Origin of the sequence: Paracoccus solventivorans, assembly GCF_900142875.1 — a bacterium.
GTDB classification, from domain to species: Bacteria; Pseudomonadota; Alphaproteobacteria; order Rhodobacterales; family Rhodobacteraceae; genus Paracoccus; species Paracoccus solventivorans.
Genome location: NZ_FRCK01000001.1, coordinates 221,055 through 278,725, shown reverse-complemented (window position 1 = coordinate 278,725; position 57,671 = coordinate 221,055). Strand labels below are relative to the sequence as shown.

The 57,671-nt window shown below is 63.1% G+C and carries 43 protein-coding genes, 1 tRNA gene, 5 pseudogenes and 1 other annotated feature (2 of these 50 cut by a window edge); of the genes and pseudogenes, 32 read left to right on the top strand and 17 right to left on the bottom strand.

From position 1 onward, the window contains the following. Both BUB57_RS01370 and BUB57_RS01365 read left to right on the top strand, forming a co-directional pair. Positions 1-595, top strand: partial view of a CaiB/BaiF CoA transferase family protein gene (locus tag BUB57_RS01370; protein ID WP_073060777.1) — the 3' portion only. The gene continues 575 nt to the left of window position 1, outside the view; only the last 595 of its 1,170 coding nucleotides appear in the window; its start codon lies beyond the left edge, outside the window; its stop codon occupies positions 593-595. A 93-nt stretch (positions 596-688) separates the two neighbouring features. Beyond that, positions 689-1,450, top strand: a complete 762-nt coding sequence (locus BUB57_RS01365) for an NUDIX hydrolase (protein ID WP_073060774.1) — start codon at positions 689-691, stop codon at positions 1,448-1,450. Between the two features lie 20 nt (positions 1,451-1,470). Here BUB57_RS01365 and BUB57_RS01360 read toward each other — a convergent pair whose 3' ends face one another. The 4 genes from BUB57_RS01360 to BUB57_RS01345 all read right to left on the bottom strand — a co-directional run bounded on the left by BUB57_RS01360 (position 1,471) and on the right by BUB57_RS01345 (position 5,514). Further along, entirely contained in the window at positions 1,471-1,686 is a 216-nt protein-coding gene (locus BUB57_RS01360; protein WP_073060770.1) for a hypothetical protein, read from the bottom strand. A 2-nt stretch (positions 1,687-1,688) separates the two neighbouring features. Then, positions 1,689-2,639, bottom strand: coding sequence for an acyl-CoA dehydratase activase (locus BUB57_RS01355; protein ID WP_073060768.1), 951 nt, complete (start codon positions 2,637-2,639; stop codon positions 1,689-1,691). Between the two features lie 297 nt (positions 2,640-2,936). After that, a complete protein-coding gene (locus BUB57_RS01350) occupies positions 2,937-4,307 on the bottom strand; it encodes a 2-hydroxyacyl-CoA dehydratase subunit D (RefSeq protein ID WP_073060765.1) in 1,371 nt (456 codons plus the stop codon). A gap of 25 nt (positions 4,308-4,332) precedes the next feature. Next, a complete protein-coding gene (locus BUB57_RS01345; protein ID WP_073060762.1) occupies positions 4,333-5,514 on the bottom strand; it encodes a 2-hydroxyacyl-CoA dehydratase subunit D in 1,182 nt (393 codons plus the stop codon). Positions 5,515-5,972: 458 nt separating this feature from the next. On the opposite strand from BUB57_RS01345, the gene BUB57_RS01340 reads away from it, so the two are divergent. The 8 genes from BUB57_RS01340 to gltB all read left to right on the top strand — a co-directional run bounded on the left by BUB57_RS01340 (position 5,973) and on the right by gltB (position 19,028). Then, positions 5,973-6,770, top strand: coding sequence for an ABC transporter ATP-binding protein (locus BUB57_RS01340; RefSeq protein ID WP_073060758.1), 798 nt, complete (start codon positions 5,973-5,975; stop codon positions 6,768-6,770). Further along, positions 6,767-7,546 (top strand): ABC transporter ATP-binding protein, encoded by a 780-nt coding sequence (locus tag BUB57_RS01335; RefSeq protein WP_073060755.1) that lies wholly within the window; start codon positions 6,767-6,769, stop codon positions 7,544-7,546. Before BUB57_RS01340 ends, BUB57_RS01335 begins: the two co-directional genes overlap by 4 nt. Further along, positions 7,546-9,405 carry an AMP-dependent synthetase/ligase gene (locus BUB57_RS01330; RefSeq protein ID WP_073060752.1) on the top strand — a complete coding sequence of 620 codons (1,860 nt, stop codon included), beginning with the start codon at positions 7,546-7,548 and terminating at the stop codon, positions 9,403-9,405. The genes BUB57_RS01335 and BUB57_RS01330 overlap by 1 nt, the downstream gene beginning before the upstream one ends. Further along, positions 9,402-10,274, top strand: a complete 873-nt coding sequence (locus BUB57_RS01325) for a branched-chain amino acid ABC transporter permease (RefSeq protein WP_073060749.1) — start codon at positions 9,402-9,404, stop codon at positions 10,272-10,274. The genes BUB57_RS01330 and BUB57_RS01325 overlap by 4 nt, the downstream gene beginning before the upstream one ends. Continuing rightward, a complete protein-coding gene (locus tag BUB57_RS01320) occupies positions 10,274-11,323 on the top strand; it encodes a branched-chain amino acid ABC transporter permease (protein WP_073060748.1) in 1,050 nt (349 codons plus the stop codon). The genes BUB57_RS01325 and BUB57_RS01320 overlap by 1 nt, the downstream gene beginning before the upstream one ends. A gap of 29 nt (positions 11,324-11,352) precedes the next feature. After that, positions 11,353-12,504 carry an ABC transporter substrate-binding protein gene (locus tag BUB57_RS01315; protein ID WP_159435541.1) on the top strand — a complete coding sequence of 384 codons (1,152 nt, stop codon included), beginning with the start codon at positions 11,353-11,355 and terminating at the stop codon, positions 12,502-12,504. 543 nt (positions 12,505-13,047) lie between these two features. Further along, positions 13,048-14,478: an NAD(P)-dependent oxidoreductase gene (locus BUB57_RS01310; RefSeq protein WP_073060746.1), complete on the top strand. Its 1,431-nt coding sequence runs from the start codon at positions 13,048-13,050 to the stop codon at positions 14,476-14,478. 20 nt (positions 14,479-14,498) lie between these two features. Continuing rightward, positions 14,499-19,028 (top strand): glutamate synthase large subunit, encoded by a 4,530-nt coding sequence (gene gltB / locus BUB57_RS01305; RefSeq protein ID WP_073060745.1) that lies wholly within the window; start codon positions 14,499-14,501, stop codon positions 19,026-19,028. Between the two features lie 38 nt (positions 19,029-19,066). Here gltB and BUB57_RS01300 read toward each other — a convergent pair whose 3' ends face one another. Together BUB57_RS01300 and BUB57_RS01295 are read right to left on the bottom strand one after the other, a co-directional pair. Continuing rightward, positions 19,067-20,377, bottom strand: a complete 1,311-nt coding sequence (locus BUB57_RS01300; protein WP_073060744.1) for an ammonium transporter — start codon at positions 20,375-20,377, stop codon at positions 19,067-19,069. A 418-nt stretch (positions 20,378-20,795) separates the two neighbouring features. After that, a protein-coding gene (locus tag BUB57_RS01295) for an IS3 family transposase (protein WP_090848924.1) occupies positions 20,796-22,030 on the bottom strand; the annotation gives its coding sequence in 2 pieces (ribosomal slippage) (positions 20,796-21,736 and positions 21,736-22,030; 1,236 coding nt in all). Next, positions 21,627-21,743 (bottom strand) — a sequence feature (AL1L pseudoknot). Its footprint overlaps the gene before it by 117 nt. Before the next feature lie 157 nt (positions 22,031-22,187). On the opposite strand from BUB57_RS01295, the pseudogene BUB57_RS01285 reads away from it, so the two are divergent. Both BUB57_RS01285 and BUB57_RS01280 read left to right on the top strand, forming a co-directional pair. Beyond that, positions 22,188-22,421: pseudogene (locus tag BUB57_RS01285) on the top strand (integrase core domain-containing protein); the annotation flags it as partial. 191 nt (positions 22,422-22,612) lie between these two features. Beyond that, positions 22,613-23,020 (top strand): VanZ family protein, encoded by a 408-nt coding sequence (locus tag BUB57_RS01280; protein ID WP_073060741.1) that lies wholly within the window; start codon positions 22,613-22,615, stop codon positions 23,018-23,020. A gap of 495 nt (positions 23,021-23,515) precedes the next feature. Here BUB57_RS01280 and BUB57_RS16220 read toward each other — a convergent pair. The 3 genes and pseudogenes from BUB57_RS16220 to BUB57_RS01260 all read right to left on the bottom strand — a co-directional run. Beyond that, positions 23,516-24,183 (bottom strand): annotated as a pseudogene (locus tag BUB57_RS16220) (transposase); the annotation flags it as partial. 136 nt (positions 24,184-24,319) lie between these two features. Then, complete coding sequence (locus BUB57_RS01265) at positions 24,320-25,030, bottom strand: hypothetical protein (RefSeq protein ID WP_200796388.1); 711 nt, start codon at positions 25,028-25,030, stop codon at positions 24,320-24,322. A gap of 214 nt (positions 25,031-25,244) precedes the next feature. Next, positions 25,245-26,600: pseudogene (locus BUB57_RS01260) on the bottom strand (IS1380-like element IS1247 family transposase). A gap of 96 nt (positions 26,601-26,696) precedes the next feature. On the opposite strand from BUB57_RS01260, the pseudogene BUB57_RS01255 reads away from it, so the two are divergent. Then, positions 26,697-26,950, top strand: a pseudogene (locus BUB57_RS01255) (IS3 family transposase); the annotation flags it as partial. Between the two features lie 145 nt (positions 26,951-27,095). Here the strand turns inward: BUB57_RS01255 and BUB57_RS16955 are convergent. Then, positions 27,096-27,206, bottom strand: a pseudogene (locus BUB57_RS16955) (IS5/IS1182 family transposase); the annotation flags it as partial. A gap of 167 nt (positions 27,207-27,373) precedes the next feature. Here BUB57_RS16955 and BUB57_RS01245 point away from each other — a divergent pair. The 16 genes from BUB57_RS01245 (at position 27,374) to BUB57_RS01170 (ending at position 46,131) form a co-directional block, all read left to right on the top strand. Next, entirely contained in the window at positions 27,374-28,468 is a 1,095-nt protein-coding gene (locus BUB57_RS01245) for an MraY family glycosyltransferase (RefSeq protein ID WP_084731898.1), read from the top strand. Positions 28,469-28,510: 42 nt separating this feature from the next. Then, complete coding sequence (locus BUB57_RS01240; protein WP_073060727.1) at positions 28,511-28,972, top strand: arsenate reductase/protein-tyrosine-phosphatase family protein; 462 nt, start codon at positions 28,511-28,513, stop codon at positions 28,970-28,972. Continuing rightward, positions 28,969-31,179, top strand: coding sequence for a polysaccharide biosynthesis tyrosine autokinase (locus tag BUB57_RS01235; protein WP_073060724.1), 2,211 nt, complete (start codon positions 28,969-28,971; stop codon positions 31,177-31,179). Before BUB57_RS01240 ends, BUB57_RS01235 begins: the two co-directional genes overlap by 4 nt. Further along, positions 31,176-32,333: a glycosyltransferase family 4 protein gene (locus tag BUB57_RS01230; protein ID WP_200796387.1), complete on the top strand. Its 1,158-nt coding sequence runs from the start codon at positions 31,176-31,178 to the stop codon at positions 32,331-32,333. The genes BUB57_RS01235 and BUB57_RS01230 overlap by 4 nt, the downstream gene beginning before the upstream one ends. Then, positions 32,330-33,340, top strand: a complete 1,011-nt coding sequence (locus BUB57_RS01225) for an SDR family NAD(P)-dependent oxidoreductase (protein WP_073060720.1) — start codon at positions 32,330-32,332, stop codon at positions 33,338-33,340. The genes BUB57_RS01230 and BUB57_RS01225 overlap by 4 nt, the downstream gene beginning before the upstream one ends. Positions 33,341-33,423: 83 nt before the next feature. Next, positions 33,424-34,692 carry a Vi polysaccharide biosynthesis UDP-N-acetylglucosamine C-6 dehydrogenase TviB gene (gene tviB, locus BUB57_RS01220; RefSeq protein WP_200796386.1) on the top strand — a complete coding sequence of 423 codons (1,269 nt, stop codon included), beginning with the start codon at positions 33,424-33,426 and terminating at the stop codon, positions 34,690-34,692. Between the two features lie 5 nt (positions 34,693-34,697). Continuing rightward, positions 34,698-36,452 carry an ABC transporter ATP-binding protein gene (locus tag BUB57_RS01215; RefSeq protein WP_073060714.1) on the top strand — a complete coding sequence of 585 codons (1,755 nt, stop codon included), beginning with the start codon at positions 34,698-34,700 and terminating at the stop codon, positions 36,450-36,452. Positions 36,453-36,549: 97 nt separating this feature from the next. Next, positions 36,550-37,515 (top strand): glycosyltransferase, encoded by a 966-nt coding sequence (locus tag BUB57_RS01210; protein WP_073060711.1) that lies wholly within the window; start codon positions 36,550-36,552, stop codon positions 37,513-37,515. Continuing rightward, a complete protein-coding gene (locus tag BUB57_RS01205; RefSeq protein WP_073060707.1) occupies positions 37,512-38,603 on the top strand; it encodes a glycosyltransferase in 1,092 nt (363 codons plus the stop codon). Before BUB57_RS01210 ends, BUB57_RS01205 begins: the two co-directional genes overlap by 4 nt. After that, positions 38,600-39,826, top strand: a complete 1,227-nt coding sequence (locus tag BUB57_RS01200; protein WP_073060704.1) for a glycosyltransferase — start codon at positions 38,600-38,602, stop codon at positions 39,824-39,826. Before BUB57_RS01205 ends, BUB57_RS01200 begins: the two co-directional genes overlap by 4 nt. Beyond that, positions 39,814-41,805 (top strand): asparagine synthase (glutamine-hydrolyzing), encoded by a 1,992-nt coding sequence (gene asnB, locus BUB57_RS01195; protein ID WP_073060700.1) that lies wholly within the window; start codon positions 39,814-39,816, stop codon positions 41,803-41,805. The genes BUB57_RS01200 and asnB overlap by 13 nt, the downstream gene beginning before the upstream one ends. Further along, positions 41,798-43,087, top strand: coding sequence for a glycosyltransferase (locus BUB57_RS01190; protein WP_084731896.1), 1,290 nt, complete (start codon positions 41,798-41,800; stop codon positions 43,085-43,087). The genes asnB and BUB57_RS01190 overlap by 8 nt, the downstream gene beginning before the upstream one ends. Next, the gene (locus BUB57_RS01185; protein ID WP_143159560.1) at positions 43,084-43,752 is read left to right on the top strand and encodes a haloacid dehalogenase-like hydrolase; all 669 of its coding nucleotides are present in this window, start codon (positions 43,084-43,086) and stop codon (positions 43,750-43,752) included. Before BUB57_RS01190 ends, BUB57_RS01185 begins: the two co-directional genes overlap by 4 nt. Further along, positions 43,730-44,506, top strand: coding sequence for a hypothetical protein (locus tag BUB57_RS01180; RefSeq protein ID WP_143159559.1), 777 nt, complete (start codon positions 43,730-43,732; stop codon positions 44,504-44,506). The genes BUB57_RS01185 and BUB57_RS01180 overlap by 23 nt, the downstream gene beginning before the upstream one ends. Positions 44,507-44,639: 133 nt before the next feature. Beyond that, on the top strand, positions 44,640-45,689 hold the full coding sequence (locus BUB57_RS01175) for an EpsG family protein (RefSeq protein ID WP_073060689.1): 1,050 nt from the start codon (positions 44,640-44,642) through the stop codon (positions 45,687-45,689). Positions 45,690-45,915: 226 nt separating this feature from the next. Continuing rightward, positions 45,916-46,131: a hypothetical protein gene (locus BUB57_RS01170; RefSeq protein ID WP_407670317.1), complete on the top strand. Its 216-nt coding sequence runs from the start codon at positions 45,916-45,918 to the stop codon at positions 46,129-46,131. A gap of 201 nt (positions 46,132-46,332) precedes the next feature. Here the strand turns inward: BUB57_RS01170 and BUB57_RS01165 are convergent, their stop codons facing one another. The 4 genes from BUB57_RS01165 to BUB57_RS16400 form a co-directional block, all read right to left on the bottom strand. Beyond that, positions 46,333-48,525, bottom strand: coding sequence for a YjbH domain-containing protein (locus tag BUB57_RS01165; protein WP_073060684.1), 2,193 nt, complete (start codon positions 48,523-48,525; stop codon positions 46,333-46,335). A 553-nt stretch (positions 48,526-49,078) separates the two neighbouring features. Continuing rightward, positions 49,079-50,503 (bottom strand): DUF5681 domain-containing protein, encoded by a 1,425-nt coding sequence (locus BUB57_RS01160; protein WP_073060682.1) that lies wholly within the window; start codon positions 50,501-50,503, stop codon positions 49,079-49,081. Further along, on the bottom strand, positions 50,500-51,864 hold the full coding sequence (locus BUB57_RS01155; RefSeq protein WP_073060678.1) for a site-specific DNA-methyltransferase: 1,365 nt from the start codon (positions 51,862-51,864) through the stop codon (positions 50,500-50,502). The genes BUB57_RS01160 and BUB57_RS01155 overlap by 4 nt, the downstream gene beginning before the upstream one ends. After that, positions 51,839-52,462, bottom strand: a complete 624-nt coding sequence (locus BUB57_RS16400) for a hypothetical protein (protein ID WP_143159558.1) — start codon at positions 52,460-52,462, stop codon at positions 51,839-51,841. The genes BUB57_RS01155 and BUB57_RS16400 overlap by 26 nt, the downstream gene beginning before the upstream one ends. Positions 52,463-52,676: 214 nt before the next feature. Here BUB57_RS16400 and BUB57_RS01145 point away from each other — a divergent pair, with 214 nt between their 5' ends. After that, complete coding sequence (locus BUB57_RS01145; RefSeq protein WP_073060672.1) at positions 52,677-53,264, top strand: DUF2924 domain-containing protein; 588 nt, start codon at positions 52,677-52,679, stop codon at positions 53,262-53,264. After that, positions 53,261-54,934: a recombinase family protein gene (locus BUB57_RS01140; protein WP_073060668.1), complete on the top strand. Its 1,674-nt coding sequence runs from the start codon at positions 53,261-53,263 to the stop codon at positions 54,932-54,934. The genes BUB57_RS01145 and BUB57_RS01140 overlap by 4 nt, the downstream gene beginning before the upstream one ends. 374 nt (positions 54,935-55,308) lie before the next feature. On the opposite strand, the gene BUB57_RS01135 is transcribed toward BUB57_RS01140, so the two are convergent. Further along, positions 55,309-55,383 (bottom strand) — tRNA-Gln (locus BUB57_RS01135). Between the two features lie 120 nt (positions 55,384-55,503). Between BUB57_RS01135 and BUB57_RS01130 the strand changes: the two genes are divergently transcribed. Continuing rightward, positions 55,504-56,706, top strand: coding sequence for a BaiN/RdsA family NAD(P)/FAD-dependent oxidoreductase (locus BUB57_RS01130; protein WP_073060664.1), 1,203 nt, complete (start codon positions 55,504-55,506; stop codon positions 56,704-56,706). An 81-nt stretch (positions 56,707-56,787) separates the two neighbouring features. Here BUB57_RS01130 and kdsA read toward each other — a convergent pair whose 3' ends face one another. Both kdsA and BUB57_RS01120 read right to left on the bottom strand, forming a co-directional pair. After that, on the bottom strand, positions 56,788-57,642 hold the full coding sequence (gene kdsA / locus BUB57_RS01125; RefSeq protein WP_234951941.1) for a 3-deoxy-8-phosphooctulonate synthase: 855 nt from the start codon (positions 57,640-57,642) through the stop codon (positions 56,788-56,790). Further along, positions 57,639-57,671 carry the 3' end of a KpsE/RkpR family capsule polysaccharide export protein gene (locus tag BUB57_RS01120; RefSeq protein WP_073060661.1) on the bottom strand. Its footprint extends 1,803 nt past the window's final position, so 33 of the gene's 1,836 nt are visible here — the last part of the coding sequence; the start codon falls outside the window, past its right edge — the gene reads right to left on this strand; the stop codon is at positions 57,639-57,641. The genes kdsA and BUB57_RS01120 overlap by 4 nt, the downstream gene beginning before the upstream one ends.

Sequence of the window (57,671 nt, the reverse complement as noted above, 5' to 3'; positions counted from 1 at the left end):
GATGGTGGATGGCGTCGGCTCGTTGATGACCATGCATTACGGATATTGGCAGGCCGGCCAGTGGGACCTTCAGCGCGGCAGCAACACCGCCGACGGCGGCTCGCCCTGGTATACGACCTATCGGACCAGCGACGGCGGCTATATGGCGGTGGGGGCGGTCGAAAAGCGCTTCTATGCCGAACTGCTTGCGGTGCTGGGGCTGGCGGATGCCGATCTGCCGGACCAGAACGATCGCGCGGGCTGGCCGCGGCTGCGTACCGCCTTTGCCGAGGTGTTTGCGACCCGCACCCGCGATGAGTGGGAGTCCGCGTTCGACGGAATCGACGCCTGCGTCACCCCGGTCCTCGACATGGCCGAGGCCCCGGCGCACGAGCTGGCACAGGCGCGCGGCAGCTTCTTGCGCGGCAATGGCGTGATCGAGCCGGCGCCTGCGCCGCGTTTCAGCCGCTCGACCCCGGGCGACGTTCGCCCGCCGCCGGTTGCGGCGCAGACCGGTGTTTCCGCGCTGCGGCAGCGCGGCATCGGCGAGGGCCGGATCGCCGATCTGATCCGCCAGGGGGTTGTTGCAGGCCAGATCGCCGTGCAGGAGGCATGACCGGCGTTGCGGCGGTTTCCGCCGCCGGCGCAAGTGCAATGACCTGTAACTTACGAACGCCAGATTCCCTGCCCTCGATAACGGAGCTTCCAGATGTCCGATGACGCACCGGTAAGGATCGCCTCGACCATGATGCTGGTGCGCGAAGCGCCGGCGGTCGAGGTGTTGATGGTCAAGCGTAACCAGGCCATCGACCATTTCTCGGGCGCGATGCTGTTTCCCGGCGGCAAGGTCGAGCCCTCGGATCTCGATCCTGCCTGGAGGGCGCAGGTCGAGGGCTGGGACGACATCCCCGAAAGCGAACGCGGCCCCCGCATCAGCGCCATCCGGGAAACCTTCGAGGAATGTGGTATCCTGCCCGCGGTTCAGGGCTATCGGACGAGCCCCGGCGATACCAGGGCCCTGCGCGCCGCCATGGATCGGGGCGAGGCCAGCTTTCTGGCCCATCTTCAGCAGCAGGGGCTGCGGCCCGACCTGCGCTCACTGTCGCTGTTTGCGCGCTGGCGCACCCCGCCGGTGGTGGCCAAGCGCTTCGATACGTATTTCTATCTCGTCCAGGCCCCGGCCGAGCAGGTGGCGCGGGCCGACGGGCGAGAGACGATCATGGTCGAATGGATCACCGCCCCCGCCGCGCTGGACATGGCCGCGAGAGGCGAGCGGACCATCGTCTTTCCCACCCGGATGAACCTGTCGCTGCTGGCCCGGGCTGGCAGCGTCGCCGATGCGATCGCGGCCGCGGCGGGGCGGCCGGCGCGGGTCGTGGAACCGGTGGTCGAGCTGCATGGCGACAAGCGGTTCCTGCGCCTGCAGGCCGAGGACGGATATGGTCCCGCGCTGGAGCCGCTGCTTTTCTGAGCGAAGGGCAATTCGCCCCTTCAATTCACCGTTGTGACAATGATGGTAACCAGCTCGACGTAGCTCTTCCCCAGGTAATAGCCAAACCCCAGCGCAAACAGCGCCGGCAGGATCGCGAGGGCGCCGAGCAGCGGGTAAAGCAGCAGCGCGGTGGCGGCGGCGGCGATCAGGCCGCAGCACAGCGCCCACCAGCGGCCGAGCTTGAGGATCAGGCGCAGGGCGGGAAAGTTCTGCATGGTCACAGATGCGACTGGATGCGCTTCCACAGCGCCGCGGCGTTGCCGCGCGGCGCCGTCGCGGGCGGGGGTGCCAGTTCCGGCACGCCCCGGCAGCCCGGCACGCAGGCCTTGTCCAGCGCCATCTGCGCCTCGAGCGCGTCGTCGCCTTCCAGTTCCTCGCGGTGCTCGCGGCGGTAATCGTCCAGCCCGATCAGCGCCGCCCCCAGCGCCCCGGCGATCTGCGGGGCCTCGGGCAGGATCAGCGCCTCGCCCAGGGCCTTCTCGATGTAATGCACCGCCGCCGGGTTGCGCGCCACACCCCCGGTCATCACGATCGGACCCTTGCGCCCGACCCGCCCCACCAGCCCCACCGTGCGGGTGGCGACCGCGGCATGGACCCCGCCCAGGATATCGGCCTTGGACCGGCCCTCGGCCAGCAGCGAGATCACCTCGGTCTCGGCGAAGGTCGCGCACATGCTGGAGATCTTCAGCGATTGTTGCGCCTGCAACGCCAGCGCGCCCATGTCCTCGAGCTCGATCTCCATGGCGCGGGCCAGCACCTCGAAGAACTTGCCGGTGCCGGCGGCGCAGCGGTCGTTCATGGTGAACTGCATTACCAGCCCCTGGGCATCGACCGCGATCACCTTGCTGTCCTGGCCGCCGATGTCGATCACCACCCGCGCCTGCGGCACCATGGCGACGGCGCCGCGGGCGTGGCAGGTGATCTCGGTATAGTTCCTGTCGGCGATGTCGAGCATGCGGCGGCCGTAGCCGGTGGCGACGGTGCGCCCGATATCCGCCTGCGCCAGCCCGGCGGCGTCGAGCGCCCCGGCAATCGCCGCCGCCACCCCTTCGCCGCTGACCGCCCCCATATGCGCGACCTGCGAGGCCAGCATCCGCCCCCCGAGATCGAGGATCACCGCCTTGGCGGTGGTGGAGCCGAAGTCGATCCCCATCACACAGGACTTCATGTCACTCTCCCTCCAAGGTGGCAGGTTGATGGTGGTGAGTATAACTCACTTGAAGGCGGCGTCAATGTTTCCGGGAGTTTTCCCGGCGGTCGGGGCAGTGGCGGGAGCGTCGGGCAAGGGGTTGGAGCGTCACAAAACTGGGAACAATGTTTCTGAAGTACGCTGCAGTCATGGATTTCCCCCGTTCCGGCGAGCCTGAGTCCTTGTCGCCTCCGCCCCCTCGTTCCCGATCATTGCGCCGGGGCGAATCGAATGGCTTAAAGTAGCGCTCACGTGTGCTCGGCGCTCCACCTTTCCTCAGGACAAGCGGGTGCGCTGCACGTCGATGGTTTCCAGCATCGCCTCCAGCCGGCTTTGCAGGATCTCGTCCTTGTAGAAGCTTTCGTCCGCGACATCGCCCTCGAAGAACATGGTCTGCAGCCCCCGCTGCTGTGCCATCTTGGCAAGCACCAGCTGCCCGTTGGTGGCCGAGCGGCAGGTCCGGGTGGCGTGGAACACGATCCCCTCGATCCCGTAGGTCTCGCAATCGCCCAGCACCTGTTCGGCCAGATTCTGCGCGCTGTGATTGAACGGGCACAGCAGGTAATGCTGCGCCATGCCCAGGATCGGGTCGTCCTCGTCGATCAGTTGCGGTTCGTGCCAGAAGCTGTTGTGGGTGTAGCGCCCGCAGACCACGGCGGCGTCATGTTCGGCGAACTTGTTGGCCAGCCAGCCCACCTTGTTCCAGTTCATGATCCCGTCGAAGGCCAGGCGGTAGCGTTCGTTCGGCAGCGCGCTGACCCCCTGTTCCAGCCGCTGCTCGATCTCGGTCTTCACGCCCTGGAAGTAATCGACCAGCGCCTGATTGCCGGGCAGGAAATTGATCGGCGCGATGCTGGCGACCCAGTCCCAGAACACCGCCGGGGTGGGCCTGGCCTTGCACAGTTCCAGCGCATCCAGCCGCAGCTGCGCGGCGCGCTTGATGTAATGCATCGACTCGCGCAGGCCTTCCCAGTCGAACTTGTTGCCGGTCTGGTGTTCAAGGAACTCGATCAGGTTATAGAGCTGGCCCGCCACATATTTTGAGGCATTGTCCCATTCCTCGCCCCGCAGATAGCCGGCATCGGGCTTGTTGCCCCACAGCAGCGGGTAGGAAACCTTGAAGAACGGCAGCTGCTTGTCGAAGAGGCGATAGGAAATCTCGTCCCATTGCTGGCCGGTGCTGCAACCCGCGTAAGCATTCACGAACAGATCCGGCGGCGGCAGGCGGGCGGCCAGGACCTCCTTGTCGGGCACGCCCGGGGCCTGGTCGACCTCGACCCTGCGCGACGCCTCTTTCCTGGTCAGCAGCGCGCACCCCAGCGTGGTGCGCGCATAGGAACATAGCTCATTGATATAGCCATAGGCCTCGCCCTCTTGCTGGGCGGGCTCTTCCAGATGCATCGCGGCCAGCCGCGCGCCGAACGCCTCGCCGTGGCACCATTCGACGCCGGCGGCCTGCAGGATCGGGTTGATCGCGGCGCCGTTGTACCAGACCACCGTGGCGCCGCGTTCGCGTGCGGTGAACAGGTTGTCCCAGTAGTTCCTGACCATTTCCCCGCCGGCGCGGGTGCTGACCAGCCGGTTGGCGCGCGGAGCGGGACGGGGGGCGCCGGGGCCGTGATTTGCGGATTCCGTGGTGACAGACATTTCGTGCTCCTCCGAATCGGTTGGCTCAGGCGGGTTCCCGAATGACGGCGGGACGGCGGATGACCTCGACCAGGGCCTCGACCCGCGTCTTGAGCATTTCGAGGGCCAGCCCCTCGTGCTCGGTCTCGATCAGCAGGTGAGGGATGCCCCGTCTGTGGAACTCCTTCCGCAGCTCGGGGTAGTAGAGCATGTGCGGCTCGCAGAACTTGGGAACCAGGACGATGACGCCCTGCGCGCCGGTGTTTTCCAGGGCCTGCCCCAGATAGCTTTCCCAATCGACGGTCTTCTGGGCGCGGGTGGAACAGGGCACATTGTTGTTGCGGGCGAAATACCATCCCGTCAGCGCCTCGACCGGATCGGCATGGTCCGGCACATCCGTCGAGATGAAGCGGTATCCGGTATAGATATCGTCATCGACCACGGTGACGTCGCAGCTTTCGATCATGTCGAACAGCTCGGGCCTGGGCGCATGGCAGAAATGACCGGAGAGATGCAGCTTCACCTTTGCCGACGGGGCTGGGGGCTGCGCCTCCAGCAGCGACAGGAGCCGCGCCATCCGGGCGCTGTGTTCCTCGACATCCATCACCATGGCGGATTTCACCAGTGCCTGCATCTGGCGACCGCTCAGGGCAATGCGGCCAGCACGGCGCATCTCGTACACGCGACGCAGCAGGCCGCGGTTGCGGTTATAGGCGGCGATGCTGCGGTGGATCGCGTCGTCCGTGATCGGTTCGCCGCAAAGCTCCTCCAGCCGCTGGCGCAGCTCGCCGATCCGCCCCGCGATCTGCGGGCGGGTCGTGGTTTCGTCCATCGAGGCGGTGAACTGCGCAAGGAAGACCGGCGTGTCGGGAAGCTCGAAGCGGATGGCGTCCACCGCCCCCAACAGCGCCACGCAGTGATCGACCAGGAAGATCCCGTCATAGCATGCCAGCTTCCCCGTCGCCGCCTGATCGACCAGGCTGCGGGTGTAGCCGCAGTAGAATTCATGCAGCAGGCTGCGCCCATAGGAGATCGCGGCGTCGTCCTCTTGGACAATCACCGGCAGCGCCCCTGCGGCATGCACGATTTCAGCGGGAAAGTTCATCGGCAGGATGCCGACGACCTTGCCGCCGGTGCGGCTCTCCCAGTCGGCGGCATAGTCGGAGGGGCATTCCGCTATCCGGGCCAGAGATCCGATGATCTCTTCAATTTCGGCTGCCTGCTCCATTTATCTCCTCCGGCTTGGCTGAGCTTCACTTTCCCGGTCGGCACGGCTTCGCCTCCTCCGCGGCGCCGGGACATGAGAAGTTAGCTTATCGTTATCTTGATAACATCATCGGCGAATCTGATGGTGTCAACCGATATTTCCTCGGTTGCAACGTGACCCTGCCGATATCTGTCCTTCGGCGCTTACGGCACCCCCTTGGTGCGGGCCCCTAGCTTTGTTGGATGGTGTGCGGATATCGAGAAAGGCTGCGCAACTTCCGATTGCGACTTCGAGCCGCCATCCGGTCGGGCATCATCATCACAGCAGATCCCCCGTGGGCGCCAATGCAACCACCCGCACAAGGTCATTGACGCGCGTGTGTAAAGTCATCTAGCGTATTATCAGATGTGAGTAATAAGCCGCAGGCAGATGCGGCAGGGCTGACATGGGAGGGGAGATGGACTTTGGAAAAGGCACGTATGGCTGAGCTATCGGTCATCAACGCGCAGATATTCTACGATAGGACCGTCGAGGCCATCCGGGACGTTTCCCTTACCGTTGCGCCCGGCGAGATCGTCTGTCTGCTCGGAGCGAACGGGGCGGGAAAGAGCACCCTGCTGAAGGCCATCTCTGGGATCATGGGACCAGAGCGCGGCCTGCTGACCAAGGGAAGCCTCAACTTCGGCGGCGTCTCGTTGGCCGGGATGGCCTCCGAGCAGATCGTGCGGGCGGGAATCAGTCAGGTGCCCGAGGGCCGGCGCCTGTTCGTCGACCTTACTGTCGAAGAAAATATCCTGATGGGGGGATTCACCTTGCCCGCGGCCGAGCGGGGGCAGAGGTTGGCGGAAATCTATCAGATCTTTCCGGATCTGGTTCCGCATCGCACCCGCGTTGCCGGGTATCTTTCCGGCGGCCAGCAACAGATGGTCGCGATTGGCCGCGCGTTGATGGCGCGGCCCAAACTGCTGATGCTGGATGAGCCGTCACTGGGCCTGGCGCCAAAGATCGTCGCGACGATCTTTGAAACGATCGCCGTGCTGCGCAAAGCCGAGGGCCTGTCGATCCTTCTGGTAGAACAGAATGCGCGCATCGCCCTCGAAGTGTCCGACAAGGGCTATGTGCTGGAACGCGGCCGTGTCGTGTTCGACGGCGACGCCCGCACCTTGCTGGATAGCCCCGAGATCCAGGAGTTCTATCTGGGAATGGACCGCTCCGACGACCGCAAGTCCTTTCGGGATCTGAAGCATTACCGGCGCCGCAAAAGGTGGCTGTCATGATCGAAGCGCCGAAAATTCTGGAAATTCGGAACCTGTCGAAGAAGTTCGGCGGTTTGCAGGCGCTTTCTGACGTATCCATCCGGGTGCGCCAGGGCGAGATCGCCAGCTTCATCGGGCCGAACGGGGCCGGCAAGACCACCTTGTTCAACATGATCTGCCGGCTCTACCAGCCGAGTTCGGGGGAAATAAGGTTCGAGGACAAGAACCTGCTCGACTTCCGCCCTCATCACCTTGCCCGTCTGGGAATCGGCCGGACCTTCCAGAACCTGGCATTGTTCCGGCATGGCACGGTGATCGAAAACCTGCTGGTGGGGATGCACGCCCATCTTCAGGCGGGTGTGCTTGCGGGTGTCTTCAGGTTTGGTCGCGCAGCTGCAGAAGAACGGCGCGCCCGCGAAGAGGTCGAGCGCATTGTCGAGTTCCTCGAGATCGAGGAAATCCGGAATTCGCCCGTATCGGTCCTGCCTTACGGGTTGCAAAAGCGTGTCGAAATGGGCCGCGCCCTCGCGACCCGCCCCAGGTTGCTGCTGCTGGATGAAATGGTGTCGGGCATGAACCAGGAAGAGACAGAGGATATTGCCCGTTTCGTCCTGGATCTGCGCGACGAACTGGGTCTGACGGTGATCATGATCGAGCATGACATGAACGTGGTCATGGATATTTCCGACATGGTGCATGTGCTGAACTTTGGCGTGCCAATTGCCTCGGGGCCGCCAGCGGCCGTTGCCGCCGATCCTGCCGTGATCGACGCCTATCTGGGCAGGGGAGGGAGCTGATGCGCCAGTCCAACCGTATAGCGGCAGCGGCAGCCACATTGCCGCATCTGCTTTCGCAACGGGCGCAAGAGATGCCCAACCGGGTGGCGATCCGCGAAAAGGTTCTCGGCATCTGGAAAGGCACCAGCTGGGCCGAATACGAACGCAAGGTAAGGGATTTCGCACTGGTGCTGAAGTCGCTGGGCTTTCAGCGCGGCGATCGCCTGGCAATCGCAAGCGACGACACCCCTGAGTGGCTGATTGCCGATATCGCGATCCAGTCGCTTGGCGGCGTCACAGTGGGCGTCTATCCGACCAACCCCTGGCTCGAGCTGCAATATATCCTGCAGCATTCGCGTTGCCGTTTCGTGATTTGCGGCGATCAGGAACAGACCGACAAGGTTCTGGACGCCAGCCGCAACGGTGACGGATTGCCCGAGGTGGAAAAGATCATTGTCGTGGATCCGAGAGGGGTACGGCAGTATGACGATCCGCGCCTGCTGTTCTGGGAGGATCTGGTTGCGCAGGTGGATCGGGATCAGGCCGATCGGCTTTGGTCGAAAAACCTTGCGACCATTGGCCCTGGCGATATCGGGGTGATCGTCTATACTTCGGGCACCACGGGCAAGCCCAAGGGGGCGCAGCTATCGCATCGAAACCTGCTGCATTCGGCCGCCGCACTGGTGCGAGTCTATGGGCTGAACGCGGATAATTACTCTGTGCTGTGCTATCTGCCCTTATGCCATGTGGCCGAACGGATATGCTCGATAAACCTGCACTGCCTGACCGGCGGCACGGTGAATTTCGCCGAATCGATAGATACGGTCGATACCAATATCCGCGAGATCGGTCCGACGGTCTTCCTGGGAATGCCGCGTGTCTGGGAAAAGCACCGGCTGAGGGCGCTGATCGGATTGAACGAGGGCAAGCGCTTTCAGAAATGGCTGTTTGAGCGCGTGTTCGCGCGTATTCGCCAGCGGGTGGAGCGGCAGTTGCGCGATGGACACACGACATGGCCGGAAACCCTAGGCGAGCGGCTCGAGATGCTGCTGGCCGATGCGCTGATCTTCCGCGCGATGAAACGTCACATGGGGCTCGACCACTCGCTGGTGCGCATCTGCGGCGGGGCGCCGGTTTCGCCCGAAACGTTGCTGTTCTTTGCCGTGCTTGGTCTGCCGGTATTTCAGGTGTACGGCCTGACGGAAAGCGGCGGTATCACCTTTGTACAGCATCGCGGCGCGATGCGGGCGGGGGCGGCTGGTGCGCCAATTGACGGGGTGGAATACCGACTAGCCGAGGATGACGAGATCGAGATCCGCAGTCCGACGGTGTTTCACGGCTATCTGTTCGATCCGGATGCGACCGCCAAGGTGCTTTCATCCGATGGCTGGCTGTCGACGGGCGATATTGCCGAGCGTACCGAGGACGGGAAAGAGATCCGCATCGTCGACCGCAAGAAAGAGATTATCATCACCTCGGGCGGTAAAAACATTGCCCCGTCCGAGCTTGAAAATGCTCTGAAGGAATCGGTCTATATCCGCGAGGCCATCATCCTGGGAGATCAGCGCCACTTCGTCGCGGCACTGATCCAGATCAACATGGATTCCGTTGGCAAATGGGCTCAGGATCGCGGGTTGGCCTATACGAACTATCGCTCGCTGTCACAATTGCCAGAAGTCCACGAGCTGGTTTCGGGCGAAGTGGAGCGTGCGAACAGCAGCCTTGCAAGGGTCGAGAGTATCCGGAAGTTCGTCATCCTCTCCAAGGAACTTGATCACGACGATGGCGAGCTGACCGCGACCCAAAAGGTCAAGCGCGCCTTCGTTGAAAAGAAATATGCCACCGAGATTGCGCGTATCTACGGGAAGGAACCGGCATGAGTTATTTTCTCAACCTCGTCTTTGCCGGGCTTGCCGTAGGGGCGCTCTACGGCTTGCTGGCCATGGGCTACGCGATCATTTTCAAGGTCAGCCGGGTGGTGAACTTTGCCCAGGGCGAAATCATGATGCTGATCGCCTATATGGCTTACAGCGTTGCGCTGCGTACTGATGGCTCAGCTCTGCTGGTCGTACTTGCGGTTCTGGTTTCCTCTGTCGCCGTAGGGTTCCTGATTGAGCGCTTTGTGGTTCGGCCGATGCTGGGGCAGCCGGTATTTTCGCTCGTGATGATGACGATTGCGCTAGCAATCCTGATCCGCTCGGTCGCGGCCCTGATCTGGGGAAACTATCCCTATCGTTTTCCGGGGGCAGAGACCGTCCAGCCCTTTGTCATTGCAGGTGTCTATATCCAGCCTTTGCAAATGGTGCTGCTGGCTGTCTATGGCGCGATCTGCGTCGCGGTGTGGGCCTTTCTGCGCTTCAATATCGTGGGGATCGCGATGCGGGCGACGGCTTCAGACGCCACCGTGTCCATGCTGATGGGGGTGTCGGTGACGCGCCTTTATCGCACGGCCTGGGTGGTTTCGGCGCTGATTGCGGGTATTGCCGGCATCCTGTTCGCCAACATCAATCATATCGGCCCTGACATGGCTCATATCGGCATCCGCGCCTTTCCGGCGACGATCCTGGGCGGGCTCGATTCCGTTATCGGATCGGCGGTCGCCGGATTGATCATTGGCGTCGTGGAAAGCCTTACTGGCGGCTATGTGGCCGCGACCTACAAGGAAATTGCGGGCTTCGTCGTGATCCTTTTCGTCCTGATGATCCGGCCTTACGGCCTGTTCGGCCAGCGTAACATCGAGAGGGTGTGATGCGGACCAGAACCTACAAGGAAACCTATAGCCAGCTGAGCAGCCTGTTTCCCTATGCTGATACCTGGGCCTGGTACGGCGTGCTTATGGCGATCGTATTGGCTTTGCCCTGGTTGGTGCCGACCTATATTTTCGCTTATGTCACGCTGGTGCTGATAGCGGTGATCGGCGCGGTGGGGCTGAACATCGTCACGGGGACGGCGGGATTGATCTCGCTGGGGCAGGCGGGGTTCCTGGCGATCGGCGCCTATACGACCGGGATCCTGACGACGAGCTACGGCTGGGGACTGGCTTCGGCCATGCTGGCCTCCGGAGTGGCCTCCGCGGCGGCGAGCCTGCTGGTCGGCATTCCTTCGCTTCGACTCAAGGGGTTGTACCTGGCGATCACCACGCTGGCGTTCTCGATCATCGTGGTCCACCTCATCAACGATGCGGACAGCTTGACCGGGGGGTCTTCGGGACTGCCGGTGCGGCGGCCCGACCTGTTCGGCGTGGTCCCGATGCGATCGCAGATGGCGATGTATTTCCTGTCGCTGGCCGTGGCGGTTCTTGTCATTCTTGCGACGCTCAACCTTTTGCGCTGCCGGGTCGGTCGCGCATGGGCCGCGCTGCACGATTATGACATTGCGGCGACGCTGATGGGTATCAACCTTGTGCGCTACAAGCTGCTGGCGTTCGCTGTCAGCGCCTTCATCGTCGGGCTGGCGGGTTCGCTGATGGCCCTGAACATCCGCTACCTGAATACCGACAGTTTCGGCCTGATCCTCAGCATCGAGGCAATCGCCATGATTATCGTCGGTGGCCTGGGCAGCGTTCGGGGCGCTGTATTGGGCGCGATCCTGATCACCCTGCTGCCGGATCTGAGCCGCTGGGTGCTCGGGCAATTCGGGTCGTTCACCGGATCCCTTGCCAGCGGCAGCGCTGCCGAGATCAAGGGCATCATCTATGCGCTCGTCATCATGTTCTTTCTGCGGATGGAGCCCGAAGGGCTCAATCATCAGTGGAAGCGCATCAAACGGTTCTGGTCCGAATGGCCTTACAGCCATTGAACCGAACGTTTAACCAGGGAGGAAGAAAAATGAGAAAAACAGGTTGGTTCGCCATGGCTTGCGTCGCGCTCTTCGCGAGTGTGGCGGCGGCGGAGCACGGGGTCACCGATACCGAGATCGTGGTCGGCGGGGTCTCGCCCTTTACCGGGGGTCCTGGGCTGCTCGGCTATGCCGGCACGCTTGGCACCCGGCTGGCGGCGGCAGAGATCAATGCTGCAGGTGGCATCAACGGCCGCCAGATTCGCGTTGTCGTCGAGGACGACGAGTATATTCCAGCCAAATCGGTGCAGGCCCTGCAAAAGCTGATCGACGTGAACGACATCTTTTCGCTCAACATCATTTCGGGGGGCTCGCACGGGCTCGCGATGATGCCGTTGATCGAGGACGGCAATATTCCTACGATGAACCCGCTGGTCACCACCAATGCGCATTACGAGCCGGTGCGCCCGTCGGTCTTTGGCGTCGGAATGAGCTACCAACAGGGCGCGGCTGAAATCGCCCGGTACATCGAGGAAAAACATGGGCCGCAAGTGTGGGGTGCCATCGTGCAGGACGATGAATCCGGCGCGGCGCGGGAAGAGGGGCTGATTGAGCAGCTGAAGGCCGATGGCAAGGACGCCCCCAAACTCATGCTGCGCTTCAAACGGGATCAAACCGATTTCGCGTCAGAGGTCATCCGTGCACGCGAGGCCGGGGTGACAGCCATTATCTTGGGCGGATTGCCGACATCGCACGCCTCGATTCTCAAGGAAGCGGCAGGTATCGGCTACAAGCCGCATTTCGCCGCCGCGTGGGTGGACCATATCCCGCCAACCATCGGGCTGTTCGGCGCCGAGGGCGACGGCGTCTATATCTATGACTTCGTGCCCTCGATGTCCGATCCGCAGCTTGCGCCCTTCCTGGAACTGGCCGCCACCCATTTGCCCGCCGACGATGTATCCAAGCTCAACCGCTATTCGGTGATCGCCTATATCGCACTGCGTATCCAGGCGGCCGCGATGGAAGCCTGCGGCCGCGACCTGACCCGAGATTGCGTCAATGAGCGCATTGCCGAAACCTCGGATTTCGATCTCGGCGTCATGTCTCCGGTCAGCTTCACCCCCGAGGCACATCTGTCGCGCCTGACCGGCCGGATGCTGAAGGTCGATGCGGCCGCAGGAGCCTTCGTCCCGGCCAACTGAGGATCAGCGCCGCTGTGCGCGGGGATGGGCAAGCCGACACGTGCTGGCGTGCCCGTCCCTTTTTCATTTCGAGATGATGTTCCAAGGGAGGGTGGGGTGAGTTTGGATGCCCTCGTCGGTGTAACCGTCGGGCGTAGAGATGTCAGCGAGCTTGCCCGGGGCTAGCTGGATCGCCGCACCACCCCAGCCCGCTGCGATTGACGAGTGCTTCTACCCGGCACCCGTGGGTCGTCGACGCGGAACTTGCCCTGGTGCCGATGACAGAGGGGTTGCAGCCGGTCGCTCCGCTTCTTGTGCTCCCCCTGAGCTCAACAGCGGGAACAGCGCCAGCAAGATAATCAACGGGTTCTGCCCCCGCTTTCCACTAAAGACCCCCCGCTCCCCGCACCTACCGCCGCCTCGCCGGCCGGAAAACTTGCTGCAGTTGCAAAGGCGGCCGTGCAGAATCTTCGCCGCTCCCGCGGTTTTTTGTTGCGGCGCAGCATCGCAAACCCTCATGCTGATTTCCCGCGTTCGCGCGATTCGCCAGATCGAGGCAAGGCCATGGCCCAGCAACGGATGCTCCAGTTCGTCACCCGTCCGCGCGAGATGCCGGAAAAGCGAACTCCCGAACACCGACGCACCGACTTTGCCGAGATCTATCGCGAATACGCCGGTGACAAGGCGCGCGAACAGGCGTCGCGGTGCAGCCAGTGCGGCGTGCCCTATTGCCAGGTGCATTGCCCGTTGCAGAACAACATCCCCGACTGGCTGATGCTGACCGCGCAGGGCCGGCTGCGGGACGCCTACGACCTCAGCCAGTCCACCAATACGTTCCCGGAAATCTGTGGCCGCATCTGCCCGCAGGATCGGCTGTGCGAGGGCAGCTGCGTCATCGAACAGGCCGGCCACGGCACCGTCACCATCGGCGCGATCGAGAAGTTCCTGACCGACACCGCCTGGGACGAGGGCTGGGTGCAGCCGATCCGCCCCGCGGCCGAGCGGCCTGAGTCGGTGGGCATCATCGGTGCCGGCCCGGGCGGACTGGCGGCGGCCGAGGCGCTGCGCCGGGCAGGCGTGCAGGTCACCGTCTATGACCGCTACGACCGCGCCGGGGGCCTGCTGACCTATGGCATCCCCGGCTTCAAGCTGGAAAAGCCGGTGGTCATGCGCCGCATCAGCCATCTGGAGGACGGCGGCGTGCAGTTCGTGCTGAATTGCACCGTGGGCGTGGATATCAGCTTTCAGGCCATCCGCGGCCGGCACGACGCGGTGCTGATCGCCACCGGCGTCTATCGGGCGCGGGAGTTGGAGGGCGGCGACAGCCTGCCCGGCATCGTGGCGGCGCTGGACTATCTGACCGCCTCGAACCGGAAAAGTTTCGACGACGCGGTGCCGGAGTTCGATTCCGGGGTGCTGAATGCCCAGGGCAAGCGCGTGGTGGTGATCGGCGGCGGCGATACGGCGATGGATTGCGTGCGCACCGCGATCCGGCAGGGGGCGGCCTCGGTCAAGCTGCTCTACCGCCGCGACCGCGAGAACATGCCCGGCAGCCAGCGCGAGGTGCTGAATGCCGAGGAAGAGGGCGTCGAATTCGTCTGGCTGGCCGCGCCGGCGGGCTTTGGCGGCGATACCCGCGTGGAATCGGTCCGCGTCCAGCGCATGCGGCTGGGTGCACCCGACGCCAGCGGCCGGCGCAGCCCGGAACTGATCGAGGGCGCTGATTACGACGAGCCCGCCGATCTGGTGATCAAGGCGCTGGGGTTCGAGCCCGAGGAGCTGCCGATGCTGTGGGACGAGCCGGCGCTGACCGTGACCCGCTGGGGCACCATCAGGACCGACGCGACCCACGCCACCAGCCTGCCCGGCACCTATGCGGTGGGCGACATCGTGCGCGGGGCTTCGCTGGTGGTCTGGGCGATCCGCGACGGGCGCGAGGCCGCGGAGGCCATCCTCGCCGAACTGGCCCAGCCCGCCATGGTGGCCGCGCAATGACCCGAGCCGAGGACAGAGACATGAACCACGATCAGGCCTGGGTCGCCCATGAGGAAGCCCGCCGCCAATACATGAACGAAAACAGCCTCTACCGGGCCGAGGACGAGCATTCCTCTTGTGGCGTCGGGCTGGTGGTGGCCATCGACGGCAAGCCCTCGCGGCAGGTCGTCGTTAACGGCATCGACGCGCTGAAGGCGGTCTGGCACCGCGGCGCGGTCGACGCCGATGGCAAGACCGGCGACGGCGCCGGCATCCATGTGCAGATTCCGGTGCCGTTCTTTCACGACCAGATCCGCCGCACCGGACACGAGCCGGACCCGGACGCGCTGATCGCCGTCGGCCAGGTCTTCCTGCCGCGCACCGATTTCGGTGCGCAGGAACGCTGCCGCACCATCGTCGAGACCGAGGTGCTGCGCATGGGCCATGCCATCTATGGCTGGCGGCATGTGCCGGTGGATATTTCCGTTCTGGGCGAAAAGGCCAATGCCACGCGGCCGGAGATCGAGCAGATCCTGATCCGCAACGCCAAGGGCAGCGATTTCGAGACCTTCGAGCGCGAACTTTACGTCATCCGCCGCCGCATCGAAAAGGCGGCCATCGCCGCACAGGTGACGGGGCTTTACCTGTGCAGCCTGTCCTGCCGGTCGATCATCTACAAGGGGATGATGCTGGCCGAGCAGGTGGCCACCTTCTACCCCGACCTGATGGACGAGCGCTTCGTTTCCGCCTTCGCCATCTATCACCAGCGCTATTCCACCAACACCTTCCCGCAGTGGTGGCTGGCCCAGCCCTTCCGCATGCTGGCCCATAACGGCGAGATCAACACGCTGAAGGGCAACTCGAACTGGATGCGCAGCCATGAAATCCGCATGGCCTCTTCGGCCTTCGGCGACATGGCGGACGAGATCAAGCCGATCATCCCGGCCGGGGCGTCGGACAGTGGCGCGCTGGATGCGGTGTTCGAGGTGCTGGTGCGCGGCGGGCGTTCGGCGCCGATGGCCAAGACCATGCTGGTGCCCGAGGCCTGGTCGAAATCCACCATCGAACTGCCGCAGGCCTGGCAGGACATGTATGCCTATTGCAACTCGGTGATGGAGCCTTGGGACGGGCCGGCGGCGCTGGCGATGACCGACGGCCGCTGGGTCTGCGGCGGGCTGGACCGCAACGGTCTGCGGCCGATGCGCTATGTCGTCACCGGCGACGGGCTGCTGATCGCGGGGTCCGAGGCCGGGATGGTGCCGGTGGACGAGGCCAGCGTGCGCGAAAAGGGCGCCCTTGGTCCCGGCCAGATGATCGCCGTGGACATGGCCGAAGGGCGGCTTTACCGCGACGCCGCGCTGAAGGACAGGCTGGCCGCCGCCCAGCCCTATGGCGACTGGATCGAGAAGGTGGTCGAGCTGACCCCGACCCTCGAACGCCTGCCGGAAATCCCGCTGTTCACCGGCGAGGACCTGCGCCGCCGCCAGCTTGCCGCCGGCTATACGCTGGAAGAGATCGAGCAGGTGCTGGCGCCCATGGCCGAGGACGGCAAGGAGATGATCGCCTCGATGGGCGACGACACCCCGCCCGCGGTGCTGTCGAAGATCTACCGGCCCCTGAGCCATTATTTCCGGCAGAATTTCAGTCAGGTGACCAACCCGCCTATCGACAGCCTTCGCGAAAGCCGGGTGATGTCGCTGAAGACCCGGTTCGGCAACCTGACCAACGTGCTGGACGAAAGCTCGGCCCAGACCGAGATTCTGGTGCTGGAAACCCCCTTCCTCGCCAACGAGGAATTCCGGGTGATGACCGAGGAGCTGGGCGCCTCGGTAACCCTCATCGACTGCACCTTTACGCCCGGCGAGGACGCGCTGCGGCTGGGCCTCGAACGCATCCGCGCCGAGGCCGAGGCGGCGGTCAAGGGCGGTGCCGGCCATCTGGTGCTGACCGACCAGCATCAGGGCGAGGGGCGGCCGGCGATGCCGATGATCCTGGCCACCTCGGCCGTGCATGGCTGGCTGACCCGCAAGGGGCTGCGCACCTTCACCAGCCTGAACGTGCGCTGCGCCGAATGCATCGACCCGCATTATTTCGCGGTGCTGATCGGCTGCGGCGCCACCACCGTGAACCCCTGGCTGGCGCAGGATACCGTCGCCGACCGCATCGCGCGCGGGCTGCTGGACCTTGATCTGGCCGAGGCCATGCGGCGTTACCGTGACGCGGTGGACGCGGGCTTGCTGAAGATCATGTCCAAGATGGGGATTTCGGTGATCTCCTCCTATCGCGGCGGGCTGAACTTCGAGGCCGTGGGCCTCAGCCGCGCGATGGTGGCCGAATATTTCCCCGGCATGCAGAGCCGGATTTCCGGCATCGGCCTGTCCGGCATCCAGATGAAGCTGGAGGAGGTGCACGCGCGCGGCTTTGGCCCTGCGCTGGCGCCGCTGCCGGTGGGCGGCTTCTTCAAGGCGCGGGCTTCGGGCGAAAAGCACGCCTGGGAAGCCACCACCATGCACCTGCTGCAAACCGCCTGCGACCGCGCCAGCTATGACCTGTGGAAGAAATATTCCGCGGCGATGCGGGCGAACCCGCCCATCCACATCCGCGACCTGCTGGATTTCAAGCCGATGGGCCGCCCGGTGCCGCTGGAGGAGGTGGAATCGATCACCGCCATCCGCAAGCGTTTCGTCACGCCGGGCATGAGCCTCGGCGCGCTGTCGCCCGAGGCTCACAAGGCCCTGAACGTCGCCATGAACCGCATCGGCGCCAAATCCGACAGCGGCGAGGGCGGCGAGGACCCGGCGCATTTCCTGCCCGAGCCGAACGGCGACAACCCGTCCGCGAAGATCAAGCAGGTGGCCTCGGGCCGTTTCGGCGTCACGGCGGAATACCTCAACGCCTGCGAGGAGCTGGAGATCAAGGTCGCCCAGGGCGCCAAGCCCGGCGAGGGCGGCCAGCTGCCGGGGATGAAGGTCACCGGCCTGATCGCCCGGCTGCGCCACGCCACGCCGGGGGTGACGCTGATCTCGCCGCCGCCGCATCACGACATCTATTCCATCGAGGATCTGGCGCAGCTGATCTACGACCTGAAACAGATCAACCCGCGCGCCAAGGTGACGGTGAAGCTGGTGGCCTCCTCGGGCGTCGGCACCATCGCGGCGGGTGTGGCCAAGGCCAAGGCGGATGTGATCCTCGTCTCTGGCCATAACGGCGGCACCGGCGCCAGCCCGGGCACCAGCATCAAATATGCCGGCCTGCCGTGGGAGATGGGCCTGACCGAGGCGCATCAGGTGCTGGCGATGAACAAGCTGCGCGAGCGGGTGACTCTGCGCACCGATGGCGGTCTGCGCACCGGGCGCGATATCGTCATCGCCGCCATGCTGGGGGCCGAGGAATACGGCATCGGTACCGCCGCGCTGATCGCCATGGGCTGCATCATGGTCCGGCAATGCCAGTCGAATACCTGTCCGGTCGGCGTCTGCACCCAGGACGAGGCCCTGCGCGCCCGCTTTACCGGCAGCGCCGACAAGGTGGTGAACCTGATCACCTTCTACGCGCAGGAGGTGCGGGAGATTCTGGCGCAACTCGGGGCCCGTTCGATCAATGAGGTGATCGGTCGCGCCGACCTGCTCACCCAGGTCAGCCGGGGCGCGAAGGAGCTGGACGACCTCGACCTCAACCCGCTGCTGATCACCGTCGATGACGCCCATGCCATCCGCTACGACCGCGAAAAGCCCCGCAACCCGGTGCCCGACACGCTGGATCAGGAGATCATCCGCGACGCTGCCCGCTTCTTCGACGAGGGCGAAAAGATGCAGCTGTCCTATGCGGTGCGGAACACCCACCGTACCGTGGGCACCCGCGCCTCGCACCATATCGTGCGCCGGTTCGGCATGAACAACAGCCTGCAACCCGACCACCTGACCATCCGCCTGACCGGATCGGCCGGGCAGTCGCTGGGCGCCTTTGCCGTGCGGGGCCTGAAGATCGAGGTGCAGGGCGATGCCAACGATTATGTCGGCAAGGGGCTGTCGGGCGGGCTGATCGTGGTGCGGCCGCGGATGGAGTCGCCGCTGGTCGCGCACGAAAACACCATCATCGGCAACACCGTGCTGTATGGCGCCACGGGTGGCCAGCTGTTCGCCGCCGGCCGCGCCGGCGAACGCTTCGCGGTGCGCAATTCCGGCGCCGAGGTGGTGGTCGAGGGCTGCGGCACCAATGGCTGCGAATACATGACCGGGGGCGTGGCGGTGATCCTCGGCGCCATCGGCGCCAATTTCGGCGCCGGGATGTCGGGCGGGATGGCCTATCTCTATGACCCCGAGGGGCTGGCGGCGCAGCTGCTGAACATGGACAGCCTGGTCACCTGCCCGGTGACCGTCCCGCATTGGGAGACGCAGCTGCGTGGGCTGATCGCGCGCCATGCCGAAGAAACCGGCAGCCAGCGCGCCACCGATATCCTGAGCCGCTGGGATGTCGAGCGCGCGGCCTTCCTGCAGGTCTGCCCGCGCGAGATGCTGCGCCACCTGCCGCAGCCGCTGGTCGAGGAAGCCACGGCGCTGCCCGCGGAATGATGCCGCGGCCCGGCTTTGCCCCGGGCCGCGACCGCCGCTTACATGTGATAGGCGGCTTCGCCCTGCGAGGTGAGGTCGAGCCCCCGGCGCTCGGCCTCGGCGGTGACGCGCAGCCCGACCAGCGCGTCCACCAGCCGGTAGAGCGCAAAGGACAGCACGCCGCACCAGACGATGGTGACCAGCACCGCCTTGACCTGCACCCAAAGCTGGGCGGCCATGCTCACCCCCTCGGCATAGCCCGTGCCGCCCAGCGACGGCGCGGCAAGGATGCCGGTGCCAAGCGCGCCGACGATGCCCGCGACGCCGTGGATGCCGAACACGTCGAGGCTGTCGTCATAGCCCAGCCGGTGCTTGATCACGGTCACGAAAAGATAGGCCGCTGCCGAACCGGCCGCCCCCAGCCCGATCGCGGCGACCGGCCCCACGAACCCCGCCGCCGGGGTGACGGCGACCAGGCCGGAAATTATCCCCGAGATCACCCCGAGGGCCGAGGCCTTGCCGCGCAGCAGCGCCTCGATCGCCACCCAGGCCAGCGCGGCGCCCGCCGTCGCGGTAAAGGTGTTCAGCATCGCCAGCGCCGCGCTGCCGCCCGCCGACAGTGCCGAGCCGGCATTGAAGCCGAACCAGCCCACGAACAGGATCGCGGCGCCGATGAAGCTCAGCGGCAGCGAATGCGGCGCCATCAGCTCTCGCCCCAGCCCGATGCGGGGGCCGATCACCCAGGCACCGACCAGCGCCGCGATGCCGGCATTGATATGCACCACCGTGCCGCCGGCGAAATCCATCGCCCCCCAGCCGGCGAACAGGCCGGCGGGGGCCCAGGCCATGTGGGCGACGGGGAAATAAACCAGCGTCACCCAAAGCGCGGCAAACACCACCGCACCCGACAGCCGCACCCGCTCGGCAAAGCCGCCGATGATCAGCACCGGGGTCAGCGCCGCGAAGGTCATCTGGAAGGCGACGAAGACATATTCGGGAATGCTGCCCGACAGCGTGTCCGGCCCGATCCCGGCCAGGAACAGCCGGTCGAACCCGCCCCACCACCGGCTTTCGGCGCCGCCGAAGGCCATCGAGTAGCCGTAAACCACCCAGATCACCATCACCACCGCGGCGATGATGGCGGTCTGGGTCAGGATGGAAAGCGCGTTCTTGGCCCGCACCAGCCCGCCATAGAACAGCGCGATGCCCGGCAGGATCATGAAGGCGACGAGCGCGGTGGCAACCAGCATCCAGGCGGTGTCGCCGCTGTCCGGCCCGGCCGCCACGGTCTCGGCCGCGCCCTGGGCCAGGGCGGTCGCCGGTATCGGCACCATGGCTGCCACGGCCGGGAGGAACTTGGTGATCTTCATGCCAGTCTACCTTTCTGCGCGAGGGGCGAGGGCGTCGGCGCCCCCGATCGGCGGGCGCTGCGGCCCCCGGCATCCAGCAACGCGCCCCGTCCCCGGCCGCGCAAGAATGCCGCCCCGATCCGCAGCAGGTGCGGCCGGGCGCAGGCCCGTTCTGTGCACAACTTGGCAAGCCTGCCTAAAAATCAGGCAGTCTGAGAGGCCGAATCATGGGAATATCGGTCGTCGGTGGCCGGCTGGCGCCGCTATGCAGCGGCTGCCCATGCCGGTCAGCCCTAGTCCGGGCATCCGGGGAAACCATCAAAATCTGGAAACTGGCTGTGCTGTCAGACGAATACGAACTCGTCTCAGTGTTCGCTAGGAGGCAGCTTTCAGGCTGCGGTGAATCGCCCCGGGTCCGTCGGAGACCTAAAGCTTCATTTCATGCGACCATATCGAGCACGTCGCCCTGTGCATAGAAGTTCTCTTCGGCCTCGGCTGGCGGGATATTTCCGATGGGACCAAGCAGGCGGCGGTTGTTGAACCAATCGACCCATCCGAGGGTAGCCATTTCCAGATCCTGCATGTTGCGCCACGGCCCTTGGCGATGGACCAGTTCGGTTTTGTAGAGGCCGTTGATCGTCTCAGCGAGGGCGTTGTCATACGAGTCGCCGACACTGCCGACCGACGGCTCGATCCCGGCTTCAGTCAAGCGCTCGGTGTATCGAATGGACAAATATTGCCCGCCGCGGTCCGAATGGTGGATCAAGCCGGCTTTCTGAACGGGCCGTCGATCATGCAGGGCTTGCTCCAAAGCATCGAGGACAAAGTCTGTCTTGGCAGACCGCGAGACCCGCCAGCCGACGATGCGGTCGGCAAACGTATCGATCACAAAGGCTACGTAAACAAAGCCTTGCCACGTGGACACATAGGTAAAATCGCTGACCCATAGCAGATTCGGTGCTGGGGCCCGGAACACGCGGTTCACCTTGTCGCGCGGACAGGGCGCTGACGTGTCAGGGATCGTTGTCTTGACTACCTTTCCACGCACGGCACCACGGATGCCGATCTGTTTCATCAAGCGCTCCACCGTGCAGCGCGCCAGATCAAAGCCCTCGCGCTTGAGCTGATGCCACGCCTTGCGGACGCCATAGACCTGGTAATTCTCATCCCAGACCCGTTTGATTTCAGGGCGTAGCTCCGTATCCCGCTGATGGCGCAGCGACGCTTTGGAAGGATCAGCGAGGCACGCCAGGCGGTGGTAATATGTCGACGGCGCGATCGGCAAAACCCTGCAGATCGACTCGACGCCGTAGACAAAGCGCTGATCATCAATGAACGTGATCATCGCTTCAGTGGGCGGTCGAGTTCCGCCTGCGCAAAATAAGCTGATGCCTTGCGGAGGATCTCGTTCGCCTGACGCAGCTCACGGTTCTCCCGCTCAAGCGCCTTGATGCGATCCCGCTCCTCGGTCGTCACACCGTCGCGCATCCCGCTGTCTTTCTCGGCCTGCTTGACCCAATCGCGCAAGGTCTGCGGAATACAGCCGATCTTCGGTGCAATGGCCGCAATCGCGCCCGCCTGCGTTTCGTAAGAGCCTTGATGCTCGAACACCATCCGGACCGCACGAGCGCGGACCTCAGGCGAGTAGCGATTTGCCATTTTGCTTTTCGTCATAACCATCATCCTTACTTAAGTTGATGGTCTCCGACAGACCCGGGGCGATTCAGTCGGCCGCTGTCACAAATTCCGATCTCGAATTCGTTATCGGCGATATCATGATCCGTGCCGGCGCTGGTGCCGATGAGGCTCAGCTGACGCGGGCGATCCGTGCGGCACGGGCTGGTGTCTCGACAATATCTTCATCGAACGCCTCTGGCGATCCCTGAAGTATGAGTGCGTCTATCTGCACGCTTGGGAGACCGGCTCGCAGACGAAGGCCGGGGTTGGCCGGTGGATCACCTTCTACAACCACCAGCGGCCCCACGCCGCCCATGGCGGACAGCCGCCCGCCGTGGTCTACTTCAACCAGATCGAAACCGACCAGCAGGGGCAGAGAGTAGCTTAAATCAACCCGGAAAATGTCTAAGCGATGGGGAGTAGCTCAGGTCTCTAGCGTACCGGAAGGGCTTTCCCGGGTTGTCTTCTGGTAGCGGGTAGGCCAGCGACTGGAGACAGGCCGAGCTGGGGGTTTCGCTCTGAGCGCCTCGACCGCAGTTTTAAATGAGAGAGCAGTGATCATGCTGCAGATGAGGGACCATGGCTTCAAGATCGATACTCGCCCTTGGGCTGTCGCTAGTGGTGGCAGCGGTGATCGCGTTCCTGACGCTGACGCCGATTTCGGCACCTCAGCTCCAGTCCTTCCAGGAGGGCGACAAGATTTATCACGCGATTGCCTTTGCCGGGCTAGTGTTGCCAGTGGCACTGTTCCGCCCCGATCGGCTGCTTGTGGCAATCCCGGTCCATGCAGCCTTCGGCGGGCTCATCGAGATAATCCAGCCATTCGTGGGGCGGGAGCGCAGCTTCCATGACTGGATTGCCGACCTGGTCGGCATCGGGATCGGGATTGGCGTTGGTCTGGCCCTGGCAGTCATCCTACGCAATGCGCCGGCAGGGCGATCGTCCAGGCCCAGCTCCAGTTCATGGGTTTCAACGCGAGGCCGGTAGTGACCTGCCACGGGATTTTTCCTCAACCAGCGACTAGAATCCGCCTCAAGAAAGGGGCCGACTATGAAGCGAACCTGAAAGCTGCCGCCTGACATGAAGCCCACGCTAGAGGTTAGCAGAGCGGCAAACTGGTCCGAATTCCCGGACCCTCTCTCCCCTCTGGACACACATGGGTAGTGTGGGATAGCTTTCTGCTTTGTTTGCAGAGTGATAGGCCAGATGCCAGTTCTTTCCTTTTTCGATTTCCAGGCATCTTCTCCACCGGATTTTGACCTCGTCATCGTTGGCTCAGGTCCGGCCGGATTGGCCAGTGCCCATGTGACCTGGCGGCGCGGCAAGGCCGACGCGCTGCTGCACCACTCGGACCAAGGATCGCAATATGACCTGCGAGCAGTTTCAGGGCGTTTTCGCCGCTGGTGCGCGGGGTCGAGAAGGCCTTCGCCTCGACCGTGGAGCCTGAATGCACTCCCTACGTAGTGTTCAGGGCATCTAGGCCCGGAAGCGCTGGCCGTTGGCGAACTGGTCATGGACGAAATCCAGCGACCAGCGTGCATTGGGCCGCGCCTCGACCAGAATCGGGGCACGTGTCCCGACGGCCTTGCGACGCGCCCTTCGCCTGCGCACCGTCAGCCCTTCCTCGCGGTAGAGCCGATAGATACGGTTGATCCCCGAGGGCTCGCCCTCGCGGCGCAGTAAAACGAACAGGCGCCGGTAACCGAATCGCCGGCGCTCGTTGGCCAGGTCCCGCAACCGACCGCGCAGAACCGTGTCTGGCTCACGGTGAGATCGATATCGGATCATCGTTCGATCCGCGCCGACGATGTGGCAGGCCCGCCGTTCCGACAGGCCATGCTCGACCCGAAGATACGCAACGGCTTCGCGCTTCACGGCGGGCCCTACCACTTTTTTGAAAGCAGATCCTTCATCGCAGCCAGATCCAGCATCTGCTCAGCCAGAAGCTTTTTCAGCTTCGCGTTCTCATCCTCGAGCGCCTTCAACCGCTTCGCCTCCGACACCGTCATGCCGCCGAACTTGGCCTTCCAGTTGTAGAAGGTGCCTTCCGACATGCCGTGCTTGCGGCACAGGTCCGCGCACTTCGCGCCTGCCTCGTGCTCGGCCAAGACGCCGATGATCTGCTCGTCCGTGAATCTCGTTCGCTTCATTGTCCGTCCTCAAGTTGGGGCGGACTCTAATCGACGGTGGAGGAAAAATCCCGTAGCAGGTCAGAGGTTAGGTGTTGAGGGCCATGACAATGAAGCCGTAAGCATTTATCCGCACTATCGGCGGCAGAACAGACACCTATGCGCGCTTGATGAAGCCTGGAAGACCTTTCCCGATACGGGCCAGCTTACGAGGGATTTTCGCTACTCTGGTAACACCGCCGAATCTCCTTCTTCCAAGCGTATCGCGTCTTTCGGAGGAGTTATGTTGTATATCCCATTCAGCAAGTGCGCTGGCTCGATTCCCTTCTAACTTTGCGGCGTTCCAGAATGCGCCAAAATCCTCATTTATGCTCTCAAGGCGCACGATGGCCTTATGCGGCTTGTCTTTGAGAAACTGCGTGATATTAGCATTAACCGTCTGGCACATGTCGCGGACTACATCCAAGGGTTCCGCGGATTTGTCCAAACCCAATATAATCGAGCTGCGGTAGCCAAAAACGATGCTTGACCTATTCTCCCAGCGTTTGAGGTAGCTCTTGGCCACCGAGTCCTCGTTGCGCATCAGGTGAACATAGAAAGCATTCTTGCCGTAGGCTTCGTCCAGCCTCCCCAGAAGCCAGCTGAGCCGATTATCCACTTCGATATGATTTTTCGGGTAGCACAGGCGCCTCTCCCCTATCAAATTAGCGCGCGATTCATGTGCAGTACTGAAATTACTGACATGCTTGCAAGCCTGCATAAAAGTTGTGGTGCCGCAGCGCCCGGTGCCAAGAACAAATATATTCATCGCAAAACTCTTTGCCTTGCTTTTGATGGGTGCAAACTCAACACTTATTTTACCCTGCATTCCCCAAGTGGCGTGTCGTTTGAGGTGAAGATCGCCTGTATCCGAGCGCTAGACAAGGATTTTCTGCCGCAAGCGGCACCTGCGGTCGCGCAGACTGCTGGATCTGGACGGATCAGACCGCGAAGCCGCTGTTTCCTTGCCCAGGGGCGGCGTTTTTCAGCGCAGCGGACAGATCTGTCCAGCCGCTTTCGTTCAGTTTGAGCGTGGATCGCGATCATGCGCATAGCGGTGGCGCTCGCAATCGGCGGATAGCGGCGAGGATGGCGCGTACCATCGTGCCGGTGACAGCGACCTCGGCCAGCTGGAAGGTGATGGTGCGGGCGTGACGGACCACACGTGCCCCGATCTTGATCAGCTTCAGTTGCAGGCTGGTCAACGACCAGTCGGCCATGGCCTCGGGCAGCTCGATGCAGCGCAAGAAGGTGGCCAGGTTGTACGCCAGGGCGTGCAGTTGCAGCCGCACCTCATTGTCGCGGAACTTCCGGCACGACAGCCGCGTCCAGCGAAAGGCGTATTTGCCCTCTTTGATGTGCTGCTCGGCGGTGCCGCGCTGGTTGTAGAACCGCACCACCCAGTCCGGCTCCATCGGCAGGTTGGTGACGATGAAGCCGACACGCGGGAACAGTTCGCCCGGATGCCATTCGATCTTGGCGATCACCCGGCGTTCCTTGTCCCAGGACGCCGCCTAATACTCGAATTCCTCGAAGAACCGCTTGACCTTGGTCAGTGACGGCCGCCCGACAGGGCGCGTTAGCCGATGCGCGATCTTGTCCTTGAGGACCGCGTTTGCGGGCAGCCGGATGGCGTAGAAGAACCGCGCTTCTTCCAATCGCTCATAGATCGCCGGGATCGCGTAGGCAGCATCGGCCCGGAAGAACCTGCCACCAAGGTCGCGCTCCGCGTAGCGCGCAATGACGGGGTCGAGAACATCACGCCAGCCATCGGCGCTGTGGACGTTGCCATGGCGCAGGGCGCAGCGTTCCAGCATCCCGAACTGGTTGAACAGAAAGTTGGGGTGATAGCAGCTACAGTCGAAATGGCCATTCCAGGCGGACCCTTCCTGGTCGCCATGGGTCGGGCTGACCGAGCTGTCCATGTCCAGAACGATGTACTTCAGCCCGTTACGGTCATGGAACCGGTCGATCCATTGCCCGTTCAGGTCGGCCAGCGCGGCACGGTTCCCGGCCAGAGCCAGCGTCTCGGTCTCGAACCGTCCCATCTGCGATGCCGAGGCCGCTTGTGCATCGACCGCTCTGCCGCCGACAACTTGGCGCATGACCGGATCGCAGGCGAGACGGTTGGCGTCGTTGACATCCTCGTATCCGGCCAGCCGCCCAAAGACTGATTGCCGGAACAGGCCGTCGAGCCGATGGACCGTGTTCTTGCCAGAGCGAGTATCGCGCAGCGCCGCTGACGCCAAATCGGACAACCCGAGCGCGTCATCAAGCTCGCGCATCACCAGAAGGCCGCCGTCGGAACTGAGCTGCGTGCCGCGAAATTCCAGCCGCACGCGAGGGTCGAAATCCACCCGATCTGCCCGTTGCAAGCCCGCACCCTCTGGGTGATCCATGAAACGCGCCCCTCGCAGCCTTCAACACCATGTTTTATATAGGAAATATAATGGTCAGGACAGCGAAATCAGCGCCTTACTTGGGAAATGTGGGTTCAGCGCCTTCTGGCCGATAACGGCATCACCTGCTCAATGAGCCGGGCCGGAAACGTCTGGGACAATTCAGCGATGGAGAGCTTCTTCTCGTCGCTGAAGACCGAACGCACCGCGCGCAAGGTTCATCGCACTCGAGATGAAGCCCGGGCCGACGTCTTCGACTACATCGAGCGCTTCTACAACCCGCGCCGGCGGCATTCGAAACTGGGCTATCTCAGCCCATGGAGTTCAAGGCCCGCGCTGTGCTAGCTTAACCTGCTGTCCACGAAACCGGCAGCAGGCCAAGCGGCGGGATCGAGCCGACCCGGACCGCCGAAGCGCTGAACAAGATCGTCAGTATCGGCGAACGGCGCGCTGATCCGGAACTGGTGCGGCGGCGGGGCCCAGACTGCGCATACGGCGATGGCTTACAGGTTTGCGTCCGTTCGGGGCGCGGACAGCCCGGATGAAGGGCCCATGGAACGCCCGTTTCTCGTTCGACATCAGGTCTCGTGCCAAGCTGGTCACCATCGCAGATGCCAGCTTGAATCTCCATCCGCGCGCACCGTAAACCCTTTTTATTAACAAGGACTAATGGGTGGTTTGCGACATCCGACGTCACTTGCCACTGGTCATCAATTGCTGGTGATGATACGAGGCGTAAAAAATAGCATTTTATCTAGTTATAAGCGATTACCATGGCTGAGACCTTTGTACTAGCAGCACTCATGTCCGCTGCCCTGTCCCTAGGAATTAATCGCGCCGTGGTAAGGGCGTCGGATCGGACGCCACTCTGGGCTCAGCGCAATGACCTCGGTGCGGTTCAGGCCGCACATAGCAGACCGACATCGCGACTTGGCGGTCTGGGTGTGTTCACGGGGTTTGGCGCTGGATCACTGCTCCTGAGCCATGTCACCGGAAGCCTGCTGCCGATCTTGCTGCTGATCTCGGCGCTGCCGATTTTTCTGGCCGGGCTCCTCGAGGACCTGGGCAACGGGCAAAGCCCCCGGCGGCGATTACTGGCAGCAGCCATCTCTGCCGTCCTCGCGATTGGTCTCAGCCAGACCTGGGTCAGGGAGACCGGGCTGTATGGGCTCGACCACTTGCTGGCGATCACCCCCATTGGCTTGGGCCTGACGGTTCTCTGGTCCGCGGGGGTGTGCAACGCATTCAACCTGATCGACGGGGTCAATGGCCTGGCCGGTTTTCTGGCATCAGTGATCTCCATGGCGCTTGGCTATGTTGCCTGGACGGCAGACGATATCCTGATGACCCAGATCGCCATTGTCCTAGCGGTCGCCATTGCTGGATTTCTCATCTTCAACTGGCCGTGGGGGAAGGTTTTTCTGGGCGATGGTGGGGCCTATACCACCGGGCATTTGCTGGTCTGGATCTCGGTGTTGATTTGCTGGCGAAATCCGGAAACTTCCTATACCGCTCTCAGCCTGCTGTTCTTCTGGCCGGTGGCAGACACCTTCTTGGCGATGTGGAGGCGCTCCCGGCGCAGCCGGAAGATGATGCATCCCGATTATCTCCATGTGCATCAATTTGTCATGCGGGCGATCCAACTGCGCTGGAAACTGCCGCTGGTGCAGGCTAATCCCGCAACCACCCTTGTTCTTGCACCCTTTTTCATGACCCCGGTGCTCACTGCCGTCTGTCTTGTGAGCCAGGCGTCACTAGCATTCATAGCGTGGTTGCTGTTTGCTATCCTGTTCACCGCGTCTTATCAGGTCGGCATCAAACAGGTGCGGCGGCAGGGCTGGCGCAGGTCGAGCAAGCAAGGCGGATGACTCGTCCAGCCAACCGAGTAAGCCGGAGTCGAGAGCAATCGGATGATCAAGACCATCCTAGTGGTATGTATTGGCAATATTTGCCGATCCGCAGTCGGCGAACGGCTTCTCGCGGCCGCACTCAGCGGCAATCAGCCCCCTATCGGAGTTTCCTCGGCCGGGCTGGCGGCCGTCACAGGCCATCCCGCTGATCCCACAGCCACTGATGTTGCCGCGGCCCATGGGGTTTCGCTCGAGGGGCACGTTGCGCGGCAATTCAATCCCGTATTGGGTCGCAACAGTGATCTGATCCTGGTCATGGAGCCCGCTCACAAGGCGCGGATCGCCTCCATGTCCGCCGAATTGACAGGAAAGCTGATGCTTTTTGACCAGTGGAGCGGTGCTACCGGGATTCAGGATCCATACCGACGCTCTAGGGCATTTCACGAACAAACCTATCTGAAGCTGGAGGCTGCTGCAGCGTCTTGGGCAGAAAAACTGGTGCCGGGAGTCTCCAGAGCGTGACCGCAAGCCATCAAGAAAGTCCGCGCGGCAATGCGGATGACATCGACCTCATCACACTGCTGTCGTTATTCTGGCGCAGGAAGGGGGTCATTACCTCCTGCGTCATTCTGTTTGCGGCGCTGGGAACCTATAAGCTCGCCAGCACCTACCCGGTCTACCAGGCAGACACGCTGATCCAGCTCGAGCAGCGTAAATCTGTTCCGATCATCTTCCAGACTGTCAGCGGCTTCGGTGGAGAAGAAGCGACAGCCTCGACGGAAGTCGAGATCATTTCCTCCCGCATGGTGCTGGGCCAGGCTGTGGCCCAGAACGACCTGGACTGGCGAGTGGTCGCGAGCAAGGCGCCGATGATCGGGAATATCCTCGCCCGCTACAACCTGCCGATCCCGGAATGGGACTTCCTTCTTCCTTATGCCCGCCACGGTGAGCGGCTGGTTCTCAGTAATCTGCAGGTGCACCCGGAGTGGGTGGGGCGGGACATCACCGTGACCACCACCGAGGGAGGCTACCGTCTCTTGCTGCCTGACGGCAGCATTCACGATGGCCAGGCCGGAATTGATTTGACGCTTGATGGCCTCGGGTTCTCGATCAAGGTCGCCGAGCATCCAACGACGGCTGGACGCGAGTTCGCCGTGACTCAACTTTCTGAACAGCAGGCCATCCGATCGCTTCACAACCGCCTCTCGATTGCCGAACAGGGCCGGGGATCAGGAATCCTCGAGCTGCGCCTCAGCGGCACTGATCCGCGCGAGGTGGAACAGAGCCTTGCTGCGATCGCAGATGCCTATGTCCAGCAGAATATCAAGAGAAGCGTGGCTGAAGCCGAAGGCGGGCTGGAGTTCATCCAGCAGCAGCTCCCCGATGCCGAGCGCAAGCTGAGTGCGGCGCAGGCTGCACTCAACAACTTCCGGGAGTTGGCCAGTGACCGGGCTCGGGCGGGGGATTGGGCCGAGAGCGATGACGAGCAGAGTTTTGAGGCCCAGGCACTGCTCAACCAGATCACCCGGGTCGAGAGTGATCTGAGGCGCAAGGAGCTCGAGGTCGCGGAGAGCCGCCAGAGCTATGATGAGAATCACCCGGTGGTGCGCAAGAGCCTGAGCGATCATGGAGAACTCGAGGCGGCACTGGCGGCGCTCCTGTCCCAGGTGGACGCACTCCCCGAAGTGCAGCGGGAGGTCGTCAATCTCACCCGAGAGGTGGAGCTGGCGCAACAAATCTATTTCGACCTGCAGACCCGCTTCCAGGAGATGCAAGTGCTTCAGGCAAGCGCTGTAGGCAGCGTCAGGATTGTCGATCCGGCCGTCACCGCACATCTTCCCATTGCTCCCCGCAAGCCCCTCATCATGGCCGCCTATGTCCTTGCGGGGCTGGTGGTCGGGATCCTCCTGGCGCTGCTCTTGCACTGGACCAGGCGCGGGGTTCGGGGCTCGCAGGAGCTGGAGCAGATCGGCCTGCCGGTTTTTGCGACCATCCCACAGTCTTCCCTGATCAATGCCGGTTCGCGCACGAGCGCGATCCTGGCGCTCGAGCAGCCACATGATCTTGCGGTGGAATCCCTGCGGTCGCTTCGGACCAGCCTGCATTTCGGGATGCTGGGGTCTGCGACCAAGGCCGTGGCCCTGACTTCTGCAGCCCCCGGCTCGGGCAAGACCACCACCGCGGTGAACCTGGCGGTGATCGCCGCCCAAGCCGGTCAGAAAGTGGTCCTCATTGATGCCGATCTCCGGCGTGGCCAGGTCCGCAAGTTCTTCGGGCTGCCGCGTCAGGCGCCCGGCTTGTCCGAGGTCCTGGCAAGGCAGGTTCCTATCGAGACCGCGCTCGTGGAGACAGAGGTTGCCGGGCTCTTTGTCCTGCCGGCCGGACTCTATCCGCCCAATCCGTCGGAGCTGCTGATGCGGGAGGAAATGTCGGATCTCCTCGCGCAGCTGGACAAGCGCTTCGACCTGATCATCGTCGATACCCCTCCGACCCTCGCGGTCACCGATCCGGTGGTGGTGGCGCGCCTGACCGGGACCACCATCCTGGTCGTGCGGCACGGGATTACTCCGCTGAGAGAAGTCGAGGCCGTTAAGAAGGTGTTCCAGTCCTCGGGCATGAGAATCGCGGGGGCGGTCCTGAACGGGTTCGACCCACGCAAGGCGGATCGGGCAGAGGCGTGGTCGGGCTATGATTACCAGTATAGCTACAAGTCGAAGGGTGATCCATGATGCACATCATGCTCACCGCGAATGCGGCTTGGAACATCCTCAATTTTCGTAAACCCCTAGTTCAGGGGTTGCTCTCTGACGGGCATCACCTGACAGTGCTGGCTCCACCGGATCATTCCGTCGGAGCACTGGAACAGCTTGGCTGCAAATTCCTGCCCCTCTCGATGGATGCCAAGGGCCTCAACCCGTTCAGCGGTCCGGCCCTTGCGCGGCAGATGCGCGCGGTCTTCCGGCAGGAACGCCCTGATGTCATTCTTGGGTTCACCATCAAGAACAATATTTTCGGCTCAAGGGCCGCGGGGGATATCCCCTTTATCCCCAATGTCACCGGATTGGGGACCGCCTTTCTCTCGGGAGGCATTCTGCGGTTCGTGGCGGAAAATCTCTACCGGCGGGCCTTTGCAAGGCATGAGGTGGTCTTCTTTCAGAACGAGGAGGACCGGGGGCTATTCCTGTCGCACCACCTTGTGCGCAGCGATCAGGCCCGGCTGCTCCCCGGATCCGGCATCGATCTTGAGTATTTCGCGCCCATGCCTCCAGCAGAGAATGGCGATGCTCCGGTCTTTCTGATGATCGCCCGTCTCCTGCGCGACAAGGGGGTTCTGGAGTTCGTGGACGCCGCCCGCGCGGTTCACACCCGCTTACCCACGGCCCGCTTTCAGCTTCTGGGAGAACTGGGAGCCAGCAACCGAAGTGCCATTCATACCACCACCCTGGCGGAGTGGCAGCAGGAAGGCGTCATTGAATATCTTGGGGTTGCTCCTGATGTGCGCCCCGTCATCGCAGCGGCTGACTGCGTGGTGCTCCCCTCCTATCGCGAGGGTGCCCCCCGGACCTTGATCGAAGCCGGTGCGATGGCCCGGCCGGTGATCGCGACCGATGTTCCGGGCTGTCGCTCGGTGGTGGCGGCAGAGATCACCGGGTTGCTTTGCCCTCCGCGCGATGCGCAGGGGCTCGAAGCGGCCTTACTCCGCTTCCTAGCCATGCCTCCTGAGCGCAGGGTGGCGATGGGCAGGGCTGGTCGCGCCCGCATGGAAGACCTCTATGATCAGTCCATCGTGGTCGAGGCCTACCGTGCAGCGATTGCAAAGGTGCAAATGCTGCCGGGCGCCCATCGAAATACTTCACAGAACCGAGAGGCGAATTTTTCTTGAAACGCGTTCTCATCACCGGCACCGCCGGGTTCATCGGCTTCCACTTAGCCAAGCTGCTCCTCGCCGAGAACTTCCGCGTGCAGGGTTACGACGGGATGACCGACTATTATGATGTCACCCTCAAGCAGCGCCGCCATGCGATGCTGCTCCAGAGCCCGAATTTCAGCGCGATGGAGGGGATGCTCGAGGACCAGGCCCGCTTCGATGCGCTGGTCGAAGAGTTCCAGCCGGAGGTGATCGTCCATCTCGCCGCACAGGCCGGGGTCCGTTACAGCCTTGAAAACCCGCGCGCCTATCTCGACGCCAATGTCATTGGCACCTTCAACGTCATGGAGGCAGCGCGCCGGCTTGAGGTGAAGCATCTGCTGATGGCTTCGACCTCGTCAGTCTATGGCGCAAACGAGGAGATGCCGTTCCAGGAAACCGAGAAGGCTGATACCCAACTCACCATTTATGCTGCAACCAAAAAGGCCACCGAGAGCATGGGGCACGCCTATGCACATCTGTGGGGCCTGCCCACCACGATGTTTCGCTTCTTCACGGTCTATGGTCCTTGGGGACGGCCGGACATGGCGCTGTTCAAGTTCGTCGATGCGATCCTCGACGGTCAACCGATCGACATATACAACCACGGCGTTATGTATCGCGACTTCACCTATGTCGACGATCTGGTGCGGGCCATCCGGCTGCTGATCGATGCCGCGCCCGAGCGACCGGCCGACGGACTGGTCCCCGAGGGCGATAGCCTTTCGCCGGTCGCACCCTTCCGCATCGTCAACATCGGCAACTCGGACAAGGTCCGGCTATTGGACTTTATCGAGGCAATCGAGGATTGCCTCGGCCAGAAGGCCGTGCGCAACTACATGGAGATGCAGAAGGGAGACGTCCCCGCAACATGGGCGGATGCTTCTCTTCTTCAGAAGCTAACCGGTTACCGGCCAGAGACTGACTTCCACGAGGGCGTGTCCCGGTTTGTAAGCTGGTTCAGGGAACATTACGGGAAGTGAAACTGGCCGGGCAGTTCACGGTTGGGGGCACCTCCCGGCCGTAGCAGTTCCCCATGAATGATCGAGACAAGCGCGGAATGAAAATGAACGACAAGACACTTGCCGTAATCGGCTTGGGCTATGTCGGCCTGCCTCTGGCTGTCGAATTCGGCAAGCACCGGAAGGTCATCGGGTTCGACATCAACAAGGGCCGGATCGAAGAGCTTACTGCGGGAACGGATCGCACGCTCGAGGTTCCGACCCAGGAACTCGCCGAGGCGGTACAACTGAGCTTCACCTCTGATCCAGCGGTGCTCCGTCAGGCCCAGATCTTCATCGTCACCGTCCCCACCCCGATCGACGCGCATAAGCGACCCGACCTGACGCCGCTGCTGCGCGCCTCGGAAACCGTGGGGAAGGCCCTGAAGCCAAGTGACATCATCATTTACGAGTCCACCGTCTATCCCGGCGCAACCGAGGAGGACTGCGTTCCCGTCCTGGAACGGGAGTCCGGCCTGCGTTTCAACGTCGATTTTTTCTGCGGCTACAGCCCGGAACGTATCAACCCCGGTGATCGCACCCATCGGCTCACGACGATCCGCAAGGTGACCGCCGGCTCTACCCCCGAGGCCGCAGCCGAGATCGACGCACTTTACGCCTCGATCATCACCGCCGGCACCTACCGGGCGGAATCGATCCGGGTGGCCGAGGCGGCGAAGGTGATCGAAAATACCCAACGCGACCTGAATATCGCGCTGGTCAACGAGCTTGCGATCATCTTCAACCGCATTGGGATCGACACCGAGGCGGTCCTGCGTGCGGCTGGCACCAAGTGGAACTTTCTGCCCTTTCGTCCGGGACTGGTCGGCGGCCACTGTATCGGGGTGGATCCCTATTACCTGACCCACAAGGCCGAGGCGCTTGGCTATCACCCGCACGTGATCCTGGCCGGGCGGCGGATCAACGACGGGATGGGCGCATATGTCGCGGGCCAGATGGTCAAGGCGATGCTGAAGCGCAGGATCCATGTCGATGGCGCGCGTGTTCTGGTCCTGGGGCTCACCTTCAAGGAGAACTGTCCGGACTTGCGCAATACCCGAGTGATAGACGTGGTGAGAGAGTTGCAGGACTATGGTGTGACCGTAGATGTCCACGACCCTTGGGCGGATGCGGCCGAGGCGAAGCGGGAATACGGGCTGGAGCTGGTGGCGGAGCCCGGGGCGGCGTCTTATGACGGGATCATTCTGGCGCTCGCGCATGACGAGTACCGCCAACAGGGGGCTGCGGCCTTACGCCGCTATGGGAGCCCCGGACATGTGTTTCACGATCTGAAAAGTGTGTTCCGCATAGATGAAAGCGATTTGCGACTGTGACTTCCATGGCCCGGCAGACATTACGCGGCAACGAAGGCCAGTATCCTGATCTGTCCTTGGTTCAGCTGTTGCGCCGTCTCCTGGCCCATCTGGGACGACGGCGCCAGCGGCAACTGGTGGCGGTCTTCGGTCTGACGTTGCTGGGCGCCATTGCGGAGGTGATGGCGATTGGTGCGATCCTGCCGTTTCTGTCGCTGATGGCCAGTCCTGAGGGGGCAGCAGGATTGCCCTTGATCGGCGGATGGATTGCCGGTCTTGGGCTGGCGGGGCGGGATCTGCTGCTCTTTGCCGCTGCCGCTTTCGCCGGTGCCGCGCTGGTGGCAGGGGCGGTGCGGCTGTTGCAGGCCTGGGCCAGCCAGAAGTTCATTCTGCGCCTCGGCCATGACATTGGCGTGGCGATCTTTCAGCGCGTGCTGCACCAGCCGTATCTTTATCATGTTTCACGAAACTCCAGCCGGTTCCTGGCGGATATGGAGCGGGTGACTATCGTGACCATGGCGGTCATGCTGCCCCTGATGATGGCGGCATCTTCTCTGGTGATGACCGTGTTCATCCTGGCGGCGCTGATGGCGATCGACCCCTTGGTGACCCTGTTGGCGATCCTCGGATTTGGTGCGCTTTATCTGCTGATGTCGCGTCTTACCCGACATCGGTTGCGGGCCAACAGCCGGCTTATCGCCGCCGCCCAGACCGAGCGGACGCGCACGATCCAGGAAGCCAGCGGGGCGATCCGCGATATCCTGCTCGACCACGCTCAGCCCGCCTACATCCGCCGCTTCACCGAGGTCGACCTGCCCTATCGCGATGCGTGGGCGGCCAATGCCTTCATGGGCGCGGCGCCGCGCTACATCATCGAGGGGCTGGGGATGGTGCTTTTCGCAGGGGTTGCGGTAATCCTCTCCGGGCGGCCAGGGGGAATTGCCAGCGCCCTGCCGATCATGGGGGCGCTGGCGATCGGTGCGGTGCGGCTGTTGCCGATGCTGCAGCTGATCTACAACGGTTGGGCCCAGATAGCCGGTAACCGGCAAAGCCTTGCCGAGGTGGTCGCCGCCCTTGACCTGCCAATGCCTCCCGCTTCTGCGCCGGCGGCCCCGCTGGCCTTTGCCGATCGCATCGAACTGCAGGATATCCATTTCCACTATCCCAGCGGAGCGGGACCGGTGCTTGCCGGGGTCAGCCTGACCGTGCCAAAGGGCGCCCGCGTCGGCATCGTCGGCAAGACCGGCAGCGGCAAGTCGACCCTGATGGACCTGCTGCTGGGCCTGCTGGAGCCTGATCAGGGCCGAATTCTGATCGACGGCATCGCCCTTGGTCCCAAAACCCGTGCCGCCTGGCAGGCTCGGGTGGCGCATGTGCCGCAGGCAATCTATCTTGCCGATTGCTCGCTGGCCGAGAATATCGCCTTTGCCGTCCCTCGCGACCAGATCGACATGGCCCGCGTCCGCCGCGCGGCAGAACAGGCGGCGCTGGCCGATTTCGTCGCCACCCTGCCCGATGGTTACCACAGCTTCGTGGGCGAGCGCGGCGTGCGCCTGTCCGGTGGTCAGCGCCAGCGCATCGCCATCGCCCGCGCGCTTTACCGCAATGCCGATGTGCTGGTGTTCGACGAAGCCACCAGCGCCCTCGACAGCGCGACCGAGGCCGAAGTCATGGCCGCCGTCGACGGGCTGAGCCGCGACCTGACCATTTTCCTGATCGCGCACCGGACTTCGACGCTGGAGGGGTGTGATATGATGGTGGAGTTGGGGGCGGCGAAGTGATCTATATAGCTCCTTTCTACCCCGATTTCTTGATCAATAGATGGCGTCATCAGGCAGATAGCTACCGGCTGCATGATGTAACGTTGAGGGACTGAGTATGGCGCCGATCCTTTCTGTCATCATCCCGGTCTATAACGCCGAGCGCACCTTGCGCACGGCAATTGATTCGGTGATCATGCAGCGTTGTCACGATGTAGAAATTGTCGTCGTCGATGATGGCTCGACCGATGGTTCGTGGGGAATCATCGAGAGCTATGGCGACAGAATAGTTGCACTGCGGCAGGAGAATGCGGGAGCAAGTGCCGCACGAAACCACGGTGCGCGAGTCGGCCGGGGGCGGTTCCTAAAATTTCTGGACTCCGATGATTTCCTGTTCCCCGAGGCTTTGGAGAAGCAGATCGAACATGCGAAGGGGTTGCCGGAGGGCGCGATTTCGTTTGGAGAGGAAGTGTCGTGGAGCGAAGAATTGGGCCGGGTGAGTTCGGCAGGCCGAACAATAATGTTTCCTCCGGGCAGCGCGCGAATTGATCGCTTCTTAACGGCACTTCCAACCATATCAGCGTGGATATACCCTAAGCAACTATTCGAAAAAATCGGCGGTTTTGACGTAAAACTTGCATTTCAGCAGGATTTTGATTTTTGCTGTCGCGCCATTCTTGCAGGTTGCGTACCATACGCTACTCCAACACTCATATTCGCATATCGGCAGCACGAGACACCGGGCCGGATTTCAAGGAGGAAATCACCAGAGGACTTTGCGTCGATCATGTCCATGTATCGTGCTTTTGCTCGCAGGCTGGAGACAAGCGAACTGCAATACTCAAAAGATGCCGTCGCCAAGGGTCTCGCAAAACATTGCTGGGTTAATGCCCGTAGGGCACATCGTCATGGCTGCGAGGATATCGCGCGCGAGATGTTCGATATTGCTCGAAACCTCCATGGGGATGGCGTCGTCGGCTCCCCCCTTTATCGCGCAATCGAAAAAATCTTCGGGCCGATCCGTGCCGAGTCCATAGGCACGAGCCTGAAGTCCGTTGTGGCAGGCACTCGGGGCGTCTTATGACCATCTCCCTCCTCCTCCCCGACCTCCGTGGTGGTGGGGCGGAGCGGATCAGTCTTGATCTGGCGCGGGAGTTTGTTCGGTTCGGACATCCCGTCGAATTTGTCCTGATGCGGGCGGATGGTGATTTTCTGGGAGAGGCGCAAGCAGAGTTTTCCGTGGTCGATCTTCAGGCTCCGCGAGCGCGGCAGGTTGTGCCGGCGCTTGCCCGTTATTTGCATCAGGCTCGACCGAAGGCTCTGCTGGCCGCGATGTGGCCACTTACCGTCATCGCCCCCGTCGCTGCCCGGCTGGCGGGGCATCGTGGTTCGGTGACAGTCAGTGAACACGGCATCATTTCTGCGCAATACCGTGACTGGGGACTGCTGCACCGCCTCGCCCTGCGATCCAGCACTTTCGTGGGCTACCGGCTTGCCTCAGGTCGGGTCGGCGTGTCGCAAGGAGTCGCTGCCGATATGGCAAGCTTGTCGTTCATGACTCCCAGCCGGATGACCACGATTCATAACCCTGTACGCGTGCTGCCTTCGCCTGCTGCTGATGCCTTGGATCAGGCAGATGCGCTGTGGGGCGTGCCACCCGGCCGCCGCATTCTGACCGTGGGTAACCTCAAAGAGGTGAAGAACCACCCGCTGCTGCTTCGCTCCTTCGCGCAGATAGGCGATGCCCAAGCGCGGCTGATGATCCTGGGCCAAGGAGGCAATGAGGGGAAGTTGCGCGCACTTGCGGAGGAACTGGGCATTATTGGACGGGTCATCTTCGCCGGATTCCACGCGGACCCTGCGCCTTTCTACGCCTCTGCGGATCTCTTCGTTCTTTCCTCGGATTACGAGGGTTTCGGCAATGTCATCGTCGAGGCCCTGTCCTTCGGCCTGCCGGTGGTTTCGACCGATTGCCCCTCGGGGCCGGCCGAAATCCTGGACGGCGGCCGGTTTGGCCGTCTGGTGCCGGTCGGCGACGCAGCGGCGCTGGCGCGGGCGATGGCTGCTGCATTGGCTGAACCTGCCGACCAAGTTTTGCTCAAGCGCCGCGCCGCTGATTTTTCACCCGAGATCGCCGCGAGAAGCTATCTTTCCGCGCTTGGATTGACATGACTCCCACCCTCTATCTCACCCGCAACGGCCTGCTGGAACCGCTGGGGCAGAGCCAGGTCATGGCTTATCTGCGGGGGCTGTCGCGGGATCATGCGATCACGCTGATCACCTATGAAAAGGACGAGGATCGCGCCGACAGCGCCCGGATGGCGGCCGCACGGGCGGAATGTGAGGCATTGGGCATCCGCTGGCTGCCTCAACGCTTCCAGCCACAGCCCAAGGTGATCGCGCCGGCGCTGTCGATGCTACGGATGGTCTGGCTGGTGCGCCGCGAGGTGCGGGCTCGACGCGTGCGGCTGATCCACGCGCGATCATACATTCCCGCAGCGGTGGCCATGGCCGTATCGCGGATGACGGGGGTGCCCTTCATCTTCGACATGCGGGCGCTCTGGCCTGAAGAGCTGATCACGGCTGGCAGGCTGCGCCGCGGGTCGTTCCTGCATCGCCGGATCGTTGCGGCCGAGCGGATCTGCCTTCGCCGGGCGGCCGGGGTGGTGTCGCTGACCCATGCAGCGGCAGAGCATTTGCGGCGGATCTATCCAGAAGAGCTGAAGGATCAGCGGCTGGTCGTCATCCCGACCTGCGCCGATCTGGATCGCTTCGGTCCCGCGGCCTCGCCCCCGCCGCGCCGGGTGATCGGCTGCCTCGGCACCATGCTCAGCGGCTGGTTCCGGGTCGACTGGCTGCGGGCGTTTCTTGAAGCCGGGCTGCGCCGCGATCCGACCTTGGAAATCGAGCTGACCACGCGGGATGATCCCGGGCGATTACGCGAGGTCCTCGGACCGGAACTGGCCGAGCGGCTGGTCATCGCACCGGCTCGACCTGATGAGGTGCCCTCGGTTCTGCAAGACCAGTTTGCGTCGGTGATGTTCTTTACCGACGGCCTCGGTAAAGTCGGAAGCTCACCCACCCGCATGGGTGAAATCCTGGGCTGCGGCCTGCCCGTTGTCGCCAATGAGGGCGTAGGTGATGTCGCCCGCATCATCCGCGAGTACCGCGTGGGGATCTTGGTCCGCAGCGCCGCCCCGCAGGACATGGAAACGGCTTGGGTTGAGCTCGAGGCACTGCTGACCGATCCCGATCTTGCTGCACGTTGCCGCAGCGCGGCCGAGGCGGTGTTTTCGTTGTCGGCCGGAACTGACAGCTATCGGCGGCTCTACGCGGATATCCTGGGTGGTAAGCCCGGTAATGTTGCAGAGGATCACCAAGAATGTGCGGACTGACGGGCCTTCTCGATGCCGATGGAAGCACATTTGGCGATATCCGGGGCCGGATTGCGGCGATGACTGGCCCGCTTTCTCATCGTGGCCCGGATGCAGAGGGCATCTGGATCGGCGAAGGGGTCGCCTTGGGTCACCGCCGCCTGGCCATTCTTGATCTTTCTGCGGCAGGCGCCCAGCCCATGATCTCGGCCTGTGGACGCTGGATCATCGTCATCAACGGCGAGATCTACAATCACCTCGACCTGCGCCGGGAACTCGAGGCAGCTGGCGCGGTGCTGACATGGCGGGGTCATTCCGATACGGAAACGCTTTTGGCGGGTATCGCGCACTGGGGCCTTGACGAAACCCTGCGCCGCGCAACCGGGATGTTCGCGCTGGCTCTCTGGGATCGCCGTGAACGGCGGCTTTCGCTCGCTCGTGATCGGATGGGCGAAAAGCCGCTTTATTGGGGCTGGGCCGGCAGAAGCATCGTTTTCGGTTCCGAGCTGAAGGCGTTGCGTGGCCATCCGGGCTTTCCCTGCGGGATCTGTCGAGCGGCGCTCGCCCAGTATCTGCGATTTACCTATGTCCCGGCACCCCGCAGTATTCATCCCGGGATCTTCAAGCTTGAACCCGGTACAGTGCTGGAGGTTGCCGGCCATGCTCCTGCTACAGTCCCGTCGGAACCTCTGCGCCCAGGTGAGCAGCACGGCAGCTTGTCGATCCGGCGCTACTGGTCGCTGAATGATGTGATAGAAATGGGGTGCCGCACGCTTCTGACTGATGAAGAGGAGGCGATTGGTGCTCTGGAGCATACGCTCAGGACCGCGATCGGACGGCAGATGGTGGCGGATGTTCCGCTGGGCGCGTTCCTGTCCGGAGGAATCGACAGCTCTCTCGTCACCGCCCTGATGCAGGAGCAATCGCCGGGACCGGTCAAGACCTTCACCATCGGGTTCGAGAACCCGGCCTTTAACGAAGCTCCTCATGCCGCCGCCGTGGCTCGCCATCTGGGCACGGATCACAGCGAGATGACCGTGACAGAGCAGGACGCCCGGGAGGTCATCCCCCATTTACCTGACCTGTATGATGAGCCATTTGCGGATTCTTCCCAGATACCCACCTTCCTTCTTTGCCGTGCGGCGCGCGCGAATGTCACTGTAGCGCTGTCGGGCGACGCCGGGGACGAGTTGTTTGGGGGCTATAATCGTTATTTCTGGGGACCACGGATCTGGCAGCGCTTGAGTTGGATGCCACCGGCTCTGCGCCGCGGGGTTGGGGCTGGTACTCGCGCAATACCAATTCCGGCATGGGACCGAATGGGGCACATGCTGGGGCGCGTGGGCGGGCCGCGCATCATGTGGCCGGGCGACAAGGCCCATCGGCTCGCCAGACGCCTGCGGGAGGTTAATAACCTCGACGGTCTTTATCGCAGCCTCGTTTCAGAGTGGGACGGCGCTGCGCTGGTACGCGGATTGCAAAAAGAGCCGCGGTCTCTGCTTGATGATTCCTTGCCGGCTTGCCTTGACGGTGATCCGGTTGCGCGAATGATGGCGCAGGATATGCGAAGCTATCTTCCCGATGATATTCTGTGCAAGGTCGATCGCGCGGCGATGGGGGTCAGCCTTGAAACGCGGGTACCCTTCCTTGATCCTGCGGTCATTGCGTTTTCGATGCGCTTGCCAGCGCGCATGAGGATTCGCGATAACCAAGGGAAATGGGCGCTGCGCCAGATTCTTTATCGTCGCGTCCCGCGGGAATTGATCGAACGGCCAAAGGCGGGATTTGCTATTCCGATAGGAGATTGGCTGCGTGGGCCTCTGCGTCCCTGGGCCGAAGATCTGCTCACCCCGGCCCGGCTGGAGCAGGACGGGTTCCTCGACCCTAGGCCGATCAGAAAAATCTGGATGGAGCACCAGTCCGGCCGGCCAGACGGGACCCCCCGGTTATGGGCGGTATTGATGTTTCAGGCTTGGCTTGAGAGGTGGCGCAATGTTTAGTCACGCAAATGACGCTATGGCCGGTGTCGGTGGCACCGGACATGCCCGCTCAGTCTTTGTGACAAATGACGCGCTTTCCGGTCATATCGGGACGGCGCAGATTCTGCCTTATCTCGAAGGGCTGGCGGCACGCGGGCATATCCTAGAAAGCCTCTCCGTCGAGACACGCGTGAATGACTGGGACAGGGAGGGCGCATGGAGAAAGCGGCTTGAGGTCGCAGCGATCCGCTACTACCCGCTGAGGCGCAGTGCTGGGCCACTTTACAAACTGGAACGGTTTCTCCTGCCGTCGCGGCTGGCGCGTGCTCTGGAGCGGAGCATTGCAGGGGCGCGGCCTGATCTGATCCATTGCCGCAGTTACATGCCGCTGAAGGCCGTGCTGGAGGCCAGCGCTCGGCACCGGATCCCTTTCCTGTTCGACATGCGTGGGTTCTGGATTGACCAGCGTATCGAGGGAGGTTTCTGGAATATGGACCGTCTGATTTGGCAACAGGTTGTAAAGTGGCTGCGCGCAACAGAATCCCGGGCCATTTCCGAAGCAAGTGCGATCGTGACGCTGACGGCGGATGCCCGCGATATTGTCTCTTCCCGTCCGGACTATAATGGTGCTCCGATCAGCGTCATTCCGTGTTCGGTGCGGGGCGATATTTTTCGGCCCCTCTCTGGCAAGCCGGATCGCCGCAGCCGACTGGGTATTCCCGCTCAAAGCAGGGTCATTGCCTATCTCGGGTCAGCAGGGGGGCTCTACCGGCTCGACGTGCTTTATCGTCTCTGGCAGAGCATGACGGAACGGGGAGTCCAGACTTCGCTTCTGTTCATCGGAGATCATCAGTTCGCGTCTCATGCCGAAGCAGCCGCCCAGGTCGGTGTTGTGCTGGATCCGAGGCTTTGTTTCTTCGTCAGATGCGCCCATCATGAAGTGCCGGGAATGCTGGCCACCGCAGATGTCGGGATCTCGCCCATTATCCAGAATTTTTCTAGCCTTGGAGTGTCGGCCACCAAGGTAGGGGAATACCTGTCCTGTGGCCTGCCAGTGGTCACGAATGCCGGCGTAGGGGACGCGCGCCGGATCATCACAGATGGCGAGAACGGATTTGTCTTGCCCGATTTTGGCGATGACGCAATCGCGCAATGCACCGCAGCGGTGATTGCGGGGCTTGACGGAGGATTTCTGCCACCTCAGGAAATCAGCCGCCGTGCCGGAACCTATTTCAGAATGGATCACGCCATCAGCGCCTATGATGCCATCTACCGCAATTTTGTGTCCGAGTCCCGGACATGAAGCGCGCACAGCGAAGGGTCTTGGCGGTTGATGTCTGCGGCACGTTGTATGACGCAAATACGACCGCAGAATTCTGCCTGTATCACCACCGGCAGGCTGACAATAAGAAGCGCTATTTACTGTTGCGTGCAATTTCTCGGCGTGGCTCGGTCGCGTGGGTGGCGCTGGCCGGGCTGGACCGGATATTGCGGATCGACCTTCACCGCTGGTTGACCATTCGTAGTCTGCGCGGCGAAAGCCGGGGCGCACTGGAGCGTTCAGTGGTTCGCTATGTCGATACCCTGGCGGAGCGCGCTGTGCGTCCGGTCGATGAACTCTTGATCCACCTGAGACAGAAAAATCCCGAGACGGTTCTGATCTCGAACGGTCTCGATATCGTCATTGGCGAGATCGCAGGACGGAGAGGGCTTCCTTGGCTTGCCTCGAAGCTGGCCTTTCGGCGCGGACGCTGCCAGGGTCGGCTGGAGGTAGATCTGATGGGACGCAAGCGCGAAGCGCTAGAGCGCTGGCTTGGCTGCCGGCTGGACGGGGTCGGCCTCGAGGTTGTGACAGACAACCGAAGCGATGCCGATATCATCGCGGTCGCGGCCCGCGCGCATATTGTTCACAAGGGCCCTATAAAACCTTGGATGAGGGCATTTGATGCACAGTTCATCGGGCATTAAACCTTACCTGGCGCTGGTTCCTTATCTCTACAGCGTCCATACCCGGATGCATGGTCTGCGTGACCATCTGGCCAATGCTGTCACGGCTTGGGTCCCAGGCATGATCCTGTTGATTTTCTTAAGGGATCTCGGCTTTGCCAGTGCGGTTTTCCATTACTTCGTCGGGTTTGCGGCTTTCATCAGCCTGTATGAAATCGGCTATCTGATGAATGACACCATGGGGCTGCGCCGCGATGTCGTGGCGCGGGATCGGTTGGGCTACAGGGTCAAGCGCGGTTATATCTTTCTGTTCGCCGTGATCCGTATCGCGCTTTTCCTAGCAATCGTGATCACCACCGGCCTTGGCGAGCATCCCGGCTATCTGGTCGCCTGCGCCGCACTTGCCGCCGTGATTTTGGCACATAATACGGTGCCGCAGGTCGAGCTGAAATTCGCCAGCTTCCTGCAAATGTCGGTGCTTCGGTTTTTCTTGCCGATCTATCCGGGCTTGTTACTAGGAGGATCTGGAAGTGCCGCCTTGGTTGTTTTGGCGACGGGCGTTTTTTGCTTCTCCTATCCCCGACTTCTGACCTATCAGGAATCGAAGGACCGGCTTTCCCTGCCAGAGCGGCGCAAGCCCTGGTTCCATTTCCAGTCGATGGCGTTAACCCTGCCCGCCGTTCTGACGATTGTCGGACTTTCCTCTCAGATTGCTCCGCTGATCGTCTGGGCCTGGCTTTGTTTTGTAGGATTGGCTGCCGCGAAGCAGCCCTGATTTATGGCGCCTCTTTAATGAACGGCCACCTGAGTCCTGTCGCTGTGCTGATGATGCTGCAAATTACCGCTGCGCTTGCCCTAGGGTTGCCAGAACGCGTGGCGGGAAGTTTTTCGGGGAAAGCGCTGCGCACATGATCTATATCGGGATGACACTTAGCCTGTTCCTGCTGCGCTACGCTGTTCTGGGGCAGCCGCGGCTGAACCGGCAGCTGTATCCGATAGTCCTTGCGATTCTGTTCCTGTTTTCGGGGTTCAGATTCGAGGTCGGCTGCGACTGGGGCGGCTATCTGAACCAGTACGAACTCGCTCGCAGCATGACCCGGGACCAGGCCCTGCAGAATGTAGAGCCGGTCTGGTGGTCCCTGCTGCGGCTGCAGCACATGCTCGGGCTGCCCTATCCGTGGATCAACGTCCTGTCGTCGCTGGTCTGTTTTGCGGGCATTCATGTCCTGGCGCGCCGACAGCCGGATCCTCTGGGTTTCCTGGTTCTCCTGTTTCCCGTTCTGCTGATCAACATGCCGATGTCGGGCATCCGGCAAGGCGCGGCCATCGGGTTGATCTGTGTTGCCATGACGCGCTTCATGGATGGGCGGCTGCTTGGTTTCTTGTTCTGGGTGGTTCTGGCGGCCAGCTTCCACAGCAGCGCCGCGATCTTCCTTCTGCTCGCCCCCCTGGTCTCGCGCAAGATCACCGGCGTTCGCATCCTGGGCGCTGTCATGCTCGCGCTGCCCGGAGTCGTCCTGCTGATGGCAGGAGAGGCGGGGCAAATAGCAACTCAGCGATACATCGACACCGGAAGGGATGCTTTCGGCGGCCCGCTGAGGATCGCGCTTCTGTCGTTGAGCAGCATGTTCTTCTTCCTGTTCCTGCGGAAAGCCTGGAAGCGAGAGTTCCCTCAGGACTACCAGTTCGTTACCCTCGGCGCGGTCGGGATGATGCTGATCGCCGCCCTGCTGCCGGTATCGACCATCATCGCGGATCGCCTCGGCTATTACTTCATCCCGTTGCAGGCCCTGATCTTCGCCCGCATTCCCTGGATGCAGTCGCTGCCGTCCCGCCCCATTCTCGCGGCGGCACCGTATCTTGGCCTTCTGGTGTTCTTCGTGGTCTGGACCATGAGCTCGGGGCATTTCCAGTCATGTTACATCCCTTACCAAAGCTGGATCCTGGGGGCTCCCTGACCCCAAGCCCGTGCCAGTTGCTCGGTCCCTCCGGCGTGTCCAGTGGCGCCGTAAAACCTAGACGCGAGTTGGTGGCAGGTGCAGAAATGTAACAGGTAGGGTTGCGCGGATACCCGCCTTGGAACTGATCCACCTGACAGGCGTAGGGAAATATGCCATAAGTCCAACCAAGCCCTTTGAAAAAATATGCTAGCTGATCGAAGGGCTGAAAAATCGGAGCATGCTCATGACCAAGTTCACTACCTTTGCCCTTGCCCTCGGCTTTTCGGCTTCGTCCGCACTGGCCGGCGGCTATGTCGCCCCGGTTGTCGAAGTTGAGCCGGTGGTCGTCGACACCCGCCCGGCCTCGACCAATGCTGGTCTGGTGATTCCGGCCCTGCTGCTGCTGGGTGTTATTGCAGCCGTTGCCTCGGATGACGACGACGACGCCTCGGACACCTGATTTCACTTCATGAAAAATTGGAAAGGGCCGGTCTTCAGACTGGCCCTCTCTTTTTTTGACGCCTTCTATACGTTCGGCACCCGGCCGCCCGTGCCGGCGCTCTGGTCAGCCTGGGGCTCCGCCAGCGCGGTGATTCGCTGAACATTAGCGCTGGCGCCGCCGGGCCTCGACGGCTCAGGCCGCCGCTGGTCGATTGACCGCTCAGCGCCAGAACCTTCCCCAGCCGCTGTAGAGATTGGTAGAGTGGCTATCGCGGACGACATCATACAGCCGCCCGTCGACCCGGAGCTTGCGCCCACCATCGCGGTTGAGCGACTGGACGGTGCCTCCGACCGTGCGCTTGGAGGGTGTGCCCAGTGCCCAGGCCATCGGGATGCGGACCGAGATTCCCTTGTCGAAGGATCCCTCGCCGTATTCCTCGGAACTCAAGTCGGTCTTGGTGGCCCATGCTCCGACTTTCCAGCCATTGGCGAATTCGCGGGTCAGGGTGACCGTGGCGCCATCGTCCCCGGCGAGGTAACGGCCGATGTCGAGCTGGCCGACGAAGCCTCCTCCGAACTCGTAATAGGCGGAAACATGGCCGGTGGTGACCTCATAGTCGAGGAACTCGAAGGCGTTTTCGTAGTCGCGCTTGCGGACCTGGTTGATCTCGGCCCCCAGTGCCAGGCGCGAATTCACCGGCTTCCACAGGATCTCGGTCGAAATCCCGCCATACATGTTTTCCAGAAGCCCGACCGTGACGCGGCTATAGAGGGTTTCGGTCGGCTTGGCGTTCCAGTTGATGGTGAGCTGGGGAATGCGCGGCTTGTCGTTGCCCGAATACATCCGGCCGTCCGAACGGACGCGATAGACCCCGTTGTTGCCTGCCGCGATCTCGTCGTCGGACAACTCCAGATAATCTGCCACGGACAGACCGCCGGGCGCTTCCTGCTCTGCATTGCCGAAGGCTCTCTGCCTGACGGTACCATTCAATGTCAGGCCGGGCAGCAGCTCATAACTGGCGCTGAGTTCGGCCCCGACCTCGTAGCGGATGGGCTCCTCGGGGTCCCAAAGCCCGGTCGACAGATATGGCCCCAGCGTCCACCGGAAGCGCGGCGTGACACCGGGGCTTTGCACCAGCCCGGCGGCCCGCGGATCGGCATCGCTCAGCACCGCAGCATTGGCGATATGGCTGACCTCGGTATTCTCCAGCCGCTCGACATCGGAACGTCGGAAGGTCAACGAAGACGTCGGCATTCCTTCCTCGACCGAGGTCACCACCAATGTCTCGACCGAGGGGGGCAGGGCGCGGGTCATCAGCCGCACGGTGCGGCCGATTGCTTCTGCCTGCTGCATGTAGCGGTGGTTGCGGATGCGGACCTCTGCCCGGTTCGCGGTCAGCGCCATGGATTCCAGCCTCTGGCCTTCCTTGGCAAGCGCCTCGCCGAGCGCCTTCTGGATCGCCGGTTGCGCCGTCGGATCGGCGGCCCAGGTGCCGGCCCAGCCCTCCGGGTCGGCGGAAACCGCCGGGCGCGGACGGACCGGCGCCGGGCCCTTTTCAAACCCGGAGGGGTAGGGGCCCCGCCGCGGGTTCAACGACATGCTGGCCTGAACGCCGACCTGCTTGCCACCCAGAAGATGAGCCCCGATCTGGTAATTCGGACCCGCCTGATAGCTGAAGCCCAGGTTGATGTTGCTGGACAGTTCTTCCTTGTCATTCAGCCAGGACCCGCGCGCGCATTTCCCGGACTGGCCGGTCTCGCAAGCGTAATCGTCGCCGGAATATTCGGCCAGCAAAGTCAGCTTGTCGGTTGCCTGCCAAGCGATATTGACAAAGGGCGCCATCTCGCCCCGGAACCATTGATCGGGATGAAGGGTCCCGCCCTCTCCCACATCAGCTTCGTCTCGGCCGCCGAACGGCGATCCGATGCCGCCGTCGTTGGCCATGCGGCCCCAGCCCAGACCTCCCGACACCCGCAGGCGGGGGGTGATGGTCTTGGTTGCGACGATATATTCCGCCGCGTAGAATCCGGTTCCAATGGCATCCTGAAGCCCCAGTGCAACGGCGGGGCGCCAGCCATTCGGATCCTCTCCCATCAGCTGCAGCCGGAAGTCGAAGGAGCGGTCGCGAATATATCCCAGACCTCCGTCGGTATCAAACTTGCCGTAGCGCAGAATGGCGGTAACCCGGGGCAGGACCTGAAAGCTGAGCCCCACGGCGTTGCCCAGATCGGAATAGCTCAGCGATGCGCCCAGGACGCCATCCGGCATCATCTCGGCCGAGGGCGTATCGATCGCACCCGGCAACCCGTAGCGGTTGATGACAGAGCCGGTCGTGGGACCAGCCAGACCGGGACTGGCCGGAAGCAGTGCCATTGCTACAGGCAGTGCAACAGCCAGGAAACGGTGCATCATGAGTTCGCACTCGACACTGTGGGCGCGGTTTGGGGCTACCTGTATCGGTGCGAGAACACTCCTCACTATTCGCTCCTTGGCAGCTGGAGCCATGCGGGCGAAACCTCTCGTCATGACAGCTACTTCAGTTTTCAAAGCTGCATCCTTCCTCGCATGGTCAAACTGGCCTTCACAAGGCTGGCGTGGCCCCCTGAAGACTGCTTCAAGTGGATCTCCCTATAGCGCCGTCAGACAGAGGTCCCGGCATCGGGGAGCAAGTATCAGAAATACCTCATTTCTCCGAAAGATGCGGCCGCGGCCGAACTGGTAACCAGCAGGCCGGCCTCTCTGCAGGCGGAATATTGCTACTTTACGAGTGTGCTTAAAATGCCACATTTTTTTGACTCCCTGAAGGCATTCTGCACCAAATTCCGCAGCGGTACAGATCGGCCAAAGACGGGTGCACCGCCGAAACTCCCAAAGCTCGTCAGGATGCAGGCTGACAGCAGCATGCCCTATTCAAGCGGCCAACAGTCAAAAATCGTTTGTAACGCTCTGGGGTACCTTGCGCTGCTTACCGCTCATACACGAACATTCTGAACGAGGGCGATCTGTGGAACATGTCGACGAAGGTTTCGGTGGAGATAGCGACGGAGGTAACGTCGGATTCGGCGATCCCGTCGGCATTGTATTCTTCCACCTCGAGGGTGCTGCCTACGGCAAGGACGCTGGGCGCGCCGGACCCAAGGAGGAAGGCCTGGATCGTTCTGCCATCCTCCGGCGGACGCTGAACCCGGATCTGGCCGGACAGGATGAAAAAAATCCGATGGACCGCATCGCCAGGCGCAAACACGCGTTCTCCGGCCGGGGTGGTGACGATTGTGCTCGCAGCCTCGAGACAGGCCCGGTCATCCGGCGGCAAACCACGCAGCAGCGAGAACTGGTCGATCCATGATGGTTCGATCGCCGACACAGCCTCCCCGTGGTCCGAAGGCGCGGTGGCTTGATGCGCCGAAGACACCTCCACCCCGGCGCCACTCAGCCGAGTTTGCTGCCGTTCGAAGGCCTCCTGCGCGGCCGGCTTGCCCGGGCGCCGTAACGGCGGCATACCCGACTTGCGCCAACGCTCCTGTATGGCGATGGCATCGTGGTAGTTTTCTCCGCAACGCAACGCTTGCAGTTGCTTCGCGCTCAGCCCCCGCCTGATGTTCGCGGGTGGCTCCGGCCACCGACCTTCCTGAAGGCGCTGTTCCAGCTCCTGTTGCTCGAAGCCGTCATCGGTCACCTGCCAGGCCTCGATCGAGAACACGGACATCAGCTTCATAGCGTAGAACATCACGAAGTATTCGTGTTCTCGGATGGCGTTGATCAGGTAGGCTCGCTCATCCGCGTGCCGTGGACGAAGCCGGGCAAGCTTCTTCCGCGCCTGCTCCAGCTCCCACTTGAAACACCCGAATGCTCCCCACATCCGTTCCCACTCGACCTTCTGCTGAAGATCTGCGGGGCCGCGGATGACCATTCGCCCGGTGGCGCGGTCCATGACGATGTGATCCGGATCCGGAACCAGGTCTTCGTCGATCCCGCGTTCAATGTTGCGCCGGCGACGTGCGAGCTGATGTTCTTTAAGCGCCCTCAGCGCGCGATCACGCGCGTCTAGTTCCGCTGCATCCCTCGCGTCGATCTCACGCTGCAGTTTGATCAGCTGCTCCTGTGCCCGAACATTGCCCTTCATCGCCTGTACGCTCAGAGAGCGGGCAGCGGCTTCAAGGATCGACAAGGTTTCGGGCCCATCCACCCCTCGGATCTCGACGGTGCGCGCGAGCTCCCGTTTCAGGACGTCGTCGATCTTGCCGCCGGTGATCTTCAGCTTGTTCTTCGCCCCCTTGGGGCGCCCGGCGGGGTTGCCGGACTTTCCCTTGCGGAACTGGCCCCACTTCGGGGGCCGCCCATAGCCGACCGCGTAGGCGTTTCCGTCTGACTGAGAGGGTGATCCGGTCATCCCAGCATCCTTCGGATCGCGACTTCGTCCAGGGGCGGCGTTTCGGCGCCAGGCGGATCGTCGTTAACGGGCGCCGCATCGGTGGCTTGTACCGCCGTCCCGGCTTTGCGTGGGCGCTCGACCAGCACCGCCTCATCCTTCGCCCAAGCTTCGTAGCGGGCGAGGATGATATCGCAGTAGAGCGGGTCGATCTCGCAGAGCCGGGCTCGGCGACCGGTCTTTTCGGCGGCGATCAGCGTCGAGCCAGATCCGCCGAACAGATCGAGGACGATCTCGCCGCGCGCGGATACATCTCGGATCGCGTCGGCGATCATCTGCACCGGCTTGACGGTCGGATGTAGCTTCAGTTCTTCGAAACTGGCACCGCGGTATTCCCAGACATTCGTCCGGTAGCGTCCATGCTGGCCAAGCTCGAAGCTGTTGGTGTGGGGCGCTGTCCCCAGCTTCCAGGCAAAGATCAGCTCGTGGCGGGAGCGGTAGAAAGTCCCCATGCCGCCGCTGTCCTTGACCCAGGCGATCAGGTTCTTGAGCTCGCTGTAGACACCCTCGGCCGCCGCCATCACCTCGGCGATGTGGCGCCAGTCCATGCAAACGAAGTGGATCGAGCCATCGAGCGCATGGGCTGATAAGTTCTCGAAGGCACTGCGGAGGAATGCAGTGAACTCGCCCACCGACATCTCGCCGGACGCCATCGCGAACTCGCGGTGCTTCAGCTTACCCGAACCGCCGACGTGTCCGTCGACCGGGACGTTATACGGCGGGTCGGTGAAGACCATCCGGGCCGTCTCGCCCGCCATCAACCGGTCGACCGTGGCGCGGTCGAGGCTGTCCCCGCAGATCAGCCGGTGGGAGCCGAGCTGCCAGATATCCCCAGGCTGCCCTCGGGCAGGCGCATTGGCGGGAATGACATCGTCCCGCGGGTCTCGGTCATCCTCTGGCTTGTTGATCGAAAGCAGGCTGTCGACCTCGGCGATGTTAAAACCGGTGATGCCCAAATCGAAGCCGGCGTCGATGCTGGCCAGCGCCGCCAGCTCTTCGGCCAGCAGGTCCTCGTCCCAAGTGGCGTTGAGGGCAAGCTTGTTGTCGGCGAGGACATAGGCGCGCTTTTGCGCCTCGGTCATGTGCTCGATCCGCACGCAAGGCACAGTGGTCATCCCGATCAGCTTCGCCGCCTCGACGCGGCCGTGGCCGGCGAGGATGGTGTGGGCCTCGTCGATCAGCACCGGGTTGGTAAAGCCGAACTCGCGGATGCTGTCGGCGATCTGGCGCAGCTGCTTCTTCGAGTGCTTGCGGGCATTCTTGGCCCAGGGCCTCAGGTCCACTGGCGCAATCTGGTCAATTTGGGGCAGTTTCGTGGTCATCGACCAGCCCTCCTTCACAGTTCCAGGCCTCGATGGCGCGCTGGTCGAGGAGCCGCGCGCACAGAAACAGCAGGTCTCCCGTCGATCGCCCTGTCGCTCGGACCGGTCCCTCCGACCGTGATTCCCGGGCGGGATCATCCCCCGCGCCCGGCGACGGCCCCCCGTTTTCGAAGCAGTCTTGCGTAAGGCGGGCAAGCGAAGCGGACAGACGGTCGGTTGCCCCTGCCACCAGGTCCGCGCGAACCTCGTTGAGAAGGCTGCGCCAGGAACGCCAGGTTTCCGCTTGGTTCGTGATCCGGTCGACATCGGTGATCACGAGGTTGAAGCAGTTCCGGACCCGGGCGGTGTCCGAGGAGCCGGCTTCGGCGAGCAGGGCGTCCCCGATCTCCCGCCAGCGTCCCCGGAGGCGCGCCAGGTCCTTGTCTTGGACCACGTCATGATCGCGCAGGAAGGCGGTGAGGTTGGCGACATCCTGATGGACCAGAGCGACGGCCGCTTGCCTGAGCAGGGCTTCGTCAGCTGCGCGGAACGGTGCAGCGCCCCGGGGACGACCTAGCCGCCGCTTCAACATCGTGTGGGTTGTGACTTGCGTAACCATAGATGCTGTATAGCACGGATTCGCAGGCGGGGTGCGAATTAATATTCGCGGACAAAAATTATCTTTGACCGGGAGACGTGTTTCGGTCCGAGAAAGGGGAACTTCCGACTGGACTGCGCTGCACGATCGAGCGTGAGTGTCGGTGAGCCCGGTCCAAGCATCGGGCTTTCCAGGGTAGCAGGCGGCGTGTGGCCGTCGCGAGCCGGAGCAGATCATGGCAAGAACATCCAAGACACGTTCAGCAGCACCCGGTGGCAAAGCTGCGCCCGATGCAGCAACCGCGTCCCCCGCGCTTTCCGTCGCCGAGGTTTTCGATTTCGACCGTGCGGACCTCGTTACCGCCTGGACTGAGTTGCATGGCTCGGCGCCGCCGCGGTCAATCAGCCAGCCGTTGCTGCGCCGGATCCTCGCCTTCGATCTGCAGTTTGGTGCCGCGGGCGGCTGGCCGGAGGGGCTGGAGGCGCAACTGGCAAAGGCGGGCACAAACGGCGCACGTGCCAAGGCTGCTGAGCCCGCCGCGGGCGGTCGACTGCTGCGCGAGTGGAACGGCACCACCCATGTCGTCGAGATCACCGAAGGGGGCTATCAGTGGAACGGCCGCACCTGGCGGTCGCTGTCGGTGATCGCCCGTGAGATCACCGGCGCCCACTGGTCGGGACCGCGGTTCTTCGGGCTGAAGGAAGACGGCAAGGCCGTCAAGAAACATGCTAGGCGAGAGGGCAGGAATAGATCAGCGGCCTCGGTCCCGACAAAGTCGGCCGCGCATACCAATACAGTGCGCCGCAAGGCGGTTCAGCAATGACCTCAACCGTCCGCTGCGCGATCTATACCCGCAAGTCGAGCGAGGAGGGGCTGGAACAGGGCTTCAACACACTCGACGCCCAGTACGAAGCCTGCGCCGCCTATGTGGCCAGCCAGAAGCACGAGGGCTGGAGGCTGGTAAAAGACCGCTACGACGATGGCGGCTTTTCGGGCGGCAACACCGACCGCCCGGCCCTGCAGCGGCTGCTGGCCGAGGTGGATGCCGGGCGGGTGTCGATGATCGTGGTCTACAAGATCGATCGCCTGACCCGCTCGCTCGCTGACTTCGCCCGCATGGTCGAGCGGCTGGAGGCAAAGGGATGCTCCTTCGTCTCGGTCACCCAGGCGTTCAACACCTCGACCTCGATGGGCCGCCTGACGCTGAACGTTCTGCTCAGCTTTGCTCAGTTCGAACGTGAGGTCGCGGGAGAGCGGATCCGCGACAAGATCGCAGCGTCGAAAAAGCGGGGCCTGTGGATGGGCGGCACCTTGCCGCTTGGCTATGACCGCCACCCCGATCCGCGTGAGCAGGTGCTGGTGGTCAACGAGATCGAATCGGCAACTATCCGGCTGATCTTCGATCTCTACGAACAGACCGGATGTCTGAGGGCACTGGCGGAGGAGGTGCAACGCCGCGACCTGCGCTCGAAGTCCCGGAAGGGCCGGGACGGTCGCGAGATCGGCAACCGGCCGTTCGGACGCGGCCAGCTACATTACCTGCTGACCAACCCAGTGTATCGCGGCCGCACAAGGCACGGCGGGACCGACCATGTCGGACAGCACCCGGCTATCATCGACGAGGCCCAGTGGCGCCGGGTGCAAGCGCTGCTGCAGCAAAAGGCGGGCAGGGGGCGCGGCGATCGAAGCGACGAGACCGACGCTGCCCCGCTCACCGGCAAGCTGGTTGACGAGAGTGGCGATCGGCTGACCCCGACCCATACCGTGAAGGGCACGCGGCGGTATCGCTACTATGTCTCCAACCGCATGATCTCGGGCCCCCCGGATCCGCAAGGCTGGCGGCTGCCTGCGGCTACCTTGGAGCTGCAGATCGCTGGCGCATTGCGCGGACACCTGGCGCGGGCCTTGGATGGCCACTACCTTCTGGCCACACCCGACCTGTCACGGCACGACCAGCTGACGGGCAAGCTGGAGGACCTGGTCGCGCCCGATGCGCCCAACGATATCGGGCGCCAACGCAAGCTCCTCGACCTCGTCGAACAGGGCACCATAAGGCGCGAGACGACCACGCTTCAGTTTGACCCGCACCGCCTCGCCACCATCCTCGGCGTCGCGCCAGCCGAGATTGCCGCCTCCGTGCTGACCGTCACGGCTCCGATCTCGATCCGGCGACGCGGGGTCGAGGCGAGGCTGGTGATCGGCGAGCGTCCCCGCCAGCCGGATGCGAAGTTGGTCGCCGCTTTAGCCCGGGCACACCGCTGGTTGCAGGCGATTCGGTCCGGTCGCGACATTGCCAGTCTCGCCAAGGCCGACGGAATCGCAGAAGGCACCCTTCGCGTGCACCTGCAGCTGGCCCTGCTCGCGCCTGCGATCCAACAGGTGATCCTCGATGGCACCCAGCCCGAAGGCCTCACCCTGCATCGCTTGACCCGGCCCGAGATGCCGGCCGATTGGCAGGCGCAGTGTCGGCGCACCGGGATCGACCCAGCCTGAGCTGCTTCAACTTTCCTTGTTCCTGAAGACCATCTTCCCTGTTCGGGGCTTCCTCATTCCCTGTTCCTGCGAGCAGGGAATTGGGCATTCAGACGGCAGGAACCCCTTGCAAAACATGGGGGATGGCAAACGCTGAACCAGCGGTGGGACACGGACTCGCGGACATATCCCCTGTAAATTCCCTGTAACTGGTCGGAAACAGGGAAACTGGCCTCGAAACCGCACGACAAAAAACGCCCGCTGAGACGCGGGCGCAAAAATCGCAAAAACAGGGAAGAGAAGTCAGTCTCAGATAGGGTACGAGCACCGCAAACGACCGAAAACGCGGGATTATCCGCGGTCAGTCAGTGTGAGATGAATGTCAGGAAAACGACTGGCTGGGGCGGTAGGATTCGAACCTACGGTGCGCGGTACCAAAAACCGGTGCCTTACCACTTGGCTACGCCCCAGCAGTGCGGCGCTATCTAGCCAAGGGGCCGGGGGGGTGCAAGAGGGTTCGGGCAAAAACTTGTGCGATCGCGGCGGTGGGGTTAACGCGCATCCGGCAGGCGCAAGGAACGGGGCAGGGCATGGAGCGGGCGGATGTGGTCATCCTCGGCGCGGGGGGCGCCGGGCTGTTCTGTGCGGGCAGCCTGGCCGGGCGCGGGCTGCGGGTGGTGGTGCTGGACCATGCGCGCGCGCCGGGCGAAAAGATCCGCATCTCGGGTGGGGGGCGGTGCAATTTCACCAATCTCGGCACCACGCACGAAACCTTCCTGTCGCAGGTGCCGCGGTTCTGCGCCTCGGCGCTGGCCGGGTTCCGGCCCGAGGATTTCGTGGCGCTGGTCGACCGCGCCGGCATCGCCTGGCACGAAAAGACGCAAGGGCAGCTGTTCTGCGACGGGCGCGCCAACCAGATCGTGCAGATGCTGGTTGACCGCATGGGCGGGGCCGCGCTGCGGCTGGGGGTGGCAGTCACAGGGGTGACGCCGGGCGCAGACGGGTTGCGGGTGGAGACCTCGGCAGGGCCGCTGCTGGCCGCGCATGTGGTGGTGGCGACCGGGGGCAAGTCGATCCCCAAGATGGGCGCGACCGGCATCGGCTATGACATTGCCCACGCGACCGGCCACCGCGTCACCGATACAAGGCCGGGGCTGGTGCCGCTGACCTTCGCCGAACAGGACCTCGGCCTGTCCGCGCCGCTGTCGGGGATCGGGATCGAGGCGCGGGCGGCGCTGCCCAAGGCCGCCGGCCGCCGCGCCATCGCCTTTCAGGACCGGCTGCTGTTCACCCACCGCGGCCTCTCGGGCCCGGTGATCCTGCAGATTTCCAGCTACTGGCGGCCGGGGGAGCCGCTGGCGCTGGATCTCGCCCCCGGCCACGACATCGCGGCGCTGCTGAAACAGGCGCGGGCCGAGGGGGGGCGGGCGCAGACTGCCACGCTGCTGGCGCGCCTGCTGCCGGACCGGCTCGCTGGCGCCGTCGCGGCGGAACTGGGCATGACCGGCGCGCCGCTGGCCGCGCAGTCCGACGCGCGGCTGGAGGCGCTTTCCCGCCGCATCCACGATTGGCGCATCCGCCCCGTCGGGACCGAGGGCTACCGCACCGCCGAGGTCACCGTCGGCGGCGTCGACTGCCGCGATCTCGATGCGCGCAGCCTGCGCTCGCGCCACGTGCCGGGGCTGTATTTCGTGGGCGAGGTGGTGGACGTGACCGGCTGGCTCGGCGGCTACAATTTCCAATGGGCCTGGGCCTCGGGCCACGCCGCCGCGCAGGCGATCCTGGCCAGCTAGGCGCGCTGCTTCTTTCGGGCCCAAATACCCTGGGGGGAGCCGGCCCCGGCCGGCGGGGGGCAACGCCCCCCTTTCAGACGACTACACCCGCAGCGGGTCCGCCTTGGCCAGCGCGTCGAACCGCATCAGGCTGGCGATCAGCGCCGGCATCTGGTCCAGCGGCACCATGTTCGGCCCGTCCGAGGGCGCGCGGTCGGGGTCCTCATGCGTTTCGATGAAGACGCCGGCGATGCCCAGCGACACCGCGGCCCGTGCCATCACCGGCGCGAATTCGCGCTGCCCGCCCGAGGACCCGCCCTGTCCGCCCGGCTGCTGCACCGAATGGGTGGCGTCCATGATCACCGGCCAGCCGGTCCGCGCCATGATCGGCAGCGACCGCATGTCCGCCACCAGCGTGTTGTAGCCGAAGCTGACCCCGCGTTCGGTCAGCAGGATGCGGTCGCTGCCGGTCGAGGCCACCTTGTCGGCCACGTTCGCCATGTCCCAGGGGGCCAGGAACTGCCCCTTCTTGATGTTCACCACAGCGCCGGAACGCCCCGCCGCCAGCAGCAGGTCGGTCTGCCGCGACAGGAAGGCGGGGATCTGGATGATGTCCACCACCTCGGCCGCGCGCAGCGCCTGCGCTTCGTCATGCACGTCGGTCAGCACCGGGCAGCCGATGCGCTCGCGCACCGTCGCCAGCATCGCCAGCCCCTCGTCGATGCCGATGCCGCGGCGGCCGGACAGAGAGGTGCGGTTGGCCTTGTCGTAGCTGGCCTTGAACACGAACCCCGCGCCGGCCTCGGCGCAGGCGCGCGCCAGCGGTTCCGCGATCGACAGCGCGTGGTCCAGGGTTTCCAGCTGGCAGGGCCCGGCGATCACCGCCAGCGGCAGGTCGTTGCCGAAGGTCACGTTGCCCACGGCGACGCGGGCCTGCGCCACTTGCGCGGCGGTCACGACGACACCTGTTCGCGCAGGATCGAAAC

Excerpts from the sequence above, each read along its gene's own strand:
- BUB57_RS01215 (WP_073060714.1), top strand. The coding sequence starts at position 34,698 with ATGGCCCGGCAGACATTACGCGGCAACGAAGGCCAGTATCCTGATCTG.
- BUB57_RS01330 (WP_073060752.1), top strand. The coding sequence starts at position 7,546 with ATGCGCCAGTCCAACCGTATAGCGGCAGCGGCAGCCACATTGCCGCAT.
- BUB57_RS01355 (WP_073060768.1), bottom strand. The coding sequence starts at position 2,639 with ATGAAGTCCTGTGTGATGGGGATCGACTTCGGCTCCACCACCGCCAAG.
- BUB57_RS01350 (WP_073060765.1), bottom strand. The coding sequence starts at position 4,307 with ATGTCTGTCACCACGGAATCCGCAAATCACGGCCCCGGCGCCCCCCGT.
- BUB57_RS01200 (WP_073060704.1), top strand. The coding sequence starts at position 38,600 with ATGACTCCCACCCTCTATCTCACCCGCAACGGCCTGCTGGAACCGCTG.
- BUB57_RS01190 (WP_084731896.1), top strand. The coding sequence starts at position 41,798 with ATGTTTAGTCACGCAAATGACGCTATGGCCGGTGTCGGTGGCACCGGA.
- BUB57_RS01205 (WP_073060707.1), top strand. The coding sequence starts at position 37,512 with ATGACCATCTCCCTCCTCCTCCCCGACCTCCGTGGTGGTGGGGCGGAG.
- asnB (WP_073060700.1), top strand. The coding sequence starts at position 39,814 with ATGTGCGGACTGACGGGCCTTCTCGATGCCGATGGAAGCACATTTGGC.
- BUB57_RS01180 (WP_143159559.1), top strand. The coding sequence starts at position 43,730 with ATGCACAGTTCATCGGGCATTAAACCTTACCTGGCGCTGGTTCCTTAT.
- BUB57_RS01365 (WP_073060774.1), top strand. The coding sequence starts at position 689 with ATGTCCGATGACGCACCGGTAAGGATCGCCTCGACCATGATGCTGGTG.
- gltB (WP_073060745.1), top strand. The coding sequence starts at position 14,499 with ATGAACCACGATCAGGCCTGGGTCGCCCATGAGGAAGCCCGCCGCCAA.
- BUB57_RS01320 (WP_073060748.1), top strand. The coding sequence starts at position 10,274 with ATGCGGACCAGAACCTACAAGGAAACCTATAGCCAGCTGAGCAGCCTG.
- BUB57_RS01175 (WP_073060689.1), top strand. The coding sequence starts at position 44,640 with ATGATCTATATCGGGATGACACTTAGCCTGTTCCTGCTGCGCTACGCT.
- BUB57_RS01210 (WP_073060711.1), top strand. The coding sequence starts at position 36,550 with ATGGCGCCGATCCTTTCTGTCATCATCCCGGTCTATAACGCCGAGCGC.
- tviB (WP_200796386.1), top strand. The coding sequence starts at position 33,424 with ATGAACGACAAGACACTTGCCGTAATCGGCTTGGGCTATGTCGGCCTG.
- BUB57_RS01240 (WP_073060727.1), top strand. The coding sequence starts at position 28,511 with ATGATCAAGACCATCCTAGTGGTATGTATTGGCAATATTTGCCGATCC.
- BUB57_RS01155 (WP_073060678.1), bottom strand. The coding sequence starts at position 51,864 with ATGACCACGAAACTGCCCCAAATTGACCAGATTGCGCCAGTGGACCTG.
- BUB57_RS01160 (WP_073060682.1), bottom strand. The coding sequence starts at position 50,503 with ATGACCGGATCACCCTCTCAGTCAGACGGAAACGCCTACGCGGTCGGC.
- BUB57_RS01165 (WP_073060684.1), bottom strand. The coding sequence starts at position 48,525 with ATGATGCACCGTTTCCTGGCTGTTGCACTGCCTGTAGCAATGGCACTG.
- BUB57_RS01300 (WP_073060744.1), bottom strand. The coding sequence starts at position 20,377 with ATGAAGATCACCAAGTTCCTCCCGGCCGTGGCAGCCATGGTGCCGATA.
- BUB57_RS01310 (WP_073060746.1), top strand. The coding sequence starts at position 13,048 with ATGGCCCAGCAACGGATGCTCCAGTTCGTCACCCGTCCGCGCGAGATG.
- BUB57_RS01360 (WP_073060770.1), bottom strand. The coding sequence starts at position 1,686 with ATGCAGAACTTTCCCGCCCTGCGCCTGATCCTCAAGCTCGGCCGCTGG.
- BUB57_RS01315 (WP_159435541.1), top strand. The coding sequence starts at position 11,353 with ATGAGAAAAACAGGTTGGTTCGCCATGGCTTGCGTCGCGCTCTTCGCG.
- BUB57_RS01345 (WP_073060762.1), bottom strand. The coding sequence starts at position 5,514 with ATGGAGCAGGCAGCCGAAATTGAAGAGATCATCGGATCTCTGGCCCGG.
- BUB57_RS01245 (WP_084731898.1), top strand. The coding sequence starts at position 27,374 with ATGGCTGAGACCTTTGTACTAGCAGCACTCATGTCCGCTGCCCTGTCC.
- BUB57_RS01140 (WP_073060668.1), top strand. The coding sequence starts at position 53,261 with ATGACCTCAACCGTCCGCTGCGCGATCTATACCCGCAAGTCGAGCGAG.
- BUB57_RS01230 (WP_200796387.1), top strand. The coding sequence starts at position 31,176 with ATGATGCACATCATGCTCACCGCGAATGCGGCTTGGAACATCCTCAAT.
- BUB57_RS01340 (WP_073060758.1), top strand. The coding sequence starts at position 5,973 with ATGGCTGAGCTATCGGTCATCAACGCGCAGATATTCTACGATAGGACC.
- BUB57_RS01170 (WP_407670317.1), top strand. The coding sequence starts at position 45,916 with ATGACCAAGTTCACTACCTTTGCCCTTGCCCTCGGCTTTTCGGCTTCG.
- BUB57_RS01325 (WP_073060749.1), top strand. The coding sequence starts at position 9,402 with ATGAGTTATTTTCTCAACCTCGTCTTTGCCGGGCTTGCCGTAGGGGCG.
- BUB57_RS01265 (WP_200796388.1), bottom strand. The coding sequence starts at position 25,030 with ATGCAGGGTAAAATAAGTGTTGAGTTTGCACCCATCAAAAGCAAGGCA.
- BUB57_RS01335 (WP_073060755.1), top strand. The coding sequence starts at position 6,767 with ATGATCGAAGCGCCGAAAATTCTGGAAATTCGGAACCTGTCGAAGAAG.
- BUB57_RS01145 (WP_073060672.1), top strand. The coding sequence starts at position 52,677 with ATGGCAAGAACATCCAAGACACGTTCAGCAGCACCCGGTGGCAAAGCT.
- BUB57_RS01185 (WP_143159560.1), top strand. The coding sequence starts at position 43,084 with ATGAAGCGCGCACAGCGAAGGGTCTTGGCGGTTGATGTCTGCGGCACG.
- BUB57_RS01280 (WP_073060741.1), top strand. The coding sequence starts at position 22,613 with ATGGCTTCAAGATCGATACTCGCCCTTGGGCTGTCGCTAGTGGTGGCA.
- BUB57_RS01130 (WP_073060664.1), top strand. The coding sequence starts at position 55,504 with ATGGAGCGGGCGGATGTGGTCATCCTCGGCGCGGGGGGCGCCGGGCTG.
- BUB57_RS16400 (WP_143159558.1), bottom strand. The coding sequence starts at position 52,462 with ATGGTTACGCAAGTCACAACCCACACGATGTTGAAGCGGCGGCTAGGT.